51 protein-coding genes, 1 tRNA gene and 1 pseudogene (1 of these 53 cut by a window edge) are annotated in these 57,671 nt (G+C 38.8%); 27 read left to right on the top strand and 26 right to left on the bottom strand.

Going from position 1 to position 57,671, the window contains the following annotated elements; genetic code table 11:
- Positions 1-206: 206 nt before the first annotated feature.
- From ADA56_RS02815 to ADA56_RS02800, 4 genes are all read left to right on the top strand, one after another.
- Complete coding sequence (locus tag ADA56_RS02815; RefSeq protein ID WP_049369083.1) at positions 207-1,388, top strand: efflux RND transporter periplasmic adaptor subunit; 1,182 nt, start codon at positions 207-209, stop codon at positions 1,386-1,388.
- 18 nt (positions 1,389-1,406) lie between these two features.
- A complete protein-coding gene (locus tag ADA56_RS02810) occupies positions 1,407-3,338 on the top strand; it encodes a MacB family efflux pump subunit (protein ID WP_049369081.1) in 1,932 nt (643 codons plus the stop codon).
- 84 nt (positions 3,339-3,422) lie between these two features.
- Complete coding sequence (gene tdeA, locus ADA56_RS02805) at positions 3,423-4,790, top strand: toxin/drug exporter TdeA (RefSeq protein WP_049369079.1); 1,368 nt, start codon at positions 3,423-3,425, stop codon at positions 4,788-4,790.
- A 53-nt stretch (positions 4,791-4,843) separates the two neighbouring features.
- Entirely contained in the window at positions 4,844-5,473 is a 630-nt protein-coding gene (locus tag ADA56_RS02800; RefSeq protein WP_049369076.1) for a histidine phosphatase family protein, read from the top strand.
- A gap of 73 nt (positions 5,474-5,546) precedes the next feature.
- Here the strand turns inward: ADA56_RS02800 and apbC are convergent, their stop codons facing one another.
- Complete coding sequence (apbC, locus tag ADA56_RS02795; protein ID WP_049364122.1) at positions 5,547-6,659, bottom strand: iron-sulfur cluster carrier protein ApbC; 1,113 nt, start codon at positions 6,657-6,659, stop codon at positions 5,547-5,549.
- A 161-nt stretch (positions 6,660-6,820) separates the two neighbouring features.
- On the opposite strand from apbC, the gene metG reads away from it, so the two are divergent.
- Complete coding sequence (gene metG, locus ADA56_RS02790; protein ID WP_049369075.1) at positions 6,821-8,869, top strand: methionine--tRNA ligase; 2,049 nt, start codon at positions 6,821-6,823, stop codon at positions 8,867-8,869.
- A gap of 104 nt (positions 8,870-8,973) precedes the next feature.
- Entirely contained in the window at positions 8,974-9,834 is an 861-nt protein-coding gene (gene tehB, locus ADA56_RS02785) for an SAM-dependent methyltransferase TehB (protein WP_049369073.1), read from the top strand.
- 50 nt (positions 9,835-9,884) lie between these two features.
- Here the strand turns inward: tehB and ADA56_RS02780 are convergent, their stop codons facing one another.
- From ADA56_RS02780 to ADA56_RS02760, 5 genes are all read right to left on the bottom strand, one after another.
- On the bottom strand, positions 9,885-10,247 hold the full coding sequence (locus ADA56_RS02780; RefSeq protein WP_049369069.1) for a hypothetical protein: 363 nt from the start codon (positions 10,245-10,247) through the stop codon (positions 9,885-9,887).
- Positions 10,248-10,316: 69 nt separating this feature from the next.
- Positions 10,317-11,144: a 2,3,4,5-tetrahydropyridine-2,6-dicarboxylate N-succinyltransferase gene (dapD, locus tag ADA56_RS02775; RefSeq protein ID WP_005695977.1), complete on the bottom strand. Its 828-nt coding sequence runs from the start codon at positions 11,142-11,144 to the stop codon at positions 10,317-10,319.
- Positions 11,145-11,294: 150 nt separating this feature from the next.
- Complete coding sequence (locus ADA56_RS02770; RefSeq protein WP_049369068.1) at positions 11,295-11,759, bottom strand: glycine zipper 2TM domain-containing protein; 465 nt, start codon at positions 11,757-11,759, stop codon at positions 11,295-11,297.
- A gap of 23 nt (positions 11,760-11,782) precedes the next feature.
- Positions 11,783-12,082, bottom strand: a complete 300-nt coding sequence (locus ADA56_RS02765; RefSeq protein ID WP_049369067.1) for a hypothetical protein — start codon at positions 12,080-12,082, stop codon at positions 11,783-11,785.
- A gap of 4 nt (positions 12,083-12,086) precedes the next feature.
- The gene (locus ADA56_RS02760; RefSeq protein ID WP_049369065.1) at positions 12,087-12,656 is read right to left on the bottom strand and encodes a VOC family protein; all 570 of its coding nucleotides are present in this window, start codon (positions 12,654-12,656) and stop codon (positions 12,087-12,089) included.
- Between the two features lie 88 nt (positions 12,657-12,744).
- On the opposite strand from ADA56_RS02760, the gene argS reads away from it, so the two are divergent.
- Positions 12,745-14,478, top strand: coding sequence for an arginine--tRNA ligase (gene argS, locus ADA56_RS02755; RefSeq protein WP_049369063.1), 1,734 nt, complete (start codon positions 12,745-12,747; stop codon positions 14,476-14,478).
- A gap of 34 nt (positions 14,479-14,512) precedes the next feature.
- Here argS and smrB read toward each other — a convergent pair whose 3' ends face one another.
- Positions 14,513-15,022 carry an endonuclease SmrB gene (smrB, locus tag ADA56_RS02750; protein ID WP_049369061.1) on the bottom strand — a complete coding sequence of 170 codons (510 nt, stop codon included), beginning with the start codon at positions 15,020-15,022 and terminating at the stop codon, positions 14,513-14,515.
- An 84-nt stretch (positions 15,023-15,106) separates the two neighbouring features.
- Here smrB and prmB point away from each other — a divergent pair, with 84 nt between their 5' ends.
- A complete protein-coding gene (prmB, locus tag ADA56_RS02745; RefSeq protein WP_049369059.1) occupies positions 15,107-16,051 on the top strand; it encodes a 50S ribosomal protein L3 N(5)-glutamine methyltransferase in 945 nt (314 codons plus the stop codon).
- A 97-nt stretch (positions 16,052-16,148) separates the two neighbouring features.
- Positions 16,149-17,213: an MFS transporter gene (locus tag ADA56_RS02740; protein WP_049369057.1), complete on the top strand. Its 1,065-nt coding sequence runs from the start codon at positions 16,149-16,151 to the stop codon at positions 17,211-17,213.
- 57 nt (positions 17,214-17,270) lie between these two features.
- Here the strand turns inward: ADA56_RS02740 and cysB are convergent, their stop codons facing one another.
- The 5 genes from cysB to sucC form a co-directional block, all read right to left on the bottom strand.
- Positions 17,271-18,242 carry an HTH-type transcriptional regulator CysB gene (gene cysB / locus ADA56_RS02735; protein WP_049366941.1) on the bottom strand — a complete coding sequence of 324 codons (972 nt, stop codon included), beginning with the start codon at positions 18,240-18,242 and terminating at the stop codon, positions 17,271-17,273.
- Between the two features lie 12 nt (positions 18,243-18,254).
- The gene (gene rluB, locus ADA56_RS02730) at positions 18,255-19,265 is read right to left on the bottom strand and encodes a 23S rRNA pseudouridine(2605) synthase RluB (protein ID WP_080972323.1); all 1,011 of its coding nucleotides are present in this window, start codon (positions 19,263-19,265) and stop codon (positions 18,255-18,257) included.
- 40 nt (positions 19,266-19,305) lie between these two features.
- Positions 19,306-19,929 (bottom strand): L-threonylcarbamoyladenylate synthase, encoded by a 624-nt coding sequence (locus ADA56_RS02725; RefSeq protein ID WP_005695962.1) that lies wholly within the window; start codon positions 19,927-19,929, stop codon positions 19,306-19,308.
- A 122-nt stretch (positions 19,930-20,051) separates the two neighbouring features.
- Positions 20,052-20,921, bottom strand: a complete 870-nt coding sequence (sucD, locus tag ADA56_RS02720) for a succinate--CoA ligase subunit alpha (RefSeq protein WP_049369056.1) — start codon at positions 20,919-20,921, stop codon at positions 20,052-20,054.
- Between the two features lie 2 nt (positions 20,922-20,923).
- The gene (gene sucC / locus ADA56_RS02715; protein WP_049369055.1) at positions 20,924-22,090 is read right to left on the bottom strand and encodes an ADP-forming succinate--CoA ligase subunit beta; all 1,167 of its coding nucleotides are present in this window, start codon (positions 22,088-22,090) and stop codon (positions 20,924-20,926) included.
- 145 nt (positions 22,091-22,235) lie between these two features.
- On the opposite strand from sucC, the gene cytX reads away from it, so the two are divergent.
- Positions 22,236-23,414, top strand: a complete 1,179-nt coding sequence (gene cytX, locus ADA56_RS02710) for a putative hydroxymethylpyrimidine transporter CytX (RefSeq protein WP_049369054.1) — start codon at positions 22,236-22,238, stop codon at positions 23,412-23,414.
- Between the two features lie 101 nt (positions 23,415-23,515).
- Here cytX and odhB read toward each other — a convergent pair whose 3' ends face one another.
- The 4 genes from odhB to ADA56_RS02690 form a co-directional block, all read right to left on the bottom strand.
- Positions 23,516-24,742 carry a 2-oxoglutarate dehydrogenase complex dihydrolipoyllysine-residue succinyltransferase gene (gene odhB, locus ADA56_RS02705; protein WP_049369053.1) on the bottom strand — a complete coding sequence of 409 codons (1,227 nt, stop codon included), beginning with the start codon at positions 24,740-24,742 and terminating at the stop codon, positions 23,516-23,518.
- A gap of 57 nt (positions 24,743-24,799) precedes the next feature.
- Positions 24,800-27,607: a 2-oxoglutarate dehydrogenase E1 component gene (gene sucA, locus ADA56_RS02700; RefSeq protein WP_049369052.1), complete on the bottom strand. Its 2,808-nt coding sequence runs from the start codon at positions 27,605-27,607 to the stop codon at positions 24,800-24,802.
- A 149-nt stretch (positions 27,608-27,756) separates the two neighbouring features.
- Positions 27,757-28,461, bottom strand: coding sequence for a helix-hairpin-helix domain-containing protein (locus ADA56_RS02695; protein WP_049369051.1), 705 nt, complete (start codon positions 28,459-28,461; stop codon positions 27,757-27,759).
- Positions 28,462-28,586: 125 nt separating this feature from the next.
- Complete coding sequence (locus tag ADA56_RS02690; RefSeq protein ID WP_005699490.1) at positions 28,587-29,249, bottom strand: Bax inhibitor-1/YccA family protein; 663 nt, start codon at positions 29,247-29,249, stop codon at positions 28,587-28,589.
- A gap of 170 nt (positions 29,250-29,419) precedes the next feature.
- Here ADA56_RS02690 and ADA56_RS02685 point away from each other — a divergent pair.
- A pseudogene (locus ADA56_RS02685) lies at positions 29,420-29,674 on the top strand (transposase); the annotation flags it as partial.
- A gap of 26 nt (positions 29,675-29,700) precedes the next feature.
- Here the strand turns inward: ADA56_RS02685 and ADA56_RS02680 are convergent.
- From ADA56_RS02680 to msrAB, 3 genes are read right to left on the bottom strand one after another with little or no spacing between them, the layout of a single operon-like run.
- Positions 29,701-30,171 carry a redoxin family protein gene (locus tag ADA56_RS02680; RefSeq protein WP_049369050.1) on the bottom strand — a complete coding sequence of 157 codons (471 nt, stop codon included), beginning with the start codon at positions 30,169-30,171 and terminating at the stop codon, positions 29,701-29,703.
- Between the two features lie 41 nt (positions 30,172-30,212).
- Positions 30,213-30,854 carry a cytochrome c biogenesis protein CcdA gene (locus ADA56_RS02675; RefSeq protein WP_049369049.1) on the bottom strand — a complete coding sequence of 214 codons (642 nt, stop codon included), beginning with the start codon at positions 30,852-30,854 and terminating at the stop codon, positions 30,213-30,215.
- Between the two features lie 11 nt (positions 30,855-30,865).
- Positions 30,866-31,927 carry a bifunctional peptide-methionine (S)-S-oxide reductase MsrA/peptide-methionine (R)-S-oxide reductase MsrB gene (gene msrAB / locus ADA56_RS02670; RefSeq protein ID WP_049369048.1) on the bottom strand — a complete coding sequence of 354 codons (1,062 nt, stop codon included), beginning with the start codon at positions 31,925-31,927 and terminating at the stop codon, positions 30,866-30,868.
- A 276-nt stretch (positions 31,928-32,203) separates the two neighbouring features.
- On the opposite strand from msrAB, the gene ADA56_RS09680 reads away from it, so the two are divergent.
- The 7 genes from ADA56_RS09680 to ADA56_RS02640 all read left to right on the top strand — a co-directional run bounded on the left by ADA56_RS09680 (position 32,204) and on the right by ADA56_RS02640 (position 38,954).
- The gene (locus ADA56_RS09680) at positions 32,204-32,362 is read left to right on the top strand and encodes an IS3 family transposase (protein ID WP_080972322.1); all 159 of its coding nucleotides are present in this window, start codon (positions 32,204-32,206) and stop codon (positions 32,360-32,362) included.
- A gap of 100 nt (positions 32,363-32,462) precedes the next feature.
- Positions 32,463-33,179: a DNA/RNA nuclease SfsA gene (gene sfsA, locus ADA56_RS02665; RefSeq protein WP_049369047.1), complete on the top strand. Its 717-nt coding sequence runs from the start codon at positions 32,463-32,465 to the stop codon at positions 33,177-33,179.
- A 208-nt stretch (positions 33,180-33,387) separates the two neighbouring features.
- Positions 33,388-34,575, top strand: a complete 1,188-nt coding sequence (gene tyrS, locus ADA56_RS02660) for a tyrosine--tRNA ligase (RefSeq protein ID WP_005695949.1) — start codon at positions 33,388-33,390, stop codon at positions 34,573-34,575.
- A 74-nt stretch (positions 34,576-34,649) separates the two neighbouring features.
- The gene (locus ADA56_RS02655) at positions 34,650-35,576 is read left to right on the top strand and encodes an aminoimidazole riboside kinase (protein ID WP_049369046.1); all 927 of its coding nucleotides are present in this window, start codon (positions 34,650-34,652) and stop codon (positions 35,574-35,576) included.
- A 58-nt stretch (positions 35,577-35,634) separates the two neighbouring features.
- Positions 35,635-36,246, top strand: a complete 612-nt coding sequence (locus tag ADA56_RS02650; protein ID WP_049369045.1) for a glutathione S-transferase N-terminal domain-containing protein — start codon at positions 35,635-35,637, stop codon at positions 36,244-36,246.
- 9 nt (positions 36,247-36,255) lie between these two features.
- Complete coding sequence (locus ADA56_RS02645; RefSeq protein WP_049369044.1) at positions 36,256-37,713, top strand: glycoside hydrolase family 32 protein; 1,458 nt, start codon at positions 36,256-36,258, stop codon at positions 37,711-37,713.
- Positions 37,714-37,781: 68 nt separating this feature from the next.
- Positions 37,782-38,954: an MFS transporter gene (locus tag ADA56_RS02640; RefSeq protein ID WP_049369043.1), complete on the top strand. Its 1,173-nt coding sequence runs from the start codon at positions 37,782-37,784 to the stop codon at positions 38,952-38,954.
- A 52-nt stretch (positions 38,955-39,006) separates the two neighbouring features.
- Here ADA56_RS02640 and pgi read toward each other — a convergent pair whose 3' ends face one another.
- The 4 genes from pgi to pyk form a co-directional block, all read right to left on the bottom strand.
- Positions 39,007-40,656, bottom strand: coding sequence for a glucose-6-phosphate isomerase (gene pgi, locus ADA56_RS02635; protein ID WP_049369042.1), 1,650 nt, complete (start codon positions 40,654-40,656; stop codon positions 39,007-39,009).
- A gap of 56 nt (positions 40,657-40,712) precedes the next feature.
- A complete protein-coding gene (gene alr, locus ADA56_RS02630; RefSeq protein ID WP_049369041.1) occupies positions 40,713-41,795 on the bottom strand; it encodes an alanine racemase in 1,083 nt (360 codons plus the stop codon).
- A gap of 23 nt (positions 41,796-41,818) precedes the next feature.
- Positions 41,819-43,225 (bottom strand): replicative DNA helicase, encoded by a 1,407-nt coding sequence (locus ADA56_RS02625; RefSeq protein WP_049369040.1) that lies wholly within the window; start codon positions 43,223-43,225, stop codon positions 41,819-41,821.
- Positions 43,226-43,374: 149 nt separating this feature from the next.
- The gene (pyk, locus tag ADA56_RS02620) at positions 43,375-44,811 is read right to left on the bottom strand and encodes a pyruvate kinase (RefSeq protein WP_049369039.1); all 1,437 of its coding nucleotides are present in this window, start codon (positions 44,809-44,811) and stop codon (positions 43,375-43,377) included.
- Between the two features lie 226 nt (positions 44,812-45,037).
- Here pyk and ADA56_RS02615 point away from each other — a divergent pair.
- From ADA56_RS02615 to ADA56_RS02585, 7 genes are all read left to right on the top strand, one after another.
- Positions 45,038-45,114: transfer RNA gene (locus tag ADA56_RS02615), tRNA-Val, on the top strand.
- A 182-nt stretch (positions 45,115-45,296) separates the two neighbouring features.
- The gene (locus tag ADA56_RS02610) at positions 45,297-47,480 is read left to right on the top strand and encodes a TonB-dependent siderophore receptor (protein WP_049369038.1); all 2,184 of its coding nucleotides are present in this window, start codon (positions 45,297-45,299) and stop codon (positions 47,478-47,480) included.
- Positions 47,481-47,544: 64 nt separating this feature from the next.
- The gene (locus ADA56_RS02605) at positions 47,545-49,305 is read left to right on the top strand and encodes an ABC transporter ATP-binding protein/permease (protein WP_049369037.1); all 1,761 of its coding nucleotides are present in this window, start codon (positions 47,545-47,547) and stop codon (positions 49,303-49,305) included.
- 138 nt (positions 49,306-49,443) lie between these two features.
- A complete protein-coding gene (locus ADA56_RS02600; RefSeq protein ID WP_049369036.1) occupies positions 49,444-50,967 on the top strand; it encodes a lipopolysaccharide biosynthesis protein in 1,524 nt (507 codons plus the stop codon).
- The gene (locus ADA56_RS02595) at positions 50,964-51,920 is read left to right on the top strand and encodes a polysaccharide pyruvyl transferase family protein (protein ID WP_049369035.1); all 957 of its coding nucleotides are present in this window, start codon (positions 50,964-50,966) and stop codon (positions 51,918-51,920) included. Before ADA56_RS02600 ends, ADA56_RS02595 begins: the two co-directional genes overlap by 4 nt.
- Positions 51,920-52,663, top strand: a complete 744-nt coding sequence (locus ADA56_RS02590; RefSeq protein WP_049369034.1) for a YdcF family protein — start codon at positions 51,920-51,922, stop codon at positions 52,661-52,663. The genes ADA56_RS02595 and ADA56_RS02590 overlap by 1 nt, the downstream gene beginning before the upstream one ends.
- A gap of 48 nt (positions 52,664-52,711) precedes the next feature.
- Positions 52,712-53,374 (top strand): NAD(P)H-dependent oxidoreductase, encoded by a 663-nt coding sequence (locus tag ADA56_RS02585; protein WP_049369033.1) that lies wholly within the window; start codon positions 52,712-52,714, stop codon positions 53,372-53,374.
- Positions 53,375-53,415: 41 nt separating this feature from the next.
- Here ADA56_RS02585 and zevB read toward each other — a convergent pair whose 3' ends face one another.
- Positions 53,416-54,393: a zinc transporter permease subunit ZevB gene (gene zevB, locus ADA56_RS02580; protein WP_049369032.1), complete on the bottom strand. Its 978-nt coding sequence runs from the start codon at positions 54,391-54,393 to the stop codon at positions 53,416-53,418.
- A 3-nt stretch (positions 54,394-54,396) separates the two neighbouring features.
- Positions 54,397-55,029 (bottom strand): zinc transporter binding subunit ZevA, encoded by a 633-nt coding sequence (gene zevA, locus ADA56_RS02575; RefSeq protein ID WP_049369031.1) that lies wholly within the window; start codon positions 55,027-55,029, stop codon positions 54,397-54,399.
- Between the two features lie 347 nt (positions 55,030-55,376).
- Between zevA and ettA the strand changes: the two genes are divergently transcribed.
- Both ettA and ADA56_RS02565 read left to right on the top strand, forming a co-directional pair.
- Positions 55,377-57,047, top strand: coding sequence for an energy-dependent translational throttle protein EttA (ettA, locus tag ADA56_RS02570; protein ID WP_049369030.1), 1,671 nt, complete (start codon positions 55,377-55,379; stop codon positions 57,045-57,047).
- Positions 57,048-57,102: 55 nt separating this feature from the next.
- Complete coding sequence (locus ADA56_RS02565; protein ID WP_049369029.1) at positions 57,103-57,459, top strand: SirB2 family protein; 357 nt, start codon at positions 57,103-57,105, stop codon at positions 57,457-57,459.
- A gap of 47 nt (positions 57,460-57,506) precedes the next feature.
- Here ADA56_RS02565 and yciH read toward each other — a convergent pair whose 3' ends face one another.
- Positions 57,507-57,671: the 3' portion of a stress response translation initiation inhibitor YciH gene (gene yciH, locus ADA56_RS02560; protein ID WP_049369028.1), read on the bottom strand. Its footprint extends 156 nt past the window's final position; only the last 165 of its 321 coding nucleotides appear in the window; its start codon lies off the right edge, out of view; the stop codon is at positions 57,507-57,509.

Here is a 57,671-nt window from a genome sequence, read left to right as displayed (position 1 = left end):
GAAAATAATTTCTCCATTCTATACGAAAAGTCTGGCGTTGTGAATTTGATCCCAAAACTAACCGCACTTTCATTAAATTAATACTGAATTTTTGAGGATTTTTAGGTCTAACTTGAAGATTTTTCGTGCAAACTGAAAAGTTTGCCTTTAGAATACACCTTCACTGAACAAACGTTCATTTTTTTATTTGGGATGACAAAGTCTTTATGAAAAAACGCTTTTTTATTTTACTTGGATTACTCATTGCTGCTGGCGCAGCTTATTATTTTTTCTCAAGCAATAGCAAGCAAGAAACCACCTATCTGACTGAATCGGTTACACGTGGCAATGTGGAAAAAACAGTTGTTGCCTCTGGTTCGGTTGAAAGCGTAAATGAAGTTGATGTTGGTGCCCAAGCTTCGGGTAAAATTACCAAACTCTATGTCAAATTAGGACAAGAAATCAAAAAAGGCGAAATGATCGCAGATATTGATTCTACAACCCAAATTAATACCTTAAATACCAAAAAGGCGGCATTGGTTAGCTATCAAGCGCAATTAAAAGCGAAGCGAACCGCTTATGATGTAGCCCTTTCAAGCTATAACCGCTTATCAAAACTTTATACACAAAAAGCGACATCTTTAGATAGTCTGAATACAGCTAAAAGCACCCTTGATAATGCGAAAGCGGAAATGGAAGCCATTGAAGCCAATATCAAACAAGCTGAAATTGAAGTGAATACCGCAGAAACCAATGTGGGTTATACAAAAATTACCGCACCAATGGATGGTACCGTCATTTCTGTGCCCGTTTCAGAAGGTCAAACCGTTAATGCCAACCAAACGACGCCAACAATTGTAACCATTGCTGATTTAAGCAAAATGAAAATTAAACCTGAGATTTCGGAAGGTGACATTACCAAAGTCAAAGCCGGCCAAGAAGTGAGCTTTACTATTTTATCAGATAGCCAAACCGTGTATCACTCCGTTATTGATTCGGTTGATCCAGCCAATACCACGACAAGTGATAGTTCTTCAACATCATCTTCGACAAGTTCAAGTAGCAGCTCAACGACCAGTGCGATCTACTATTACGCCAATGTTTTGATTGATACCCCTGATCGTACTTTACGCATCGGAATGACGACAGAAAACAACATCAAAATTGCCAACGCGAAAGATGTGTTATTCGTTTCCAATATGGCTATTCAAAAACGTGATGGCAAAAGCTTTGTCAATGTATTGAATGATAAAAATCAACCTGAACCGCGTGAAGTTGAAATCGGTGTTCAAAATGATTTCAAAACTGAAATCAAATCGGGTTTAAACGAAGGTGAAAAAGTCATCGTGTCACAAGTGGCTAATGGTGAAAAAGTTGGCTCTATGCCTCGTGGTCCAAGAATGTTCTAAAAGTGCGGTAGAAAATTAATGAATATTATTGAAATTAAGGATCTCAACCGTTACTTCGGTGAAGGCGAAAATCGTGTTCATATTTTAAAGAATGTCTCTTTAAATATTGAAAAAGGTGATTTCGTCGCGATTATTGGGCAATCCGGTTCGGGTAAATCAACCTTGATGAATATCATCGGATGCTTGGATACGGCAACCAGTGGTTCTTACAAAATCAATGGCAAAGAAACCATTGAATTAAGCAAAGATCAGCTGTCAGATTTACGTAGCCAAAAATTCGGCTTTATTTTCCAACGCTATAACTTATTGTCGAGCTTGACCGCTGCAGAAAACGTCGCCTTGCCTGCAATTTATGCGGGGATGTCGCAAGAAAAACGTCTTTCTCGTGCGAAACAACTTTTAGAAAAATTAGGTTTAGGCAATAAATGGCAAAATAAACCAAGCCAGCTTTCTGGTGGTCAGCAACAGCGTGTGAGTATTGCACGTGCGTTGATGAATGGCGGTGAAATTATTTTAGCCGATGAACCCACTGGCGCATTGGATTCTCAAAGCGGTCAAAATGTGATGGAAATTCTGCGTCAATTACACGCAGAAGGCCACACCATTATTATGGTAACCCACGACCGAGAAATTGCCGCCAGTGCGAATCGCGTAATTGAAATTAAAGATGGAGAAATCATTGGCGATACGCAAAAAGAAGCGGTAAAAAGTGCGGTCGAAAATCCAACCAAATCTAAACCGCACTTTGGGTTCAGCAAAGATCAATTTGTTGAAGCCTTTCGTATGTCTGTGAGTGCTATTATTGCCCACAAAATGCGTTCTCTTTTAACCATGCTCGGGATTATTATCGGGATTACCTCTGTAGTTTCTGTCGTGGCATTGGGAAATGGTTCACAGCAAAAAATCTTAGAGAATATCAAAGGTATTGGTACAAGTACCATGACCATCTTTAATGGTACAGGCTTTGGTGATCGTCGTGCTGAACAAATGCAGAATCTCACCATTAATGATGCCACTGCCTTAAATCAACAAAGCTATGTACAAAGTGTCACGCCAAATAGCTCATCAAGTGGCACATTAATTTATGGTAACCAGACTTTCTCCTCGACCAGTTTAAAAGGTGTAGGCGAACAATATTTTGATGTAGATGGCTTAAAACTAAAATCCGGTAATTTATTTTCTGCTCAAGATGTTGCTGATAACAACCAAGTAGCCTTAATCGATGAAAGTGCAAAAAAGTCGATTTTCCCAGATGAAAATCCCATCGGCAAAATTGTGATGTTTAATAAACGTCCATTACGTATTATTGGCGTGGTATCCGATAAACAAATGGGCGGGGCAAGCAGTTCACTTAATCTCTATGCGCCTTACACCACCGTGATGAATCGTATTTCGGGCAGCAAAAAAATTGGCTCGATTACCGTTAAAGTAGATGATTCCGTGAATACTACTGTCGCTGAAAAAGGAATTACTGAATTGCTTACCATGCGTCATGGTAAAAAAGATTTCTTCATCATGAATAGTGATACCATTAAACAAACTATTGAAAGTACCACTGGCACGATGAAATTACTCATTTCCTCTATCGCCTTTATTTCATTGATTGTAGGCGGTATTGGTGTGATGAATATCATGTTGGTTTCTGTGACAGAGCGAACCAAAGAAATTGGTGTGCGCATGGCTATTGGGGCGAGACAATTTAATATTCTGCAACAATTTTTAATTGAAGCCGTGTTGATTTGTTTAATTGGCGGTGTGACGGGGATTCTGCTTTCGGGTTTAATCGGTCTGCTCTTTAACGTATTTATGACTGACTTTACGATGGCATTCTCAACTGGCTCAATTGTTGCCGCAGTGGTCTTCTCTACCATGATTGGAGTGATCTTCGGTTATATGCCGGCAAAACGTGCAGCACAATTAGATCCAATTACAGCTCTTGCTCGAGAATAAAGAAATTTTGTAAAACACAAAAGAGCGGTTAAAATTCTCACTAATTTTTGACCGCACTTTAATTTAAAAGAAAGGAAAAAATCTATGTTAAAAATGAAAAAATTAACCTTAGCAATCGCGATGGCAACTGCGCTAGCAGGCTGTGCTAACATCGGCGATTCTTATAAAGCGAGCCAGCAGGATTACCAAAATTATGCGGAAATCACCAAACAATTTAATGTAAAAGAAAACTGGTGGGCGCTTTACAATGATGCACAATTAAATCGTATGGTAGAACAAGCATTAGTTAACAACAAAGATTTAGCCAAAGCGTCTGTCGCCGTAAACCGTGCTTTATATAATGCAAACCTTGCTGGCGCGAATTTAATTCCTGCATTTAGCGGTTCAACCCAATCTTCTGCAAGTAAGAACGTGAAAACAGGTGGTAACTCAACGGTAAGTCACCAAGGTGCACTAAATGTGAGTTATACATTAGATTTATGGCAACGTTTAGCGGATACGGCTGATGCGGCAGAATGGTCACACAAAGCTACTGCTGAAGATTTAGAAGCAACCAAACTTTCACTCATCAACTCTGTTGTAACAACCTATTATCAAATTGCTTATTTAAATGATGCTATCAGCACAACCGAAGAAACCATCAAATACTACAACGACATTAGCAGCATCATGCAACGTCGTTTATCGCAAGGTGTCGCTGACAGCGCTAGTGTAGATCAAGCACAACAAGCTGTATTAACCGCACGTAACAACTTGATCAACTATCAAACGCAACGCAAAACAGCAGAACAAACTTTACGTAACTTACTGAACTTAAAACCGGAAGAAGCATTAAATATCAACTTCCCACACATTCTTAATGTGAAAAACGTGGGCGTGAATTTAAATGTACCCGTTTCTGTGATTGCGAATCGTCCTGATGTAAAAGGCTATCAATATCGCTTAAGCAGTGCATTCAAAAATGCCAAAGCAACCGAAAAAGGCTGGTTCCCTGAAGTGACTTTAGGTGGTAGCTTAACATCAAGTGGTACTAAAGTCGGTAATGCATTGCACAATCCAGTTGGTACAGGTTTAATCGGCATTAGCCTACCATTCCTCAACTGGAATACGGTGAAATGGAACGTGAAAATCTCTGAAGCAGATTATGAAACTGCACGTTTAAACTATGAGCAAAGCATCACTAAAGCCTTGAATGATGTAGATACCAACTACTTTGCCTACACACAAGCACAAAGTGCCTTTGCCAACTTGCAAAAAACTCACAGTTATAACCAACGTATCACTAAATACTATCGTGATCGTTACAATGCTGGTGTATCTGAATTACGTGAATGGCTTGCAGCGGCAAACACAGAGAAAAGCTCTCAACTTTCTATCTTGAATGCAAAATACAACATCATTCAAGCAGAAAATGCCGTATATAGTTCAATGGCAGGTTATTACTCCCGTTAAAATCATGATTAAGGAAGTTTCGGCTTCCTTAATCTTTTTTATGGACATGCAAAATGAAAAAACAACTGACTTTTTATTTCATTCGCCACGGTAAAACTGTTTGGAATACGGAAGGTTTAATGCAAGGTCATGGCGATTCCCCATTGACCGAAGAAGGCATTAGTGGTGCGAAAAAAACAGGTATTGCACTTAATAACATTCCCTTTGTTGCGGCCTACTCTAGTGTATTAAAACGTACCATCGCGACAGCCTCTCATATTATTGGTGAACGAGATATTCCCCTTTTCCATCACCAAGGTTTAAACGAACAATATTTTGGTTCTTGGGAAGGTCAACTTGTTGATACCTTAAGAGAACATCCGGAATTCCAGCAACTCATTAAAGATCCTGCCAATTACAAAGCTCAAGTAAATGGCGGAGAAACGTTCGAACAATTGGGCGAGCGAGCCATGAAAGCATTGCACGACATTATTAAGATCCACAATCAAGGCAATATTCTCATTGTGTCGCATGGCCATACTCTACGTTTATTGCTTGCCTTATTAAATGGCGCAACCTGGCAAAATCACCGCGATGAAGATAAATCAGTATCGCTTATTAACACCTCAATTAGTGTTGTGCATTATGACGATGAGAACGGTTTTTGCGTTGAGAAAATAAATGATGCAGATCATTTAAAATAAGCAAATTTCGCTAAAAAAATAACCGCACTTTAGATGACCTAAAGTGCGGTTAATTTTTATGATGTTTTTGTAATTATTTCACTTCGCGGAATAAAATCTCGCTTGGAATCACAGAACCTTGCCAGTAAAGCTCGGTTGATACTTTCTCTGCTAAATCTAAGAAAGATTTCGCAATTTCACTGTCTGGTGCAGCAACTACAGTTGGTTTACCCGCATCCAAATCTTGACGAACTTGGATATTCAACGGTAACTGACCTAATACTTTCACATTGTATTTTTGTGCCATTTTTTCTGCTCCACCAGTACCGAAAATTGCTTCGTGATGACCACAATTGCTACAAATATGCATAGACATATTTTCCACAATACCTAACACTGGCACCGATACACGTTCAAACATCGATACACCTTTCACCGCATCTAATAATGCAATATCTTGTGGGGTTGTGACCACTACCGCACCCGTTACAGGGATTTGTTGTGAAAGCGTTAATTGGATATCACCTGTACCCGGTGGCATATCAATCACTAAGTAATCTAAGCTGTCCCATAAGGTTTCATTTAAAAGTTGGCTTAATGCGCTACTTGCCATTGGACCACGCCAAATGGTTGCATTATCTTCATCCATTAAGAAACCAATCGAGTTAGCAGATAAACCATACGCTTTAATTGGAGTAATATGTTGGTTATCTGGTGAAGTTGGGCGTTGATGCGGCGCACCTAACATATGCGGAATAGATGGGCCGTAAATATCTGCATCTAAGATCCCTACGCGAGCACCTTGAGCTTGTAAAGCAAGCGCAAGATTCACCGAAACGGATGATTTCCCTACCCCACCTTTACCTGAAGTCACTGCAATGATGTTCTTCACACCTTTTACAGCGGGTTGATTATTCGCACGTTTTAAGGTTGCGATTTGATAATTCACTACCCATTTGATTTCTTTGCTATCCGTTGCTTTTAATAACGCATCAGAAAGCTGTTGTTTCACTTGCTCCACGCCAGTGTTCCATGCAAAAGGCAGTTGTAATTCAATACGCAATACATCGCCACCTTTTTCTACTTTCTTCAAAGTATTTAATGCGATTAAATCTTTTTGCAAACTTGGGTGTTGAAATTGTTGGAAAAGTTGCAGAACCTGAGCTTGTTGTTCTGCTGTTAAATTTTCAGAAAAAGCAGTTGCCATAATATTCCTTTAATAGTAGTAGGTAGTAGAGTAAATTTGTCAGGGATATTCTACCCCTTTTCCCCCTCAAATGTTAAGCTAAAAGTATAACTAAACTAGAAAAAATCACACTAATCGGGTAACATACTCGCAATTTTTGCAAAAAGAATAAGAGAAAAATAATGACAACTCAACCTCGTAAAATTTTAGTCACATGTGCATTACCTTATGCAAATGGTGCCATTCATTTAGGCCATATGTTAGAACACATTCAAGCAGATATTTGGGTGCGTTTCCAACGTATGCGTGGTAATAAAATTCATTTTGTCTGTGCAGATGACGCGCACGGCACACCAATCATGCTTAATGCTGATAAATTAGGCATTACACCAGAAGAATTAATCGCAAAAGCAAAAGCCGATCACGTACGTGATTTTGCAGGTTTTAATATCAGTTTTGATAACTATCACTCTACTCACAGTGAAGAAAATAAACAACTCACTGCGGACATTTACAATAAATTAAAAGCAAAAGGCTTCATTAAAACAAAAGTCATTTCTCAGTTATTCGATCCTGAAAAAAACATGTTCTTACCGGATCGTTTCGTCAAAGGGACTTGTCCAAAATGTAAAGCTGAAGATCAATATGGTGATAACTGCGAAGTTTGTGCATCCACTTATAGCCCGATGGATTTAATTAATCCACGTTCTGCTGTATCAGGTGCAACACCAATCATTAAAGAATCTGAACACTTCTTCTTTGACTTACCTGCTTTTGAAGGGATGTTAAAAGAATGGACTCGCTCTGGCTCACTTCAACCGGAAATTGCAAACAAAATGCAAGAATGGTTTGAAAGTGGTTTGCAACAATGGGATATCTCTCGTGATGCCCCTTATTTTGGTTTTGAAATTCCAGGTGCAAAAGATAAATTCTTCTATGTTTGGCTAGATGCCCCAATCGGCTACATGGCTTCTTTCAAAAATCTCTGCGATCGTGAAGGCATTGATTTTAATGAATTCTGGGGAGAAAACAGCGATACAGAACTTTATCACTTTATCGGTAAAGATATCGTATATTTCCACAGTCTATTCTGGCCGGCGATGTTAGAAGGTAGCGAATTCCGCAAACCAACCAATGTGTTTGCTCACGGTTATGTCACCGTAGATGGCGCAAAAATGTCAAAATCACGCGGTACATTTATCCAAGCCAGCACCTATTTAAATCACATTGACCCAGAATGTTTGCGTTACTACTACGCAGCGAAATTAAACGATCGCATCGAAGATCTTGATTTTAACTTGGAAGATTTCGTTCAACGTGTCAATACGGATATCGTGAATAAATTAGTCAATTTAGCGTCTCGTAATGCGGGCTTTATTACAAAACGTTTCGAAGGCAAATTAGCAGATAAATTAGAAGATGAGGCGCTTTTTAATGAATTCACCGCACAAGCTGAACAAATTGCTGCTTACTATGAAAGCCGTGAATACAACAAAGCCATTCGTGAAATTATGGCATTAACCGATAAAGCCAATAAATATATTGATGAAAAAGCGCCTTGGGTGATTGCGAAAGAAGAAGGTAAAGATGCCGAATTACAAGCAGTTTGCTCAATGGGTATCGAACTTTTCCGTGTATTAATGTCTTACTTAAAACCGGTTCTTCCAAAACTGGCTGAACGTGCAGAAGCGTTCTTACAAACAGAACTGACTTGGAATAATATTGCACAGCCTTTATTAGGTCATCAACTTACTCCATTTAAAGCGCTTTTCTCTCGTTTAGAGAAAAAACAAATTGATGCTGTTGTAGAAGAAACTAAAGCACTTTTCGCTGAAGCAAATAAAGCGACAGAAAAAACAGCAGCAAAAGCGACCGCACTTTCAAATGTTGAACCAATTGCTGACACCATTACCATTGATGATTTTGCTAAAATCGATATGCGTGTGGCAAAAGTACTGAAATGCGAAGCTGTACCAGAATCAAACAAACTCTTACGTTTTGAATTAGACTTAGGCGATCATACTCGTCAAGTGTTCTCTGGCATTAAAGCAGCTTACAACAAACCTGAAGAATTAGAAGGTCGTTTTGTTATTGTGGTTGCAAACCTGGCTCCTCGCAAAATGAAATTCGGTGTATCAGAAGGAATGATTCTTTCTGCAGGTACTGGCGGAAGTGATTTATTCTTACTTTCAGCTGATAGCGGTGTCACTGCCGGTATGCAAGTAAAATAATTTAATATTTAGGCGACTTCGGTCGCCTTTTTTATTGCCAAACAGAACCAAATACCCTACCATATCAATCAGCTATTTATCACGCAAATTAAAAGGAATTCATTATGACAAACGAACTTATCTGCTATAAACAAATGCCGGTTTGGACAAAAGATAAATTACCTAAAATGTTTCAAGAAAAACACAATACTAAAGTGGGCACTTGGGGCAAGCTTACGGTATTAAAAGGTAAACTTAAGTTTTATGAGCTAACTGAAAATGGCGATGTCATTGCTGAACATATTTTCACCCCAGAAAGTGATATTCCATTTGTTGAACCACAAGCCTGGCACCGAGTTGAAGCCCTTTCTGATGACTTAGAATGTACGCTTGGCTTCTATTGCACAAAAGAAGATTACTTCAGCAAAAAATATAATATGACGGCAACGCATGGTGATGTGGTTGATGCAGCTAAAATTATTAAGCCTTGCAAAGTGTTAGATTTAGGCTGCGGACAAGGTCGTAACTCCCTTTATTTAAGTTTAAAAGGTTATGATGTGACTTCTTGGGATCACAACGAAAACAGTATTGCCTTCTTAAACGAAACTAAAGATAAAGAAAACTTAAATATTAAAACTGCTATTTATGATATTAACACCGCTAATATTCAAGAAAACTACGACTTTATTTTATCTACCGTGGTATTTATGTTCTTAAATCGTGAGCGAATTCCAGCCATTATTAAGAATATGCAAGAACACACCAACCCAGGTGGTTACAACTTAATTGTAGCAGCGATGTCTACACCTGAGGTACCTTGTCCATTAGCATTCTCATTTACGTTCTCTGAAGGTGAATTAAAAGAATACTATAAAGATTGGGAATTCTTAGAATACAACGAAAATATGGGCGAATTACATAAAACTGATGAAAACGGCAATCGCATTAAATTAAAATTTGCGACAATGTTAGCAAGAAAAAAATAATTCGCTAATTTAGAAAAGAAAATGACCGCACTTTGTTAGATAAAGTACGGTCATTTTTTATAGTTTTCACAATCTCTAGATGGATAACGATAAACGAGGTTTATTTTAGTAGTTATAAAGAGATCTATCTCTTCTGCTCCCTTACAATACCTATCATTTTGAAAAATAAATCCAGCTTTTGCTAAGATATCCTTAATTAGAGATATTTTCATATTTTCTTTAAAATTAATTATGATATAGGAAGAAATTTTAGTGTTATTGTCTATAGAATCTATGGATTGAGCAGCTTCTTTATTGAATACCGATAAAATATGATTTTGGTGCTTAAGAGCATCCCATCTTTTTTCTGATTGGCTTTTTATTCCCCAAATAGAAAAAAATATAAAAACAACAAAAATAAACTTTTTAATCATTATTATCTATGATAAATAAAACCGCACTAAGTTATTTTAAAGTGCGGTTTGTTTTCTATAAGATCTTAATTACTCTTCAATAGAGCGTAATAATTCGTTGATACCTACTTTACCTAAAGTTTTTGCATCAACTTTTTTCACGATCACTGCACAGTATAAGCTGTATTTACCACATTTAGATGGAAGGCTACCTGAAACCACTACAGAACCAGCAGGAACGCGGCCATAGAATACTTCACCTGTTTCACGATCGTAGATCTTCGTTGATTGACCAATGAATACGCCCATAGAGATCACGCAACCATCTTCCACAATCACGCCCTCAACGACTTCAGAACGTGCACCGATAAAACAGTTATCACCGATAATAGTTGGGTTTGCTTGTAATGGCTCTAATACACCACCAATGCCTACACCACCAGATAAGTGTACATTTTTACCAATTTGCGCACATGAACCAACAGTTGCCCATGTATCAACCATGGTACCTTCACCCACGTATGCACCGATATTGACATAAGAAGGCATCAATACACAGTTTTTAGAAATATATGCGCCTTTACGTACTGTTGCAGAAGGTACGACACGGAAACCTTCTTGAGCAAAACGCTCTTCAGTATAGTCAGCAAATTTTAATGCTACTTTGTCGTAGTATTTAGTTTCAGCGCCATCAATGATTTGGTTATCATTGATACGGAAAGATAATAATACCGCTTTTTTCAACCATTGATGAGTAACCCATTCGCCATCAATTTTTTCTGCAACACGGTATTTACCGCTATCTAATCCTTCGATCACTTCTTCGATTGCTGCACGAGTTTGTGCATCAACTGTTTTAGGGGTGATTTCCGCACGTTTTTCAAATGCAGCTTCAATAACTTGTTGTAAATTTGACATTTTGCTTCCTATTGTTGATGTGAAATAACGGTTGATAGTTGTATCATATTTTTGACTTTCAAGCAAAAAACAACCGCACTTTCTTTTGATTTAAAACATAAAAAAAGCGAACCTTATTATGGCTCGCTTTTTTCTATTTTTTCGTTTAAGTTAGTTGATAACAGAAACATTTAATGATGAACCGCCAACGATTCTTACGCGACGACCTGCTTTAAAGCTAGGATCCGCTTTTTGAACCACAACGATCTCTTCTCTATTATCTTTTCTGATAACAAGCTCTGCACCATTAACTTGGCTCATTTTCTCTTCAATTTTGCTACCTGCAATGGCACCGCCAATCGCACCAATAACACTTGCAATGGCTTGACCTGTACCACCACCGATTGTGCTGCCAGCGATACCACCTAAAGCACCACCACCAACTGAACCAATGACACCATTGTTATCAGCTTGGATTTTAACAGGACGAACAGATACGATTGTACCATAACTAATTGAACGAGCTTCTTTTGCTTGATCTGCAGAGTATACATCACCACTAAAAACATCGGTGTTTGCACAACCCGTTAAACCAACAGACATCATAAGTGCTAATGCTACTGTTACTTTTTTCATAAAACTAACCTTCTAAAAATGAATTAGATTGGGTTTCTTGGAGACCAAGTAGAAACGTTTTTCACGCCTTGACCGTTGTCAGATACTTTCACACAAGCACCAGTTACTAAAGTTGAATCGTATTTGTGAACGATAACTTCTGTTTCACCTTCTTGTTTGTATGAGCAGTCGTTTTTACGAACGGTTAATTTTATATCATCACCTTGTAATTCGGTGAAGATAACTTGACCTTTATAAGCGCTTTCATCTTTTTGTGATTGAGATGAACAAGCTGATAAACCTAAACTTAATAAGACAGTTAATGCTAAGGTAATTTTTTTCATTACACTAAACCTCGAGTATTTTCTTTATTGTATAAGGATGAACCTTTATGCAAACGTGATTTTCTGTTTTATCAACAAAACTCACTGCAATGGATGGATTGGGCAATTGCTCCCCTTCCACCTTAGGTTCGCTCACCTTCATGGTTAATTGAGTTAGTTCCTTCCATAAAAATGTATTGCAAATTCGATTACCCCAATCCTCAACAGATTCATGAGATAAAAACGGCATTACAATTTCAATATGTTCCCAAGTTTCTTGGGGATATTGTTTATTTTTAGGAAACGGTAATTCAATAACATCGACAGGCTGACCAATGAAATCAACTGGCTCATCTAATTCAATCAAATAGATAGGACGCCCATTGACGATATTATCGCTTAAAATTCTACCGCACTTTAATAACTCTGTCAGCCAATTTTTTGCTTTTTCTTTAGTATTTGCTCTTAAAGCTAAATGATCAATTTGATAATCCGCTAAATTCACTTTCATGACGGCAGCTAATTGCTGAATTTTTTCCTGAAATAAAGGCAACTCTTGATAAAGTGCGGCCGATTTTTCCATTAAATTTGACATTTTCTCCTGCTCTTACTTTGAGAAATCTATAAACAACGGTATCATAGCCGATTATTTTCATTATTCAATTTCAAGATTAGGAAAAACCGTGAATATTCAATCTATTTTATCCGATAAAATTAAACAAGCGATGATTGCTGCTGGCGCAGATGAACAATGTGATGCGCTTATTCGCCAATCAGGTAAACCACAATTTGGCGACTACCAAGCAAACGGCATCATGGCTGCCGCTAAAAAACTAGGTTTAAATCCACGTGAATTTGCACAAAAAGTATTAGATCATGCTGATCTTTCTGATGTCGCTGAAAAAACTGAAATTGCTGGTCCAGGTTTTATTAATATTTTCTTAAATCCAACTTGGTTAGCGAATAATGTTTCTGCCGCATTAAAAGATCAAAATCTTGGTGTCAGCGCAAATGAAAAACAAACTATCGTGATTGATTATTCTTCACCAAACGTTGCGAAAGAAATGCACGTAGGTCACTTACGTTCTACCATTATCGGTGATGCTGTTGTTCGCACCCTTGAATTTTTAGGTCATAACGTTATTCGTGCGAACCACGTGGGTGACTGGGGTACGCAATTTGGTATGCTTATTGCTTATCTTGAAAAAATGGAAAATGAACATGCGAGTGAAATGGAACTTCAAGATCTTGAAGCATTCTATCGCGAAGCGAAAAAACATTATGATGAAGATGAAGCGTTCGCTGAAAAAGCCCGTAACTATGTAGTGAAATTGCAAGGTGGAGATGAATATTGCCGCACAATGTGGAAAAAATTAGTCGATATCACTATGCAACAAAACCAACGTAACTACGATCGTTTGAATGTTACGTTAACCGAAAAAGATGTGATGGGTGAAAGTCTTTATAACCCGATGTTACCTGCTATCGTTGAAGATCTGAAAAAACAAGGTTTAGCGGTTGAAGATGAAGGGGCGCTAGTGGTTTATCTTGATGAATTCAAGAATAAAGAAGGCGAAGCAATGGGCGTTATCGTTCAGAAGAAAGATGGCGGTTTCCTTTATACCACTACCGATATTGCAGCGGCTAAATATCGTTATGAAACCTTAAAAGCGGATCGTGCATTAGTGTTCTCTGATACACGTCAAAGCCAACACATGCAACAAGCCTGGTTAATTACGCGTAAAGCCGGTTATGTACCAGACAGCTTCTCACTTGAACATAAAAACTTCGGTATGATGTTGGGTAAAGATGGTAAACCATTCAAAACTCGTACTGGCGGCACCGTAAAATTAGCAGATTTATTAGATGAAGCGATTGAGCGTGCCACTGTATTAATCAACGAGAAAAATACCAACTTATCTGATGAAGAAAAAACTGCGGTTATTGAAGCGGTGGGTATTGGCTCGGTGAAATATGCGGATCTTTCTAAAAACCGTACCACTGACTATGTATTCGATTGGGATAATATGCTCAGCTTTGAAGGTAATACCGCGCCTTATATGCAATATGCTTACACACGTATTCGTTCAATCTTCAATAAAGCAGACGTGAATCCAACCGCACTTGCAGAAGCGAAAATTCAGCTTTCTGATGAAAAAGAACGTGCATTAGCCATCAAATTGCTTCAATTTGAAGAAGCGGTTCAAACTGTGGGCAAAGAAGGGACACCGCATGTGCTCTGTGCTTATTTATATGAATTGGCAGGTGTGTTCTCCTCATTCTATGAACACTGTCCAATCTTAAATGCTGAAGACGAAAGCGTAAAATTAAGCCGTTTAAAACTCGCTTCTCTTACAGAGAAAACCTTAAAACAAGGTTTAGAGTTATTAGGCATTAAGACAATCGAAAAAATGTAAAAAAAGTGCGGTCAATTTCGACCGCACTTTTTCTTTATACATCCACTAAAATGAGTATCGCCGCTTCTCCGCCCCATTCTTTGGGTGCTTGGTGTAACGCCCGTACCTTAGGGTGTTGAACTAACCATCGTGGAATTTGTTTTTTCAACGTGAACGTACCATAGCCAGTCATAATGCTCGCGCAATAAACATGCTCATCTTCACAAGCTAACAACAGTGCTGCCAATTCCATTTTGGCTTGTTCACGGGTTAAACCATGTAAATCCAAAAATAATTCGGGTGAAAAATCGCCACGACGAAGTTGTTTCAATAAATGGCTATCTTCCCCTTCGCGTAAATATTTGATGACACCATCATGTTCATTTAGCAATGGTTCATATTCATCGGAAAAATAGAAAAGCGTATCTTCTTTTTCTCGAATATCACGTAAAGGGGATTTTTTTTGACCACTCTTTTGACGTGGCGCCACAAAGGTATCTTGCTTGATGGGTTTGATCCCTTTTGTTTCCGCCCGAAAAAGATCGAAATCATCTGGTTCTGTCATTATTTTTCTCAATTTGTTATTTTGCTTAATGATAGCACATCTATTCTATGGTATAACTAGCCAAATTTTTTATTGAGGCACAAAATGGAAACCTTACACAATCAAGAACTTATTGCGACAATTTTAGAAGATAATGTGGCAAGCGAATTAACGACCATTCAAGATTTTTTACGCTGGACATACAGCACATTTAACCGTTCTGATATTTATTACGGACAAGGCCATGACAATGCTTGGGATGAAAGTCTTCAATTAGTGCTTGCAGGACTTCAATTACCGCTCGATTTACCGCAAGATTTATTTAACAGTAAACTGACTCATTCAGAAAAAGAAACTTTAGTACAATTAGTTTTAAGTCGTATCGAACAACGTGTGCCAGTCGCTTATTTAACGAATAGTGCATGGTTCTGCGGATTAGAATTTTATGTAGATGAGCGCACAATTATTCCTCGCTCGCCAATTAGTGCATTAATCCAAGATAAATTTGCTCCGCTTTTAAAATCTGAGCCAAAACGCATTTTGGATCTTTGTACTGGCAGTGGTTGTATCGCAATCGCGACGGCTGAAGGCTTTCCTGAAGCTGAAGTGGATGCAGTCGATCTTTCTGTAGATGCGTTAAATGTGGCAGAAATCAATATTGCGCGTCATCAATTAGAACATCGTGTTTTCCCGATTCAATCAGATTTATTCCAAAATCTCTTCGGTCAACAATATGATTTAATCGTCACCAATCCGCCTTATGTGGATGAAGAAGATTTGGCAGATATGCCGGAAGAATTCCATTATGAACCTGAATTAGCTTTAGGTTCCGGTGTTGATGGGTTAGAAATTACAAAACAAATTTTAAAACAAGCGCCAGATTATTTAACACCAAATGGCATGCTCGTTTGTGAAGTGGGCAACAGCATGGTGAGCCTTATCGAGCAATACCCAGATGTGCCATTTGAATGGGTTGAACTAAAAAATGGTGGCCTGGGTGTATTTGCTATTAGCCGCGAAGATTTAGTGAAATATCACGATTCTTTTTAATCTCAAGTGCGGTTAGAAATCGTCATAAATTTTAACCGCACTTAACCAATTACTGGCGCGCGTTCTTAACGCGTGCTTTTCCTTTTTAAATAAAACAATGAATTTACAAAAACTTTTACTGACTCGTCGTTTCTTTTCTACCCTTGCATTCTTTTCCATGCAAACGGTATTTTTCATCTATTTACAAGGAAAAGGATTAAGCAACAGCGAAATTGCCTTTTCGCTCTCGTTGCTTTTTTTCTGCAACCAAGCATTGGCTATTTTAGCCGGTATATGGGGCGATCGTTTTGGACTGGCAAAAATGATGTTGCTCGGATGCTTTTTAGATGTCATCGCCTATATTTTCTTTCTCTCTGCCGACAATTACATTCTGCTTTTAATTGCCACCACCTGTTTTGGCTTAGGCAGCTGTTTGTTTGGTACCAATGCGAAAGCCTGCCTATTGGTACTCGCAGGTGAAGAATACAAAGAGAAAACTCGATTACAGGGAAAATATTTAAAAGTCACCTCCATGTCGTCTATGTTTGCGCCTTTGTTGGTGATTCCATTTATCAAATACAATCATATTGAATGGTTGATTTGGGTCTGCTTTGCTATGGAAGCAGTTCTCTTTGCCTTAATGGTAAAACCGTTTTATCAAATCCAAACTTTGCAAACCTTAGTGAAATTTCGCTTTGCCCAAATTAAAGAAATCATCACTAAAGAATTTTTATTAGTGCATTTGATGTTGTTTATTCCCCTTTCCATTGCAACCTCATTCTTTGTGATCTTCCCGTTCCTATTTGATAACAAATTAGGCATGCCGGAACACTCCCCCATTGCACTTTTTGTGAATGGTTTACTGACAGTGTCATTACAAAGTTATTTTTCTCGAAAAATTAATTTAACGATTAAACAAACACTATGGGTGGCGCCAATCTTGGCTGTTGGTATTATCCTGCCTTGGTTTATTACGTTGAAATATATTTCTTTGCTTTCTACTTATATTTACTTAGTCATTTTCACAGTGATTGAAGTCTATGCTTTAACCGCGATGGCAAATCTATTAGTAAAATTTGATAATGGTACCAACCGAGGTTTTATCTTTGGCTCATCAAGATTATTGCTTTCTATTGCAACAGTCATCGTCATGAACTTAGTGCCACATTTATTTTTATTGTAAAAAAAAACGGTCAGAATTCATATTCAATTCTGACCGCACTTTTATATTTTTCTATGCTTATTTCACTTCTAATTCAACATTATCAAACAATTTCTTCACCGCGCTATTATCACGCAATTTCTCTGCTTTTTCAACCATTGGGCGAGTTAAGTGTGGAGAGAAAAATTCAATAAAGTCATACATATAATTGCGTAAGAAAGTACTGTGTTTAAACGCAATTTGCGTCATACTCGCACGGAACAAATGCCCTGCATCAATCGCCACTAAATCCTTATCTGCCGGTGTATGCGCCATAGATGCCATAATGCCCACACCCAATCCTAAACGCACATAAGTTTTAATCACGTCAGCATCCGTTGCGGTAAACACAATATTTGGCAGAATCCCCGCACGGTTAAACGCATAATCCAAATCAGACACACCGGTAAAACCGAAGGTATAAGTGACTAACGGATATTTACCTAACTCCTCAACAGTAAGATTTTTCACTTTTGCCAAAGGATGGTCAGGTTTAACAATCACCGAACGATTCCACAAATAGCAAGGCAGTTGAATTAAATCATCAAAAAGATACGGCGCTTCTGTTGTGATCGCTAAATCCACTTCGCCCGAAATCAATGCATCATGGATTTGCGTCGGTGAACCTTGGTGAATATGCAAACTCACATCCGGATATTGTTTAGAGAAACGTTCCACCACAGCCGGCAACATATAACGCGCTTGCGTATTAGTTGTCGCAATACGTAACACGCCATGATTCGGGCAAGTATATTCATTGGCCACTGATTTAATACTTTGAGCTTTCACTAAAAGCTCACGAGCAATAGCGACGATCTTTTTACCCGCAGGTGTAATGGATTTAATGTGTTTACCATTACGCTCAAAAATCTCTAAACCTAATTCATCTTCTAACAAGCGAACCTGTTTACTGATACCAGGTTGAGAGGTATAAAGCGCATTTGCGGCTTCAGTCACATTTAAATTTTGGTTTACAATCTCAACAATGTAGCGGAGTTGCTGCATTTTCATCGCGAATACCACCTATTTTTTATAGCGTTTACTTAACTCAGTATAACGTTTTACTGCTTTACGAATTTGACCTGATTTTGGTCGACGACGAGGTTTTGTCACATCCAATTTAGTTTCGGTTTCAGGCGGTAAGCCCACTAATTCACGTAAATAGTTGACGTTTTCCAAATCCATTTCTTCCCAGCCACCTCGCGGTAAACCTTTCATCAGCTTAATGTTGCCGTAACGAATACGAATTAAGCGACTTACCTGAATACCTTGTGATTCCCACAGGCGACGCACTTCACGGTTACGCCCCTCCATTAAAGTCACATCGTACCATTGGTTAATCCCAACACCACCGGCAAATTTGATTTCTTTGAAATTGGCTGGGCCATCTTCCAACTGCACGCCTTTACGTAAACGCGCTAACATGGCATCGTCCACTTGACCAAATACACGCACAGAATACTCACGCTCAACTTCACGGCTTGGATGCATTAAACGGTTAGCTAATTCACCATCTGTTGTGAAAAGTAATAAGCCTGAAGTATTAATATCCAAACGTCCTACCGCAATCCATCTTGCGCCATTTAGGCGTGGTAAACGATCGAATACAGTTGGACGACCTTCAGGATCACTACGCGTACAAAGTTCACCTTCAGGTTTGTAATACATTAATACACGGCACACTTCTTTTTGCGCTTGTTGAAGATTGATGATACGACCATCAATACGCACTTTTACACCAGAATGTACATCGATACGATCGCCAAGAGTCGCCATTTTGCCATCAACACTTACACGATTTTCAGCAATCATCGCTTCAATTTCACGACGAGAGCCTTGCCCAGCACGCGCAAGCACTTTCTGTAATTTTTCACCTTCTACAGTAGATTGGCGAGATAGCTTAGCCACCTTAGTTTTAGGGGTTAATTTGATGTCAGAATTGACCACACTTTTACGATCTTTACGCTCAAAGTGCGGTTGTTTTCCCGCTTGTTTTTCACGTTCTTGTCTGACTGGTTTTTGAATAGGTTTCATCTGTTTTTCCTTTGTCGCTTTCCCAAGCGTCTAAAATAAGTTAAATGAAAGGATCGGTACTACCACTTCCTTCACGTAAAATCACTGGTGATTCTTCCGTTAAATCTACCACCGTTGTTGGCTCTTGACCTAAATAGCCACCATGAATAATTAAATCCACTTGACGTTCTAAGCATTCACGAATCTCTTCTGGATCGGAATAAGTCATATGTTCATTATCTGGCAACATCAGTGAGCAAGATAGAATCGGCTCACCTAATGCCTTCAATAAATCTAAGGCGATTTGATTATCCGGTACACGCAAGCCAATCGTTTTACGTTTTGACGTCATTAATCGACGAGGAAGCTCTTTCGTTGCCGTCAAAATAAAGGTATAACGCCCCGGTGTATTGTTTTTAATTAAGCGATAAGCCACATTACTGACCGTTGCATAGGTTGAAAGCTCGGATAAATCGCTACATACCAACGTAAAATTATGCCCTTCTGGTAATTTACGAATCGCCACAATACGATCCATCGCATGTTTATCGCCGATCATACAGCCTAAGGCATAGCCCGAATCTGTCGGATACACAATGACGCCACCTTGACGCAAAATTTCTACCGCTTGATTAATCAAACGCGCTTGCGGATTTTCAGGGTGGATATAGAAAAATTGGCTCATAATTTTGTCCTTAAAAAACTGATGAGATTATACACCGATTTAGAGGCAGGTTATAAGAATTTGTTATAAAAAACGACCGCACTTTGAAAACGAATCCAAAGTGCGGTCAATTTTTTAAGTTTTTATTTCAACAATTCACGGAGGGCTGAACCGATTTCAGCGAGACTTCTCACTGTCTTCACACCCGCCGCTTCAAGTGCAGCAATTTTATCTGCAGCTGTTCCTTTTCCACCGCTGATAATCGCTCCTGCATGTCCCATACGCTTGCCTTTTGGTGCCGTTACACCTGCGATATAAGCCACCACAGGTTTTGTCACATGAGATTTAATGAACGCTGCTGCCTCTTCTTCTGCAGAGCCACCGATTTCACCAATCATCACGATGGCTTCAGTTTCAGCATCTTCTTGGAATCGTTTAAGAATATCAATGAAGTTAGATCCTGGAATAGGATCGCCGCCGATCCCTACGCAAGTGGATTGACCGAAATCTTCATCTGTTGTTTGTTTTACAGCTTCATAAGTCAAAGTGCCTGAACGAGAAACAATGCCTACTCTGCCTTTTTTATGTATATTGCCCGGCATAATACCAATCTTACATTCATCCGGTGTAATCACGCCTGGACAATTTGGGCCGATCATCACGATACCCGTTTCATTTAATTTTTGTTTTACCAACAACATATCCAATGTTGGAATGCCTTCTGTAATACAGACTACCAACTGAATACCTGCATCAATAGCTTCTAAAATGGCATCTTTGCAAAATGGTGCTGGCACATAGATCATCGTTGCCGTAGCCCCTGTAGCTTGCACCGCTTCACGCACTGTATTAAATACCGGCAAACCTAAATGCGTTGTTCCGCCTTTATTCGGTGAAACGCCACCCACTAACTTGGTACCATAAGCCAATGCTTGCTCGCTGTGAAATGTCCCTTGCGCACCGGTGAAACCTTGGCAAATTACTTTTGTCTCTTTATTAATTAAAATCGCCATGATTATTCTCCTTTTGCCGCTTTCACTGCCGCTTGTGCTGCTTCTTGTAAACTATGTGCTGCAATTAAATTCACACCACTTTCGGCTAAAATTGCTCTACCTTGTGGGGCATTGGTTCCTTCTAATCGAACCACAACAGGCACTTTTACACCGACTTCTTGAATCGCCGCCACGACACCTTCAGCAATAAGATCACAGCGTACAATTCCACCAAAAATATTCACTAAGACAGATTTCACATTTTTATCTGTAAGAATAATCTTAAAGGCTTCAGCCACGCGCTCTTTCGTTGCTCCGCCACCAACATCAAGGAAGTTTGCAGGGTTACCACCATATAATTTCACGATATCCATTGTACCCATAGCAAGTCCTGCGCCATTGACCATACAGCCAATATCACCTTCCAAAGCAACATAGTTAAGCTGATATTTTTCTGCTTCTGCTTCACGTGCATCACTTTGACTTAAATCGCGTAAGGCTAATAAATCAGGATGTCGATAAAGTGAGTTATCATCAATGCCTACTTTCGCATCTACGCAAATTAAATTGCCTTCTTTTGTCACCACAAGCGGATTCACTTCAACTAGAGAAAAATCTTTTTCGATAAAAAGTTTAGCGAGTTTTACAAAAATCTCGGCAAATTGTTTATTTTGTTCGCCACTTAAACCGAGCTTAAAGGCTAATTCACGACCTTGATATGGCATTCCACCCACGAGAGGATCTATTGTCACTTTATGAATTAATTCAGGCGTTTCTCTTGCCACATCCTCAATGCTCATCCCCCCTGCTGAAGAAGCCATAAAAACCACTTTCTGCGAAGCACGATCAATCACTGCACCAAGGTAAAGTTCTTTCTCAATCTGGCAGGTTTCTTCAATATAAATGCTATTAACGGGTTGGCCTTTTTTATCAGTTTGGAAGGTGACTAAATGTTGGCCAAGCCATTTATCTGCAAAAGCACGCGCTTCTTCTGCATTATGCACGAGTTTCACACCACCAGCCTTTCCACGTCCACCTGCGTGAACTTGACATTTCGCTATCCAAACATCACCATTCAGCTGAAAGAGTGCCATTTCAGCTTCATCTACCGTTTGGCACACGACACCTTCACTCACAGGCAGAGCATATTGCTTAAAAAGCTGCTTAGCTTGGTACTCATGTAAATTCATATTTCCTTCCTATTTTTGATGTTGTTTAGCGAAACAAACAAAAATTTGACCGCACTTTGTTTTATTTTAAATTCTGGGCTTGCCCTTTCTATATTGAGTTATATACTGGGACAGAATAACCACAACTCATGTTAAGGATAACAACATGCAAACGAAAAAATCAAGCAATCTTGCGATTGCACTCATTTGGTTTACCGCTGCTATTTCAATGGCAGAAATTCTCACGGGTACTTGGTTTGCACCACTAGGATGGAAACAAGGTTTAATCGCCATCGTTGTTGGACACTTTATTGGTGGTTCGATGTTTTTCTGTGCAGGTTACATCGGTGCAAAAACCCAAAAAAGTGCCATGCAAACGGTACAAATATCATTTGGTGAAAAAGGTTCTGCCCTTTTCTCTTTACTCAATGCCATGCAACTGATGGGATGGACTGCTGTCATGATTTATATGGGGGCTGAAGTCATTTCTATCTTAAATCAAACAGCTGATGCTTCCATCTTTCCATTCCTTACACTTGGCTTAGGCATACTCATCATACTTTGGCTACTACTCGGCTTCACTAAATTAGGTATCTTCAAAAGCCTCTCACTTGTCACCATGTTTTTACTGATGCTGTGGCTAAGTATTCAAGTAGCCAATAAGCCATTTATTGCCATGGACGCTGCACAAAATATTAAATTTGGTACAGCAGTTGAAATTGCTGCCGTCATGCCGCTTTCTTGGTTACCAGTAGTATCTGACCACACAAAGAACAGCGAAACACCATTTAAAACGACCGCACTTTCAACGCTGACTTATACTGCCACCAGCTGCTGGATGTATGCGCTCGGCTTGGGTGCAGCATTAGTGACAGGTAAATCTGAAATCTCCCAAATTCTTTCCCTTGCGGGTGTCAGTGTTATCGGCGTATTAATTGTCATCGCCTCTACCATGATTAACACGGCACTTCCTGCTTATTCCACCGGCATGAGTTTAAACAATATCTTCCATCAATTAAAAGTTACGCCAATCTCCGTGCTTACCGTGATTGTGGGCATTATATTAGCCTCAACCTTACCTGTAACAGAATACGAACATTTCTTGTTCTTTATTGGTTCAGTATTTGCGCCAATGATTGCCGTACTTATTGCTGATTTCTTCGTGCTTAAACAACATGATGTGAGAAAATCAGTTGATAGTGTTGGACTCGGCGTTTGGTTTGTCGGCTTCGTTCTCTATCGTTTTCTTATGGCAAAAGGTTGGGAAAGCGATTTAGGTCTGACTTTCCCTGTTATCATCATTACCTTTATCTTAGCAATCTTAGTACGCAAAATAGCTAAATAAAGATTGGATTTTAATGATAGAAAGGCGGGCTTGTTCCCGCCCTTTTATTCACTTCAATATAAAAAAGGCTTTTTCCCTAGAAAGAGAAAAAGCCTATATGCTTAAATTTCTAACAATAAACGTGTTGGATCTTCTAATAAGTCTCTAATCGCCACTAAGAAGCCAACCGATTCGCGACCATCAATTAAACGGTGGTCATAAGATAAAGCTAAATACATCATCGGACGAATCACTACTTGACCATCTACCGCAACCGGGCGTTCTTTGATGGCATGCATGCCTAAAATTGCACTTTGCGGTGGGTTGATAATTGGTGTGGACATTAAAGAACCAAACACGCCACCATTAGTAATGGTGAAGTTACCGCCTGTTAAATCTTCAACCGTTAATTTACCATCACGGCCTTTTTCAGCTAGCGATTTAATTTGTTTCTCAATATCTGCCATGCTGAGTTTATCGCAGTTGCGTAATACTGGTGTGACTAAACCACGTGGGGTTGAAACGGCAATACTAATATCAAAATAGTTGTGATACACAATATCATCACCGTCAATTGAAGCATTCACTTCAGGATAACGTTTTAATGCTTCAACCACAGCTTTAATGTAGAAAGACATAAAGCCTAAACGTACACCATGTTGTTTTTCAAATTTCTCGCCGTATGTTTTACGTAATTTCATAATCGGCTGCATATCCACTTCATTAAATGTGGTGAGCATTGCCGTGGTATTTTTTGCTTCCAATAAACGTTCTGCAATACGTTTACGTAAACGGGTCATTGGTACGCGTTTTTCTGAACGAGAGCTATATGCCACGGTGCTGATTGTATTCTGCTCTGTCGCCACATCTTGTTTTGCTTTTTGAGCATCACGTTTTGCCACTTCACGCGCAATATCTTCACGGGTAATACGACCGCCCACACCAGAACCTTGAATTTTCTCTGCATCTAAATCATGTTCAGCTAATAAACGACGAATAGCAGGACCTTGATCGGCTGAATTATTGTGACTATTTTCAATCGATGCGCTTTGACGATCCGCAGGCGTTGGTTCATTGTCTTTCACTGTTTCAGATGAAATATCGCCAGCCTGTTGGGTAGAAAGTTTACCCAAAAGCTGTTTACTTACTACGGTAGCCCCTTCCTCTTGAAGAATTTCAGTCACTACGCCATCGCTTAAGGCTGGTACTTCAAGTACCACTTTATCTGTTTCGATTTCCACTAAAACTTCGTCACGTTTTACCGTCTCACCGACTTTTTTATGCCATGTTGCAACAGTTGCATCCGCAACGGATTCCGGTAAATCTGGAACAAGAATTTCGATTGTCATTTTATTTTCCTTTAAATTATTCTTTCTTTAAAAATTACTGAAATTTTGACCGCACTTTTACAGTGTCAGTGCTTCTTCTACCAATTGTTTTTGCTGTTTGGTGTGTAAAGACATATAACCTACGGCTGGTGAAGCAGAGGCAGGACGACCTGCATATTTTAACTTCACATGCTCAGGAATTGAGCTGTCAAAGTTATGTTTACTGCAATACCAAGCTCCTTGGTTTAATGGCTCTTCTTGACACCACACAAAATCCGTCACATGAGCATAAGGCGCTAATGCTTTCTTCACATCTTCATGTGGATACGGATAAAGCTGTTCAATACGAATAATCGCCACATCTGTTTGGTTATTCGCACGGCGTTTTTCTAAGAGATCGTAATACACTTTACCAGAGCATAGAACCACGCGTTTAACTTGTTTTGGATCGATATCATCAATTTCACCAATCACGGTTTGGAATGTGCCGTTTACTAATTCATCCATACTTGAGACCGCAAGTGGATGACGTAATAAAGATTTTGGTGAAATACCAATTAATGGGCGACGCATCTTACGGATCGCTTGGCGACGCAACATGTGGTAAACCTGTGCTGGTGTAGATGGAATACACACTTGCATATTCTGTTCAGCACAAAGTTGTAAATAACGTTCTAAACGAGCGGATGAATGCTCTGGACCTTGTCCTTCATAGCCATGTGGCAATAACATCACCAAGCCACACATTCTGCCCCATTTTTGTTCGCCAGAACTGATAAATTGGTCAATCACGATTTGTGCACCGTTTGCGAAATCACCAAATTGCGCTTCCCAAATGGTTAATGTTTTTGGATCTGTTGTGGCATAACCATATTCAAAGGCCAGTACAGCTTCTTCAGATAATACAGAATCCCACACTTCAAAACGACCTTGGTTGGCATGTAAATGTGTTAATGGCACATAACCTGTACCATCATTTTGGTTATGCACAACCGCATGGCGATGGAAGAACGTACCACGTCCCGCATCTTCACCCGATAAACGAACATTAGCACCTTCATCTAATAAGGTTGCGTATGCCATAGTTTCCGCCATACCCCAATCGAACAATTTCTCGCCTTTTGCCATTTCACGGCGATCAGCATAAATTTTTTCTACACGAGGATGAGCACGCAAGGTTTCTGGATATTCACTGACACGCTCCGCTAAAGTTTGGAAACGTTCTTGTGGGAATTTACTTTCGTAAGGAGATGTCCAGTCATAGTTGAGATATTGCAACCAGTCCATTTGAGCAATATCCATTTCTCGCCATTCTTTCACTACGCGATCGCCATTATCTAAGGCATCACGATAGAGATTCATCATTTCAATGGCTTCCTCTTCGGTAATCACCCCTTCAGCAATTAAACGATCAGCATAAACTTTACGTGGCGTTGGATGTTTTTTGATGATGCTATACATCATAGGTTGAGTGGCTAATGGTTCATCAGCCTCATTATGACCATGACGACGATAAGAAATCAGATCAATGAAAATATCGCGTTTGAATAAATTGCGATATTCCACCGCCATTCTCGCGGCAAAAGCGACCGCTTCAGGATCATCACCATTCACATGAATAATCGGTGCCTGAATCATTTTTGCGATATCAGTACAGTATTCTGTTGAACGGGTATCATTTGGGTTAGAGGTGGTAAAACCAATTTGGTTATTGATCACAATACGGATTGTGCCACCAACGGTATAACCACGTGCATTAGACATATTCAAGGTTTCTTGTACAACACCTTGTCCCGCTACCGCTGAATCCCCATGAACAGTAACAGCTAATACTTGATTACGTTCTGTATCATTCTTTTTGGTTTGACGAGAACGTACTGCACCAATCACTACCGGGCTAACAATTTCTAAATGGGATGGGTTGAATGCAAGGGTTAAATGCACGCGACGATCACCGACGGCAAAGTCAGAAGAGAAACCTTGGTGGTATTTCACGTCACCTGTACGCTCGCCTGAATGTTTACCCGCAAACTCATCGAAAAGATCTTCGGGTTTCTTACCGAGCACGTTTACTAACATGTTTAAACGACCACGGTGTGCCATACCAAACATCACATCTTGTACACCTTGTTTGCTCGCATGACGAATAATTTCTTTCATCAATGGAATAAAGGCATCACTTCCTTCTAAAGAGAAACGTTTTGCTCCCGGGAATTTCGCACCAAGATAACGTTCTAAGCCATCTGCAGCGGTCAATTCACTTAATAAATTAATTTTTTCTTCTTTGGTAAAGAGCGGTTTATTTAATTGGCTTTCTAATTTGCTTTGTAGCCAACTTTTTTGCTCCATATCTTGAACATGCATAAACTCAAGACCAATTGAGCCGCAATAGGTCTCTTTCAGCATTTCAGCTAAATCACCTAACTTGATGTTATCGCGATGATAGACGTAGTGATTAATATTGAAGGTTTCATTGAGATCCTGCTCGGTAAAACCGTGATAACAGTAATCCAATTCAGGTGCGGTAGAGACTTTCCAACGATAATAATTGATTGGGTCTAGTTTTGCTTCTAAATGACCGCGGAAGCGATAAGCGTTGATAAATTGGAGGACTTTGACTAATTTTGCACTGGCTTCTGGATCGATAACCGTCACGGCTTCTGTTGTATTTTCTCGCGCTAAACGACGGAAATAATCACGGACTGGTGAATGTGGTTGCTCTACTGCGGTTGTTTTCGGCAATGCATCAAATGTGGCACGCCAGCTTTCATCGACTGAAGATGGGTCTTCTAAATAACGTTCGTATAATTCCTCAATATACGATTGATTAGAACCACCTAAAGCGGTTGAAGCCAACCATTCATCAAAGGCATTGTAATGCTGCATATCTACCCCTTGTATTACATGATGTTGTCCGCCCATTATACATAGGATAAAAAAAGAAATAATCCTCAAATCACACTTTGTTACAATTTTGTGATCTACTTCAATAAAAAAACCGCACATAAAGTGCGGTCAGTTTTATCTATGTTTTCTTAGAAAGTTAAGAATGGGGTGATTTTTTCAATTGTAGCTTCACCGATACCATCAATATTTGAAAGCTCGGCAGCACTTTTGATTTTGCCCACTTTGTTACGGTAATCAATAATCGCTTGTGCTTTTTTCTCACCGATGCCAGAAAGTTTTTGTAATGTTTCTGCATCTGCTTTATTGATATTTACTTTAGCAGAAGAAGCCACTTTCTCTTTAGCTGGCTCTTTTGTTGAAGTCGCTTTTTCTTTCACTTCTTTTACTTTATCTGCCGCTTTTGTTTTTGCGTCAGACGCTTTTTCTTTTGCACTCTCTTTGACTGAATTTAATTTTTCAGTGGCTTTGTCTTTCATGGACGGTTGATTATTCTCTGTCGCTTTTTCTTTTAAAGCAGATGCTTTCTCTTTTACCGCATCTTTTGCAGAAGTTGCTTTATCTTTCACTGCATCTTTCGTGGAAGTCGCTTTTTCTTTAGCGGCATTAACTTTATCTAATGCGCTTGATTTCGTTGAGCTCGCACTATCACTCATTGATTTAAGCTTATCATTTGCCGCATTTTTCACGTCAACTTTTGTACTTTCAACCATTGATTTTGAATTAGTTACGACTGATTCTTTTGTTGGTAATACAGATGTATTCGTTGCCAATGCAGAACCAGATACGGCTAATGCAAGTGATGTTAATGTTAAAAGTGATTTTAAAGATTTCATAAAAACTCCTGTTTTGTTATTAATGGGCTCGACAAGCGAACCTGTATGCTAAGACTTATCTTAAGAAAATTAGTTCAAAACAAAAAAACGCCCCTAATCAGGAGCGTCTTTAAATTTAATGCTGACTAATCATCGCTTGAGAAAATAGAAAGTAATCTTAATAAGCTAATGAATAAGTTGTAAATTGACACATAAATACTCACTGTTGCACGAATGTAGTTTGTTTCGCCACCGTGAATAATATTGCTGGTTTCATAGAGGATTGTCATTGTTGAGAATACCACAAACAATGCACTGATCCCTACCGCTAGTGCTGGAATTTGGAAGAAGAAGCTTGCCACAATCCCTAACAATAACACGATAAATAATGAGAAAATTGCGGTAGAAAGGAAAGACATATCTTTCTTCGTTGTTAGCACGTAAGCTGAACACGCAAAGAAGACGATTGCTGTACCTGCGAATGCAAGCATAATTAAATCTTCCATTCCTCTCGCCACATACATGTTTAAAATTGGCCCGATGGTATAACCCATAAACCCAGTAAACGCGAATGCAGCTAAGATTCCCCATGCACTATTTGCTAAGCGGTTTGTCACGAAAAGTAAACCGTAGAAACCCACAAGTAACACGATAAGGTTAGGATAAGGCAAGTTTAAGCTCATAGAGATATAAGCAACAACTGCCGAAAATGCCATCGTTAATCCCAATAAGAAATAGGTATTACGTAGCACTTTATGTGTGCTCAGTAGTGATTCTTCCTGTGAATTAACAACAATGCGAGATTGCATAAAAGCTCCTTATTTTACAAAGAATAAAGTTGATGAAACATCAATACGTAAAGTAAGGACTATAGGTCAAAAAGTCAATGGTAAATCAAGAATTTGTTTTAATTTTTAAATTTAAGAAGGTAAAAGTGATCTACCCCCAAAACCTGGACATCTAATTTGAGATGCAGATTATGTCCTACTCTTATCAATTTCGTTTGAAAATTATCAAACTCGTCACCGAACAGGATTATGGTATCCGTGAGGTGGCTAAACTTCATCAAATTTCCCATGCGCTCGTCATTTATTGGCTAAAAGCATTTCGGGAAAGAGGGCTTGATGGCGTAAAATCGCCTTATACAAACCTTCAAACACCGAAAGTAGTGAAGCCAAAGATGAAAAAGAAAGGCATTGAAATTCCAGAAACCACAGACTTTTCACCTAAAGCGGCTTAAAAATAAGCCGCTTGTCATCGTTATTTTTCAGCAAACACTCGGATTTGTTCAGCTCCTAAATGCCCTGGCACCGTTTTCTTCACATTTAAATCAGCATCCAAAAATAGATTAAACGGATAACCTCGAACATGAACACGATCAATAATTTCACCATTTTCATCTAGCAAGACTTTAATATTTTTATATTCTAGCCCTTTGTACCACTCAATAAAATCAGCAGTGCCTTTTTCGCCTTTGTGATCCGGCGAAACAATGGTTATTACTTCAAAATTGAGATCTTTTTCCGCACTTAAATCATCAATTTCAGCTAATCCAGCCAAGCAAATCGGACACCAAGATGCCCACATTTTTACATACACAGGTTTGCCTTTATATTGGCTTAAAGTAACTGGCTGATTGTTTAAATCTTTGAGTTGCACATCTGCTAAATTAGTTTGTGCAAAAGTGTTTAGGCTGAATGCCATTAGAAATATTGATAGTAGTTTTTTCATTGTTTTTTCCTTTTATAGATTTCTTTTGTTGAGATTATGCTTTACGAAAAATTATTCGTAATCAATAAAATGCCCATCACGATAATTAAAACACCGCCAGCGATTTTAAATTTGTCTAAGTGTTTATTTAACCCTTTAGCACGTTTAAGCAAGCTATCAGAGAAGAACGAAAACAGTACAAACGGAGTTGCAAGTCCCAAGACATAAATGAACATCATTGATGCACCGTAAAGTGCAGAGCCTTCATCGCCTGATAACGCTAATACGGAAGCCAGAATCGGACCAATACAAGGCGTCCAACCAAGACTAAACGTTAAACCAAGCACAAATGCCTCAAGTGCGGTTGATTTTCCTGATGTTTTTATTTCCACCAATTTCGTGCGTTCCAACAAACCAATTTTGAAAATGCCAAGTTGATGAATGCCCAAAATAATCACGATAACGCCAGCGATAATGCGGGTGGTGTTACTAAATAAAATATTCCCTAAAAAGCCAAAACTAAAGCCTAAACTTACAAATGTAAGGGAAAGCCCTAAAATAAATAAAAAAGTATTTAGGACTTTTTTACCCCCTTTACTCAAAATACCAAAATAAATTGGAATAATCGGGAAAATACAAGGCGACAGAAAAGAAGCAAGCCCCGCTAAAAATACAGTTCCAATAAGGAGTTGTTGATCTAACATCCTGCATCTCCTTATTTTTTAATCGATTGAATCAAATATCCGTAGCCTGCCTTTTCCATTTCAGCTAACGGAATAAATTTAATTGATGCACTGTTAATGCAATAACGCAAACCACCTTTATCTTTCGGACCGTCATCAAAAACGTGACCCAAATGGGCATTGCCCGCACGACTTAACACTTCGGTGCGTTGCATATTAAAACTATTATCCGTTTGATAATGCACCACCTCTTTCGCTATTGGTTTCGTAAAACTCGGCCAGCCACAACCCGATTCAAATTTATCATTAGAAGAAAATACCGGTTCGCCTGTTGTAATATCTACATAAATACCTGGTTGGAAATTATCCCAATATTCATTACTAAAAGAGCGTTCAGTATGTTTATTTTGAGTGACGGAATATTGCAACGGTGTCAATTTCGCTTTGAGTTCTGTATCAGTCGGTTTCGGATAATCTTTCTCGTCAATCACAGGTTCATCTGCTTTGGTAATATCAATATGGCAATAACCATTTGGATTTTTCTTCAAATAATCCTGATGATATTCTTCCGCTACGATGTAATTTTTAAGCGGTTGCACCTCAATTTGCACTGGTTTTTTATATTTGATTTGAAGCTGGGCGAGTGCTTGTTCGATCACCGCTTTATCTGCCTCATCTTGATAATAAATCCCTGTGCGATATTGTCTGCCACGATCATTACCTTGTTTGTTTAAACTCGTTGGATCAATTACTTTAAAATAATATTTAAGCAATTTATCTAACGAAATTTGGTTTGCATCGTAAGTGACTTTTACCGTTTCTGCATGATCGGTTACCCCAATCATCTGATAACTAGTTTTATCCGTATTACCATTGGCATAGCCAGAAATCGCATCTTTCACACCGTGAATGCGCTCCATATATGCTTCCATACCCCAGAAACAGCCACCAGCAAGATAAATTTCACGAATATTTTGCGTATTTTCCATTGCCATTTTTTGTTCTCCAGATGATGATGTTGAATTTTGTATTGCTAAAGTTGGTGTAGCACAACAAAGTGCGGTAATAAATAGAAATGTTTTTGATAGTTTCATTGTTTTTCCTTATGATGTGAAAATTAACGTTACATAAGGTTAGACGGCGGATAATTCGATTTCTTACAGATTTTTGTAAAATTTTTAAAGAAATTGACTGAAATCCATTGTTATAACCAATAATAAAGAGCTAAAACACACTATTTCTCCCTCTTTTCTAAGGTAAAAAATCTATATGCAATCATATTCCACTACTTCGCTTTATCACAAAGCGGTGCAAAGTATGAGCCGCCGAGGAAATTGCTATGATAATGCGGTGATTGAAAGTTTTTTGCGATACTAAAATCAGAGTGTTTTTACTCTCGGACTTATCATTCAATTGCTGGATTACAGGCTGAAATTGAAGAATATTTAGTGTATTACAACCAAAAACGCATTAAACTTGCTTTCAAAGGATTGAGCCCAGTGCAATACCGATCTCGATATTTAAGTTAACTAACCTGTCCAACTTTTGGGGGGCAGATCAAAGAGCGGTTAATTTCATCATTAAATTTGACCTCACTTTTCTTTTAACAAGGACAATCAAGGAACAATCATGCAACTCCCTACCCTACAATCCGCAAAATTAATTCGCCGTTATAAACGCTTTTTGACTGATATTGAATTACCAAATGGCGAAGTCATCACCATTCATTGTGCAAACACTGGTGCAATGACTGGCTGTGGTGAAAAAGGCGATACCGTTTGGTACTCTCATTCTGATAGCCAAACGCGCAAATATCCACACAGTTGGGAATTATCGCAATTAGCAAATGGCCAACTTGTTTGTATTAACACGCACAGATCCAACCAGCTAGTCTTTGAAGCCTTGCAAAACAAACAAATCAAAGAACTCGCTATGTACGATGAAATTTATCCTGAAGTGAAATATGGTGAAGAAAATAGCCGTATCGATTTCTTACTTAAAGGTGAGGGCTTGCCCGATTGTTATGTTGAAGTGAAATCAATCACCTTTGTAAAAGGTACATTAGGAATGTTTCCTGATGCGGTGACAACTCGTGGGCAAAAACATGTTCGTGAGCTTTTAGCCATGAAAAAACAAGGACATCGCGCCGTTGTTCTCTTTGCTGGATTACATGATGGCTTCGATCGTTTTAAAATCGCTGAGTTTGTAGATCCCGAATATAATCGTCTTTTAAAGGACGCCAAATCACAAGGTGTAGAAGCTTATGCTTATGCGGGAAAATTTGACATTTCAGATGACATTCCGAGCGCACTTTCTCTCACAGAAAGTGTACCTTACATCGATTAAAAAAATAATTGAGAATTATTTTCATTTTGTTGTTGACAAGGTATTTGAGAATTGTTATCATCTAACCATTCCAAAAACAAACAGATAATCACTCCAACTTCACGCCTATTTCCCCACAAATAGGCGTTTTTTTTCATCTCAATCTTTTCATTTCAGCCATATTCTCTATAATGTAGCCTTTAATATTAAAATAACATTAGGAAATAGAATGACTGATATTAATACCGTTCTCGCCGAACTAAAACGCGGTACTGATGAGATTCTTTCTGAAGCAGATTTAATCGAAAAACTAAAAGAAAATCGCCCACTTAAAATTAAACTTGGTGCAGACCCTACTGCTCCGGATATTCACTTAGGGCATACCGTGGTATTAAACAAACTTCGTCAATTCCAACAATTAGGCCACGAAGTCTATTTCTTAATCGGTGATTTCACTGGTATGGTCGGTGACCCATCTGGTAAAAACACCACTCGCCCACCGCTTAGCCGTGAAGATGTGCTTCGCAATGCGGAAACCTATAAAGAACAGATTTACAAAATTCTAGACCCACAAAAAACAAAAATCGTATTCAACTCTGAATGGTTGGGTAAATTGGGTACTGAAGGAATGATCCGTTTAGCAAGTAACTACACCGTAGCGCGTATGCTAGAACGTGATGACTTCAAAAAACGTTTTGGTAATAACCAACCTATCGCAATTCACGAATTTATTTATCCTTTACTACAAGGTCATGACTCTGTTGCTTTAGAAGCTGACGTGGAACTTGGTGGTACCGACCAAAAATTCAACTTACTTGTTGGTCGTGAATTACAAAAATCAGCTGGTCAAAAACCACAGGTAGCGATAACACTTCCATTACTTGTTGGTTTAGACGGTGAGAAAAAAATGTCTAAATCATTAGGTAACTACATCGGCGTGACTGATGCACCAAGTGATATGTTCGGTAAAATCATGTCGATCTCGGATGAATTAATGTGGGATTGGTACAACTTACTTTCTTTCCGTCCACTCACTGAAATTGCTGAATTAAAAGCAGAAGTAGCAAATGGCAAAAACCCACGTGATGTAAAGATTTTACTAGCCAAAGAAATCATCGCACGTTTCCATGATGAAGCAGCGGCAGAGGCGGCTGAGCAAGAATTTATTAACCGTTTCCAAAAAGGTGCAATGCCAGATGAAATGCCTGAATTCACCTTTGAAGGCGAAATTGGTTTAGCAACCTTGTTAAAAGAAGCAGGACTGGTTCCTTCTACTTCTGAAGCGATTCGCTCAGCGAAACAAGGTGGTGTCAAAATCAATGGTGAAAAAGTCGAAGACATGAAAGCCAACGCACCGAAAGGCACAAATGTTTACCAAGTCGGTAAACGTAAATTCGCACGCGTAACCATCGCATAAAACACCTATGAAAATGACCGCTCTTTTTAAGTGCGGTTATTTTTTAACTGATATCCACAATAGAAGGAAAATATATGAGCCCCAAAATCTGGGTAACCGGTGATGCGGTTGTCGATCTTATTCCTGACGGTGAAAATCATTATTTACGCTGTGCCGGTGGTGCGCCTGCAAATGTGGCAGTTGGTGTCGCGCGTTTAGGCAGCCCGAGTGCTTTTATTGGTCGTGTAGGTAATGATCCGCTTGGCCAATTTATGCAAGATACCTTAAATGCGGAAAATGTGAATACACAACATATGATTTTAGATCCGCAACATCGCACCTCTACAGTTATCGTCGGCTTAGATAATGGCGAACGTAGCTTTACCTTTATGGTAAACCCAAGTGCGGATCAGTTTTTACAAGCGAGCGATTTACCCCCATTCCAACAAGGTGAATGGCTGCATTGCTGCTCTATTGCGCTGATTAATAATCCATCACGCGAAGCAACTTTCGAAGCCATTCGTCGTATTAAAGCCGCTGGCGGTTTCTTCTCTTTTGATCCAAATCTACGTGAATCGCTTTGGTCAAGCTTAGAAGAAATGAAAACCGTGGTAATGGAAGCGGTTGCATTAGCTGACGTATTGAAATTCTCTGAAGAAGAATTAACGCTTTTGACTAATACTGACAGCCTTGAAAAAGCCTTTGAAAAAGTGACCGCACTTTATCCTGAAAAATTGATTATCGTGACTTTAGGTAAAGATGGTGCACTCTATCACTTAGAAGGTAAGAAAGATGTGATTTCTGGAAAAGCCTTACAACCTGTTGATACAACGGGTGCAGGCGATGCCTTCGTTGGTGGTCTACTTGCTGGACTTTCACAGCATCCAAACTGGAAAGAAAATGATGTGCTTGTGCAAATTGTCCGTCAAGCCAATGCTTGTGGCGCCCTTGCTACGACAGCAAAAGGCGCAATGTCGGCCTTACCAAATCAAACACAATTAGCGGCATTTTTAGCGAATTAGCGTGCAAAGGTGCAAATAACTGCACCTTCTATTTATGAAGATAATTTAGGAGATATTTATGAAACTTTGGTATTCCAACTCTAGCCCTTATGCTAGAAAAGCCCGTGCTGTAGTGCAATATCATCAATTGCAAGATCATGTTGAATTACTCCTCGCAAACAGTGGCTTAGATAAGAACTCACCACATAACTTAGACAATCCTCTTGGTCGTTTACCAGCATTACAACGAGAAAATGGTGAATGGCTTTATAACAGTTCACTCATTGCTGAATATCTCGATCACATTGGTACGCAACCTTCACTTTATGGAAACAGCGAGACACGTTGGGAAATTCTCCGTTTACATTATTTAGCCGATGGTATTTTAGAGAATGAAATATCCGTAGCACCTGAAAAATGCCTTCGTCCACAAGAGCAATGGTGGCTTGAACGTCATCAACAAATTTTTGACCGTACAGAACGAAGCTTAATCGAGCTCAAAAAAGCCATTGATATCTTTGGTGAAGAATTAAATATCGGTACATTGAATGCCGTATGTGCGATTGATTTTCTACTATTCCGCGATGCTTGGACTCATGCTTCACAACATGCAACCATCAAATCATTAAAAACATGGGCTGACGCAATGAATCAACGCTATGATTGCTTAAAAAACACCTTACCCAAATAAGATTAAATTATGATTATTTTCAATAATGGCAAATACAAAAGTATCCTAGCTGCAGAAAAAGACGAGCTCGCAGAAATTGCTGAAACCGTGCAAAAAGACAAATATTTTCGACCGCACTTTCATATTGCCCCACCAACTGGTTTGATGAATGATCCGAATGGTTTGCTCTTCGATGGCGAGAAATATCATCTTTTCTATCAATGGTTTCCATTCGATGCAATTCATGGGATGAAACATTGGAAGCATTTAATCACGAAAGACTTCCAGCATTATCAATCAGCGGATGATCTGATTCCTTGTGAACTTTTTGAGTCTCACGGCTGTTATTCGGGCGGTGCTTTAAAAGTCGGTGATAAATTGGCCATGTTCTACACTGGCAATACTCGTCGTCCAAGTGATAATCAACGCGTGCCTTATCAAAATTTAGCGATTTTCGATCTTAACGGGAAGTTGCTTAGCAAACGTCCGTTAATTGAAAATGCGCCAGAAGGTTATACAGAGCATGTTCGCGATCCTAAACCGTATTTAACTAAAGACGGCAAAATCCGTTTTATCTGCGGCGCACAGCGAGAAAACCTCACGGGAACAGCCATTATTTTTGAAATGGATAATCTTGAAGGTACGCCTCGCTTATTAGGTGAGCTTTCCTTACCTGCTTTTGACAATACAAACGTGTTTATGTGGGAATGCCCTGACCTATTGAAGCTCGGTGATAAAGATGTCTTTATTTGGTCGCCACAAGGTAAAGATCGGGAAGCGCATCAATTCCAAAATAATTATCATGCGACTTATGCAGTGGGCAAATTAACAGATTTAACCTTTGAAGCAGAATATATTAGCGAATTAGATCAGGGCTTTGATTTCTACGCACCACAAACATTTGCTGGCTTAGATAACCAAACTCATGCCGTGCTTTTCGGTTGGATTGGTTTGCCAGATTTAACTTATCCAACAGACAAATTTAAATGGCACTCAGCTTTAACCTTACCAAGAGAATTGCGCTTAGAAGGTTCGAAAATTTATCAACGCCCGATTGATAAAATATACAAAAATCTGACCGCACTTTCTGCGCTTCATCTCAATGAAAAAGCTGATATTGCTAATTTAGATCGTGCGTATATTAAATTTGAGGCAAATAACCAAGCCTTTGACTTAACCTTCTTCCAAAATGAAAAAGGACAATCATTACGACTTTCTTATGAAAATGGCTTGGTTTGCTTAGATCGCAGTCAAAGCGAACAAACCGATTTAATGGAAAAATTCGATACCAAACGCTTCTGCGAAGTTGAAAATCTGCAAACTGTTGAAATTTTCTTTGATCGTTCAATTATTGAAATTTTCTTGAATCACGGTGAAAAAGTCATGACATCAAGATTTTTCATTGAGAACAGAGAGAATACAATAACCAGCAATCGCCCGTTAGATTTAATGATCGGTTATTTACCGGCTATTCAATATGACAAATAATCAACTAAGTGCGGTTAAAATTAACCGCACTTTTATTTCCAACTATGTTCTCTTATTAAGTAATAACTATGTTTGTTCAACAACAAAACGCAACACCATCTAATCTTGTGGCGTTCAATTTTCTATTGATTGCCTTTTTAACGGGGATTGCTTCTGCGTTTCAAACGCCGACTTTAAGTTTGTATCTCTCTCAAGAGATTCAAGTTTCGCCTTTTTTTATTGGCTTGTTCTATTCCGTCAATGCCATTATTGGCATTATCTTGAGCCAAATTCTGGCGAAATATTCTGATAAGCAAGATGATCGTCATAAAGTGATGATTGTTTGCTGTTTGATTGCTGTGCTTGGATGCCTGATTTTTGCTTATAGCCGAAATTATTATGTGTTAATTATTATCGGTACAACATTGTTAGGACTGGGCTCATCCGCTAATCCGCAATCTTTTGCTTTAGCGCGAGAATATGCTGAAAGTAGTCATCGTGAAGCGGTGATGTTCACCACAATTATGCGAACTCAAATCTCATTGGCTTGGATTGTGGGGCCGCCACTTTCCTTTTTCATTGCGCTAAACTGGGGCTTTGATTATATGTATTTGGTGGCAGGTTCTGCCTTTTTACTGTGTGCAGGTGTCAGCAAATTATTGCCGAAAATTCCTCGTCAAAGTGCGGTCAAAAATCAAGAGATTTTAGACAATATGCCACCAAGAAAAAGTGTGATTTACTTATTCATCGCTAACCTATTGCTTTGGACCTGTAACAGCATGTATCTCATCAATATGCCATTATTTGTGATTAATGAATTACATTTAAACAAAGAATTAGCGGGAACATTGATGGGAACGGCTGCGGGATTGGAAATTCCAGTGATGATTTTTGCGGGCTATCTCACCAAATATTTCAGTAAAAAGCGCTTGATGATGATTGCGTTAGTTTCAGGTTTAGCCTTCTACTCAAGCTTATTATTTGCAGATCAAACTTGGCAGCTTATCGGGTTACAAATGCTTAATGCGATTTTTATCGGTATTACCGCTACCATTGGCATGGTGTATTTCCAAGACTTAATGCCGACTAAAATGGGCACTGCCACCACCTTATTTAGTAATGCAGCAAAAAGTAGCTGGATTATTGGTGGACCTATTGCCGGTATTATTGCAGAAATTTGGCATTACAACTCTGTTTTTTATGTCGCTGTGGCATTAATTTTTATCAGCGTAGGCTGTATGTGGAAAGTCAAATCAGTTTGATTAAAATAAAAAAGAGCGGTCAAATTTGACCGCTCTTTTGCTTTCCATTATCTTATCGCCATGCTTTGAATTGGTTAATCAATCCATTTGTTGAGCTATCATGACTTGAAACGTTCTCTTTGTCTGCCAATTCAGGAAGAATTCGGTTCGCTAATTGTTTACCTAATTCCACGCCCCATTGGTCGAAACTGAAGATATTGAAAATCACACCTTGTGTAAAAATTTTGTGTTCATACATGGCAATTAATGCGCCAAGAACAAATGGTGTAATTTTTTGCACTAAAATAGAGTTGGTCGGTTTGTTACCGGTAAAGACTTTAAATGGCACAATGTCTTTTACCTCATCTAAAGATTTACCGGCTTTCACAAACTCTGCTTCAACTTCTTCCTTGGTTTTACCGAAAGCAAGTGCTTCAGTTTGTGCAAAGAAGTTGGATAACAATTTGCTGTGATGGTCACCTAATGGATTATGGCTTTGTGCTGGTGCGATAAAGTCACAAGGAATTAACATCGTACCTTGGTGAATTAATTGGTAGAACGCATGCTGACCGTTTGTACCCGGTTCCCCCCAAATAATTGGGCCGGTTTGATAATCACGGATAACATCGCCATTACGATCAACATATTTACCGTTTGATTCCATATTGCCTTGTTGGAAATAAGCGGCAAAACGGTGTAAATATTGGTCATAAGGTAAAATCGCTTCAGTTTGTGCACCAAGGAAGTTAGTATTCCATAAACCAACCAATGCTAATGTTGCAGGGATATTTTTTTCTAATGGCGCAGTACGGAAATGTTTATCCATTTCATGCGCACCACTTAAGAGTGCTTCAAAATTATCAAAGCCGATTGAAAGTGCAATTGAAAGACCGATTGCAGACCATAAAGAATAACGGCCACCAACCCAATCCCAGAACTCAAACATATTATTGGTATCAATACCAAATTCTGCTACCGCTTTACCATTGGTAGAAAGCGCAGCGAAGTGTTTTGCCACCGCGCTGTTATCTTTCGCTGCCGCTAATAACCAATCGCGTGCAGAATTCGCATTGGTCATGGTTTCTTGTGTAGTAAAGGTTTTAGAAGCCACTAAGAAAAGTGTCGTTTCAGGATTCACTTTTTTCAACGTTTCAGCGATATGTGTTCCATCAACGTTTGAAACGAAGTGCATATTCAAGTGATTTTTATAAGGACGAAGCGCTTCAGTCACCATGTAAGGACCTAAGTCCGAACCACCGATACCAATATTCACCACATCAGTAATCGCTTTTCCCGTATAACCTTTCCATTCACCTGAAATCACACGATCACAGAACGATCTCATTTTCGCTAATACCGCATTCACTTCCGGCATCACATCTTTACCATCTACATATACTGGTGTATTTGAACGGTTACGAAGTGCGGTATGTAATACGGCACGATTTTCTGTACGATTAATCTTTTCTCCCGTAAACATGGCATTAATCGCTTCATCTAATGCCGATTCTTTGGCTAATTGATGAAGTAATTTGAGGGTTTCTTGATTAATTTTATTTTTTGAAAAATCCACTAAGATTTGATTTTCAAAAGTTAAAGAATAATCGTTAAAACGATTTTGTTCTTGTTTGAACAAATCAGCAATCGTGGTATGAGCCAGTTGAGATTGGTGAGCTTCAAGTGCTTTCCAAGCTTGTGTATTGGTTGGGTTAATGTTTTTCATGAATTTTTCCTTTTAAAAATTGAATTCTTTACATTTTTGCTTTCTTGCAAAAACAATTAATCGACATATTCTGTTATAACACGAGGGGTTAATTTTGTAATCAATTCATAGCTTAAAATACCACTGTATTTAGCTACCGTTTCAATTGGCAATTCTTTGCCCCATAAAATTACTTCATCGCCCACTTTATCTTGGCTATCTGGACCTAAATCCACCGTCAGCATATCCATTGAGACACGACCAACAATAGGAACAATACGACCATTTAGATAAACTGGCGTACCTTCCGGCACATCACGTGGATATCCATCACCATAACCAATAGCAACCACGCCAATTTTAGTATCTTTTGGACTCGTCCAAATACCGCCATAGCCGACAGGCTCCCCTTTTTTATGTTCACGTACAGCAAGCAAAGATGACGTTAAATTCATCACGGGAGTTAAACCAAATTCAGCACCTACAGTATCTGTTGGTGAAATGCCGTACATAATAATCCCTGGGCGAATACAATCTAAATGGGCTTCAGGCCAAAATAGAATCCCGCCTGATGCGGCAATGGTTCGTTCTCCTGCTTTATCTTTTGTCGCTTGAAGAAAACGATCGAGCTGAACTTGAGTGTAATCTGAATCTAGTTCATCAGCACGGCTAAAATGACTCACAAAACCTAAGTGAGGTTGAATTTGAGGGAGTTTTTTCAGCTCTTGATAAAAATAATCCACTTCATCAAGTGATACACCTAAACGATGCATACCCGTATCAATTTTTAACCAAACTTTAATTGGACTTGGTACTACGGCTCGTTTTAATGCTTCAAGCTGTTCTCGGTTATGTACCACCGTCTCAATGTTATTTACTGCAATAATAGGCAGATCTTTTTCATCAAAAAAGCCTTCTAGCAATAAGATCGGTTTAATAATACCGTTGGAGCGTAAAGATAGTGCTTCTTCTAAACGTGCCACGGCAAAGCAGTCCACCATGCTTTCTAAAGCTGATGAGACAAATACCACGCCGTGACCATATGCGTTTGCTTTCACCACAGCAATAATTTTACTGTGGGGCGCTTTTTCTTTAATAACTTGTAAATTATGTTTTAAGGCAAGCGAACTGATTTTCGCTGTTGCCGGTTTTACGTTCATCTTTCTAATCCGTTATCTCTTGCCTAATAATCATCTCTGTATTCACGCTGTTCGGCAAGGTTATCAAAGCGTGAGAATTGACCGTTAAATGCTAAACGTACACGACCAATCGGACCGTTACGTTGTTTACCAATAATGATTTCAGCAACCCCTTTATCTTCAGAATTATCGTTATACACTTCGTCACGATAAATGAACATAATCAAGTCAGCATCCTGCTCAATAGAGCCTGATTCACGTAAGTCTGAGTTTACCGGACGTTTATCTGCACGTTGTTCTAGCGTACGGTTAAGCTGAGACAGTGCAATAACTGGGACTTCTAATTCTTTCGCTAATGCTTTTAACGAACGGGAAATCTCCGCAATTTCTAAGGTACGGTTATCTGAAAATGCAGGTGCGCGCATTAATTGAAGGTAGTCCACCATAATCATGCTCAAGCCCCCATTTTCGCGATACACACGACGCGCGCGCGCGCGCAATTCTGTTGGGGTTAAGCCAGATGAATCATCAATATAAAGATTGTTTTTTTGCTTAAACATTCCAAACACGCTGGCAATTTTACTCCATTCCGTTTCATCCAAGTTTTGGCCAGTACGAATTTTGGTTTGGTCCACGCGAGCTAGAGAGGCAATCATACGCATCATGATTTGTTCCGCAGGCATCTCTAAACTGAATACCAACACAGGCTTATCACTTGCCATGGCGGCATTTTCACAAAGGTTCATTGCAAACGTGGTTTTACCCATAGAAGGACGTGCAGCGACAATGATGAGGTCAGAAGGTTGTAACCCTGCTGTTTTCTTATCTAAGTCAACAAAGCCCGTTGTGACCCCTGTCACACCGCTATGATTTTCAAGCTTACTTAAGGTATCAATTCGAGCAATGGTACTTTCCAACACGCTGATCACATTTTGTGGTCCTTCAGTTGAAGAACTGCGTTTTTCAGCAATAGCAAACACTTCTCTCTCGGCTTCATCCAACACCATTTTGATGTCTTTGCCTTTCGGAGAATAGCTGTTTTCTGCAATACGATTTCCCACAGCAATAAGCTCACGCAAAATCGCTTTTTCACGTACGATTTCAGCATAAGCCAAAATATTAATGGCATTTGGCGTGTTATTAGAAAGATCCGCTAAATAAGCAAAACCGCCTACGGAATCGCTAATACCTTTTGCTTTAAGGGCTTGATCAAGGGTGATTAAATCAATCGGTGTTTGATTACGCATTAATTCTTCCATGGTTTGGAAGATTGCTTTATGCGCAAAAGTATAAAAATCCTCAGCGATCACTCTTTCTGCAATACCATCCCAATGTTGATTACTCAACATGATGCCGCCAAGTACGGCTTGTTCAGCTTCTGTGGAATGAGGAGGGATGCTAACTTGTTCAGTTTTCTGATCAGGTGATTGGATTTGTCTTTGTGATGCCATAAGGATTTCAATTTAAACTAAAAAACTGTGCTTATGATACCGCAAATACGAGGTGGTTTTAAGAAAAAAGTGCGGTCAATATTTTCAATATTTTAGATATAAAAAAACGGTGGAAAAATCCACCGCTCTTTTTTATTCATGAATGTTGATTATTCAACTGTTAAAGTACGACAAACGTTAGTTGTACCTTCTGATTCATCACCTTGTGTTAATAAAACAAGATCACCTGAAACTAAATAACCTTTTTCTTTTAATAGGTTAATCGCTGCTTTTGCACCTGCAGAGCTACGAGATTCACCATCAAAATGAACTGGAGTGACACCGCGGTATAATGCGCAACGGTTTAATGTTTCTTGAACACGAGAAAGTGCAAAGATTGGTAAACCGGAGCTGATACGTGACATTAATAATGGTGTACGACCAGAGTGGCTTAAGGTAATAATTGCTGCAATACCGCTTAAGTGGTTTGCGGCGTACATCGCAGACATTGCTACAGATTCTTCAATATCTCTGAACTCACGATCTAAACGGTGATGAGAAATATTGATGCTAGGCATTTTTTCTGCACCTAAACATACGCGTGCCATTGTCGCTACAGTTTCAGCTGGATATTGACCTGCTGCAGTTTCCGCTGAAAGCATTACCGCATCAGTACCATCTAATACCGCATTTGCTACGTCCATTACTTCTGCACGAGTTGGCATTGGGTTGCTGATCATTGACTCCATCATTTGAGTTGCAGTAATAACCGCTCGGTTTAATTGACGTGAACGACGAATTAATTTTTTCTGTACGCCAACTAATTCAGGGTCACCGATTTCAACACCTAAGTCACCACGTGCAACCATGATCACATCAGAAGCTAGGATGATATCATCCATTGATGCCTCATCAACTACGGTTTCAGCACGTTCAACTTTAGCAACGATTTTCGCTTCTAAACCAGCTTGTTTTGCTAACTCACGTGCATAGTTTAAGTCTGCACTTGAACGTGGGAAAGATACCGCTAAGAAATCCACACCGATACGTGCCGCAGTGATAATATCTGCTTTATCTTTTTCAGTTAATGCGTCTGCAGATAAGCCACCACCTAATTTGTTGATCCCTTTATTGTTTGATAATGGACCACCAACAGTCACTTCAGTAAATACTTTTGCACCTTCTGTAGAAAGTACTTTTAATTGAACACGGCCGTCATCCAATAAAAGAATATCGCCAGGAACAACGTCTTGTGGAAGAGTTTTATAGTCTAAACCAACAGCTTCTTGATTACCCTCACCTTTTGGTAATTCCGCATCAAGAATAAATTTATCACCAACATTTAAGAAAATTTTGCCATCTTTAAAAGTAGAAACACGAATTTTAGGGCCTTGTAAGTCACCTAAAATTGCCACGGTTTTACCTAATTTTTTCGCGATTGAACGAACACGCTCAGCACGGCCGATATGATCGTCTGGTGTACCGTGAGAAAAGTTCATACGCACAACATTAGCGCCTGCTGTGATAATTTTTTCAAGATTGTTATCGCGGTCTGTTGCAGGACCCATTGTACATACAATCTTCGTTCTTCTTAATTTTTTAGACATTATCTAAACTCCACAAATAGTTACAATTTAAAAAAGCTTTTTTAATTTCGGCTCATCCGAGATAAAAACCGTCGCGCATTATACGCTTAAACTACCGCAAAATCAAAACAAGCACTGAGAGTTTTTGCAACAAATTTTGGTTATTTTTTTAGCAGCTAAATTTAACTTAAAACAAATCCCCTTGTTTTCATCATTAAAACTGTTTATCATCTGCCACATCTTTTACGCGACTATAGCTCAGTTGGTTAGAGCACCACCTTGACATGGTGGGGGTCACTGGTTCGAGTCCAGCTAGTCGCACCATATTACAATCCCAAGTTTTTTAGCTTGGGATTTTTCTTTTTATCCCCCCGCTTAATTTGAATGAATATTTTCTGAATAAACCACATAAGCAAATGAAAATAATTTGCATTGATCAACATAAACGTTTTCGCTATACTTGCGACTCTTTTATTATCTATCGGGTTATATATCGGAAAACAATTATGAAATTTAAATTAAGTCTTATTTCAACCGCACTTTTGGCAAGTTTCTCCGCTTCTACTTTTGCGGAAACTGAACAAGCCGCAAATACAAACACCGAAGTACTTGAGCAAATCAATGTTCAAGATACAGGTATCAAACAAAATGGCTATCAAACAACCGGGACATCCGTTGTATCAAAAGCTGAAGTGCCTGTATTCGATACGCCAAATACTGTCAATATCCTTTCGACTAAATTATTAGAAGATCGTAAACCTGAGTCACTCATTGATGCGCTTTATAACGTCAGTGGTGTGAGCCAAGCCAACACCTTAGGTGGTATGTTTGACTCTATTCAGAAACGTGGTTTTGGTGGAAACCGTGACAACTCGATTATGCGTAACGGTTTACAAGCTGGCCCAGCTAAAAACTTTAGCGCGACAACTGAAACCGTTGAAGTTTTAAAAGGGCCTGCATCTGTGCTTTATGGTATTCAAGATCCAGGTGGCGTGGTCAATATCATTACTAAAAAACCACAACAAACACCTCGCTATGTCATTGGTGGAACTTTAGGTAATCATAGCCTATGGGGAACACAATTAGATTTCACTGGTGGCTTAGGAAATGGTTTTGCTTACCGCTTTATCTATGACAAACAAGAAAAAGACTACTGGCGTAATTTTGGCAAAGTGAAAAATACGACTTACGCGCCATCACTTTCTTGGGAAAATGATAAAACTAAAGTACTTCTTTCTTATGAACACAAAGATATTCTTGAGCCATTTGATCGTGGTACAAATCTTTTAACGGCAACTAATGCATTACCGGATATCCCTGTATCACGTCGTTTAGATGAACCAAATAATGAAACTACAGCAAAAACCGATAATATCGATTTTAAAATTGAACACAAATTAAGTGATGGTTGGAAATTAAATGCGGGTTATAGCTATGCTCGTTACAAATACTTCTACGATCAAGCTCGTATTACAAATATTAACGTTAAGACACGCACAGCCCGCCGTGCGATTGAACAGCAACAAGGCGATCAACGTGTTCATAGCGGTACATTAAACATCGTTGGTGAATTTGGTATTGGTGATATTGCTAACCGTTTTGTAGCTGGTGTAGATGTCATGCGTAATATCCGCGATATTGGACCTATTTATAACCAAGGCATTACAAAATCAGATATCAATATTGATAATCCAGTCTATACTAATCCTGTTGCAGAACATAAAAACGGTAACGGCAATGCTTACCAATATAACCATCTCAAAACCGTTGGTGTTTATATCCAAGATACCGCTTACTTTACAGATAACTTTATCATGACAGGTGGTTTACGTTATGAGTACTTTGATCAATTTGCAGGACGTCATTGCTTAAATGCTGCAAACTGTAAAAAAGGCCAAAATCTAACAAGAACAGGAAATACTGATCAGCACGATGGTAAATTATTGTATCAATTAGGTGCTGTATATAAATTTACGCCACATATTGCGACCTTTGCAAACTATTCAGAGTCTTTCCGTCCACAAATGAGTGTTGCAACACCTGTTAGCGGAGATTTAAAACCAGAACAAGGTAAATCTTTTGAAATTGGTGCAAAATACGAAAACTCTGGCTTCAACGCGACACTTGCATTATTCAATATCACCAAACGTAATGTGGCAGAAGCAGTTGGTTCGGGTTCAAGTGCACAATTAAATATCGTCGGCAAACAACGTTCTCGCGGTGTGGAATTCGATCTTAATGGTCAAATTACTGATAACCTAAGCGTAGCGGCTAACTATACCTACACCAAGGTAAAATCACTTGAAAATGAGCTTTATCCTGATGCGGTAAATCAACAACTTTCAGGTGTACCAAAACATCAAGCTTCTCTATTCTTAGCTTATAACGTTGGTGAATTTGATTTTGGTAACATCCGTGTTGGTGGTGGTGCTCGTTATTTAGGTTCTTGGCATGCTTATAACAGTGATTACACAAAAGCATACAAATTACCTCATGCCGTGGTATATGATGCCTTTATTGCTTACGATACCAAAATCTCTGGCAAAAAAGTGTCTTTCCAACTTAACGGTAAAAACTTAACAGATAAAACTTACTATCCATCTACCTCTGGTAACGCAACAAACACGTTAATCCCTGTTGCATTAGGTTATGGACGTGAATTTATCTTCAACACGAAAGTTGAGTTTTAATTGAGCGCACAATATTAGGGCGAATATTTCGCCCTTTTTTCGTTTTTTACTTTATGGATAATCAATGAATTGGCAAACTGAACTTAACTCAAGTTTAAGCTGGATTTTGACCGCACTTTTCTGGGTAGTTTTATGCTTTAGCGTGGTAATGATAGTGCTAAAGCAAACCTCATTTGGTCAAAAGTTTTGGCATATTGCATCCCCGTCGATTAATCGCCGTAACAGCATCCAAATCATCGTTATGCTACTGGTGTTGTTTACCATGATTTTATTAGAAGTGCGCTTCAGCGTACTCAACTCTTTTTTCTATAATGGGCTTTATAGCTCAATGCAGGAATTAGATGCGGATAAGTTTTGGTTCTTTGCAAAACTGAATGCCCTCTTAGTATTGGTACAAGTTATCCACTCCATCGCCGATTATTTCTTGCAACAAGTATTTGAAATCCGTTGGTTGGAAAGCTTAAATAAAGTCCTTGTTAAACGATGGTTAGAAAATAAAAAATACTATCGTCTTAAATACGAAAAAGAGCTACCCGATAATATTGACCAACGTATTGAACAAGATGCTCGTGAATTCATCAGTAGCACTGTCACTATTGTACGTGGCATGATTAATTCTGTTCTGACCACCATTGAATTTACTATCATCCTTTGGTCTCTCTCAGGCATATTAAGTCTTTTTGGATTAAATATCGAAAAAGGCGTTGTCTTCTTTATTTACGCCTTTATTATCCTCGCAACGTTAATGTCTGTTTGGATTGGTCATCCTTTAATAAAGTTAAATTTCAATAAAGAAAAACTCAATGGTGACTACCGTTATTCTTTGATTCGAGTGCGAGATAATGCGGAAAGTATCGCTTTCTATCAAGGTGAACTGCAAGAACAACATTTATTGAAAAACAAATTTGCTCAAATCATTCATAACCGTTGGGCAATTGTATTAAGAATGTTAGGATTAGACGGCTTTAATGGAAGTGTCACACGCGTTGCAAAACTCTTACCGTTAATGCTACAAGCACCTCGTTTTTTCACTGGACAAATCAAACTGGGCGATATGCACCAAACTGTGCAAGCATTTAACCGATTAATGACCGCACTTTCTTTCTTCCGTTTGTTCTATGAAGAATTTACGCTCTACCAAGCGCGCTTAAATCGTCTTTATGGTTTTATGACTAAATTGGATGAATTAGATCATTTAGAGGTTCATCAACCCATGAAATGCTCAAACCGTGTTGCGTTATCAAATTTTGGTATTAAAGATGACCAAGGCAGATTGTTGCTTAATAACTTGAATATTGAATTAAAAAATGGTGATGCTTTATTAATTCAAGGGCCTTCTGGTACGGGAAAAACATCGCTATTAAAAGCGATGGCAGGAATTTATCCTTTTGAGACAGTGGGTCTGGTGGAACATCCTTGTGTGACCAGTTTATTCTTACCGCAGCGGCCTTATATGCCACAAGGCACGTTACGTGAAGCAATTTGCTATCCGGATATTGATCCTTATCATCCTGAATTGGAAAAAACACTGACTGATTGCTGTTTAGATAAATATCTTCATAGCCTTGATGTAGAGAACGATTGGCAAGCAATTTTGTCGCCAGGTGAATTACAGCGCGTGGCATTTATTCGGATTTTACTGACGAAACCTGAAGTAGTCTTTTTAGATGAAACCACATCAGCACTTGATGAGCCAACCGAGTACCTCCTTTATAAAACAATTAAAGAGCGGTTACCCAATATGATCATTCTGAGCGTTGGTCATCGTGGCACATTGCATCAGTTCCATAATAAGCAACTAGATTTGGCAGTCTGCATCGTCTAAATAATAAAAGGCTAAATTTATATTTAGCCTTTTCTTTTTTTACTAAATACGATTGAACTTATAAGAAGTCTCTCAAGGCTTGCTACACACCCCAATCCCCCCTATAATTCCCCCAATTTTTCTAATTTCATTCTCACAATGTCAAATAAAACCATTGCCAAAAATACGCTATTTCTTTATATCCGAATGCTCTTCAACATGGGGGCCATGCTGTATATCTCTCGTGTGGTATTGCAGGTATTGGGTGTGGAAGATTTTGGTATCTACAACATTGTGATGGGTGTGGTGGTCTTATTTTCCTTTTTTAATGGCACAATGACCGCCACCACACAGCGTTTTATTAACGTAGAAAAAGCCTCAAATGATATTCAACGCGTCAATAAAGTCTTTAATATTAGCATCTTAAATCACCTACTTATTATTTTTATCGTATTCGTGTTAGCCGAAACCGTAGGTTTATGGTTTTTAAATCACAAATTGTTGATCCCCGCTGAACGCTTGCAAGCGGCGAATATCGTTTACCAATTAGCGTTAATTATTGCTCTGGTTGAAATCATCAAGGTGCCATTCAATGCCATGATTGTTGCACACGAAAAAATGGGATTCTATGCGTGGTTGGGATTAGGTGAAACCATTTTAAAACTGACTTCTGTCTTTATCTTAAGTCATATCACGCATTACGATAAGTTGATTACTTATGGCTGCTTATTGCTTTCAGTCAGTTTAATCGTGCTCTCCCTTTATGTGTTATTCACTAAATATTACTTCAAAGAAGCCGCACGTTTCCGCTTATATAAAGATTTAAGTAAAACCAAAGAAATGGTGAGTTTTTCCGGTTGGATGCTTATGGGGCAGGTTGCCTATGTAGGTTCGACCCAAGGCTTGAATATGGTATCTAACTTATTCTTTGGCGTGGCAGTCAATGCAGCTGTCGCCATTGCGACCCAGGTAGAAGGTGCTGTTTATAGCTTTGTGAATAATTTCCAAATGGCGGCTAATCCGCAGTTGGTTCAGTCTTATGCGGCAAAAGATTACGATCGCAATCGACAATTAATCCTTGGTATTTCAAAATATTCACTTTATTTAATGGCGATTCTCTCTGCACCGGTATTGTATTTCACCCATACCTTACTGACATTTTGGTTAGGTAATCATCTTCCACAATATACTGAACAACTTGTACAAGCTATTATTGCTTGCTTATTAATCAGTGCGATGGCAGGGGCATTTTGGATGAGTGCATTAGCCATTGGCACATCCACCGTAAAACAATACAATATCATCGTAGCATTAATCGATCTTTGTACGGTGCCTTTGGCTTATTATTTGTTCACACTAGGTTATAATCCAGTATTTGCCTTTGTGGGTAAATTTAGTACGATGGTCATCTCACAACTCTATCGATTATATTTTATTAATAAAAAAATTAAATTTAACCACAAAGAATTTGTCTCATATTTAATGAATGTTGGCGTGGTGTTTGGCCTGCTATTAGGTATCATCTATATATCAGATACCACCCGCAGTTATTCTTTATTGGAATTTATTGGACAATCCATCATCTTAGAAATGGTATTAATCTGTGTCATTTTAATCTTCGGATTAAACACAGCAGAAAAAAATTTCTTATTTAGCTATTTAAAGAAAAGGGTAAAAAAATGAATCAACTCCTTATTGACTTAAAAAACAAACTGAATCCTATTGTCGAACTGATCAAAGATAAAAACGACGTATTTTATTTTGACTACCCACTTCATTTGAATGTGGGCGATTTACTGATTTATCACGGGGACGAGCAATTTTTTAAAGATCACCACATTAATGTGACCTTAAAACGCAGTGAATACGATTTAGATCTTGCAGAAGTCAAAGCAAAAATTACACCGAACACCACCATCCTTTTACATGGTGGCGGCAACTTTGGTGATCTTTATCCGCAGCATCACAAAATCCGTGAAGAAATGGTGACTCATTTCCCGAATAATCGCATTATTGTGCTACCACAAACTGCTTATTTTAAGCACGAAGAAAATCTACAAAAATCAGCCGCACTTTTCCGTAGCCACAGTGATTGCCATTTATTGGCGCGTGACGAAAGAACGGCGAATCTATTTGCACAATTTTCTAATCATGTTTATTTATCACCCGATATGGCGCATCAGCTTTATGGCACCATGGAAACGAAGCAAGGTACAACTGGCGAACAACTTTACTTCTTACGTAAAGATATTGAAGCGAGTGATATCGAGAAAAATATCCTCGCGAAACTGCCTGCCAACAGTAATGTAAAAGACTGGGAAGACCTCCTCTCAAAAGAAGATGATGTGGTTTTAGCATTAAGCTGGCGCATCAGTAAAATGGCAAACAAATTTGGCTTAGGTTGGCTGAAAGATCTTTGCCATCAATTCTGGTATGCCTATACTCAACGCATTGTAAAACGTGTTGCACAAGTATTCTTAGCGAACGACAAAGTGACCACAACTCGCTTACATGGTCATATTTTCTCTTGCTTGTTAGAAATTCCAAATCGTGTTTGCGATAACTCTTATGGCAAAAATAGTAGCTATGCGAAATTATGGACAAAAGAGCTAGATTTCGTTGAATTGGATAAATAATGTTTGAATTGAAAAAACTCATTACCGCTATGATTCTCCCCCCATTTAATATTTTAATTTTATGGGGACTTTCAATTATTCTAGCTAAATTCAATTTTAAAAAATTAAGCCGAATTTCGACCGCACTTGGTTTCTCTCTACTCTATCTTTTAAGCATTCCTTACACTGCACAAGTACTTAAAGACAGTCTCATTACTGAAGATCATTTAACACTGCAAGATTATCAACAAGCTCAAGCGATCGTTTTACTTGGCGGTGGTTTACGTGATAGCAAAGAGCTTTATGCACCATTAGCTTCAACAGGTATTCAACTTGAACGCTTACGCTATGCCGCATTCTTGCAAAAAGAAACGCACTTGCCATTATTAATTACAGGGGCGAGTCCAACTGGCGCCATTGAAGCAAAAATCGCCTCGGAAGAGCTCCAAAACTTCTTTAATGTGCCCACTAAATGGATTGAACCTAAAGCACTTACTACCAAAGAAAATGCACTTTTCACCAAACAAATGTTGGAAAAAGAAGGTATTCACAAAATTATTTTAGTCACCAATGAATGGCATATGCAACGTGCAAAATTATTATTCCAACAACAAGGTTTTGATGTGTTACCTGCAAGTGTAGGTGAAGGCATTACGCCTGACAGTTATGGACTCAATATGATGCATTTTATTCCACAAGGTGGTGCAATTACGAAAAATATGCAATTACTCAAAGAATGGATTGGATATTGGAAAGAGCGCTAAAGTGCGGTCAAAAGATCACAAATTAGATAATGTTAAGAGGAAGAAAACATGAGTCAAATTACACGCGAACAAATGCTTCAAGTATTCGAAAATCGCTGTTCCACACGTTATTACGATCCGAATAAAAAAATTAGCCAAGAAGATTTCGCGGCAATTTTAGAATTTGTTCGTTTATCACCAAGCTCTGTCGGTTCCGAGCCATGGAAGTTCTTAGTTATTCAAAATAAAGCATTACGCGATAAGCTCAAACCTTTTAGCTGGGGCATGCAATATCAATTAGATGATTGTAGTCATTTAGTGATCATTCTTGCGAAGAAAAATGCTCGATATGACACACCTTTCTTCCGTGATGTTGCGGAGCGTAGAGGTTTACAAGGCGAGCAATTAGAAAAAGCCTTGGCAAAATATAAAGGCTTACAAGAAGTTGAAATGAAAACCGCAGAAAGCGAGCGTGCATTATTTGACTGGACAAGCAAACAAACCTACATTGCATTAGCCAATATGCTAACTGGTGCCGCCGCTATCGGTGTAGATTCTTGCCCGATTGAAGGCTTTAACTACGATAAAATGAATGAGGTTTTAGCTGCTGAAGGTCTCTTTGATCCAAATGAATGGGGCGTATCCGTGGCTGCAACATTTGGTTATCGCGCGAGAGACATTACCAAAAAATCTCGTAGACCAATTGAAGAAATCGTCACTTGGGTTGAATAATCTATTTTCAAATAAATGGGCAGCAAACGCTGCCCTTTTCTTTATCCACCAAACAAGGCTGCGCCACCTGTTACAGCCCCCATCGTGCCATATAACAAGCTTAGTGCAAAAAAGATCATAATTGCGCCCGCAATACATTTGATCATGGCTTCGCCTTTTTGATTAGAAGCCGCTAAACCATACCAATGGCCTAAGCGAGTCGCCACATTTCGAGCATAGCGTACTAACGCCGCAAAAAGCGAAAGCATTAACCCTGTACCGAGAGACATGGCAAACGTAGCTACAATTCCCCACCAATAAAGATCCAGCATATAAGCGAGAAATAGCACAAAAATAGCGCCACTACATGGTCGCATACCAATGGTTAAAATCACTAAGAGCTGAGATTTTAAATCACCTGATTGCTTAAGCTGTTGATTATTAGGTAGATGTTGATGCCCACAACTACATTGCGTTTGGCTTACTTTTCCTTGTTCATATCGAAATGGAGAAGCTGTTCCAATCTGTTTTGGTAATGATTGGATCGATGTAATACGAAAAGATTGTTTTTTCTTTAAGCCTTTCAAACCTTGAGCAATCCAATAAAGTCCTAATAGCAATAATAAAATGAGTGCGCTACGTTCCAGCCATAACTGACTAAGTTTAAAATATTTAGAGGAAAGATTAAGTATCACCACCACAATGGAGGTTGCTGCGACTGCGACAAAACCTTGCATGAGAGAGGAAAGCAAACTTAAGCGTACGCTGGTTTTAAGTTGGCTTTCGTGAGTAGAAAGATAACCAGCAATAATAAATTTTCCATGCCCAGGCCCTAATGCATGTAATACACCATAAGAAAAAGCGGCGAAAATCAACCACAATCCTGCAGTTGATGAATGTGCTTGAATCTGGTGTAGATTTTCAGAAATCAGCTGATTAAAGGCTTTTTGCCAATCGGCTACTTGTACAAAAAGCCAAGGTAGCAAGGCGAAAATAATCACCAATAAGCCGATAAAAAGTGCGGTCAATTTTAACTTCATTTTTTATTCACATTTAATTTTTACTTTCTGCGCAAACAATACACCAAGAGAGTCATCTTCATTTTTTTGAGATTTATCCAATGATGAAGCGTAGGATTTAATTTTTTCATCCACATTTGGTTCGAGCACTTCCCCTTTGCAATTTCCAGGAAGATATGAAAAATCAACCGCTCTTTTACCTATTTCAGCATAACGCATTGCCACATAATAGGTGCTGTCATAAGTCATTAGCGTAAATTCATTATTTTGCAAAGTCTGTGGCTGAGCTAAAAGAAAATCAAAATAATACTCCACCTCATTTCCTTTAACACGCATGCCATAATTTTCAGGCTGTTTTTTATATTTAATTTTGTGATTTTCTTTATCAAAGACATAACTAAAGTAATGTTCATTCACAACGTTTGCCATTACCTCATCAACTAATTTCTGTTGAGCAGCTTTATCCCCTTTCGTCTGCATCATGTCATACAATACGGCTGAAGAGCTGGCTTCATCCAGTAACCATTGAGTCGAAAAACCAATTAATTGATTATCTTTCACTAACGGTTTGGTTTGCATATCAATAAAGGCGTGAGGATGAGCAAGAACCGAAAAAGGAGAAATTAGCGATAATCCTAGGAGTAATTTTTTAAACATAAATAAAAATAAAGTGGGCTAAATAATTGAATAGACAGATTTTATCACAAGCAGTTCCTAATCAAAATCGAATAAAAATCGGTCGAAACATAAAAAATCCTGTGATTTTCTTGATTTGTATCAACAAATTATTCATTCGCATTTCCATTACAACTGAAATTTATGTACTATTTGCCTCGTCAAGTGATTGCTTGATATTCATAAAGTTCCTAAATAAAATAATCATAAATATAGCTAAACTACTTTCCTACCACCCTATACGGGTGGTTTTTTTTGCCTTTCAAATAGCTTATTCCCTAAACATCAAGTAAAATAACCGCACTTTTATTCATAACATCGAGAAAATTATGTCAACGCAATTTGTATATACGATGCACCGTGTCGGCAAAGTGGTGCCGCCGAAGCGTCATATTTTGAAAGATATTTCTTTAAGCTTTTTCCCTGGTGCAAAAATCGGGGTTCTGGGCTTAAATGGTGCGGGTAAATCAACCCTTTTACGCATTATGGCGGGCGTGGATAAAGAGTTCGAAGGTGAAGCTCGTCCACAACCAGGTATTAAGATTGGTTATCTTCCACAAGAACCAAAACTTGATCCGCAACAAACTGTACGTGAAGCGGTAGAAGAAGCGGTTTCTGAAGTAAAAAATGCACTGACTCGTTTAGATGAAGTTTATGCGCTTTATGCTGATCCTGATGCGGATTTCGATAAATTAGCGGCTGAACAAGCGAACCTTGAAGCCATTATTCAAGCGCATGATGGACATAATTTAGATAACCAGTTAGAACGTGCCGCAGATGCATTACGTTTACCGGATTGGGATGCCAAAATTGAGCATTTATCAGGTGGCGAACGTCGTCGTGTCGCACTTTGTCGCTTATTACTCGAAAAACCAGACATGCTCTTATTAGACGAGCCAACCAACCACTTAGATGCAGAATCTGTAGCATGGTTAGAGCGTTTCTTACATGACTACGAAGGTACTGTTGTGGCGATTACCCACGACCGTTACTTCTTAGATAACGTTGCGGGTTGGATCTTAGAGCTTGACCGTGGTGAAGGTATTCCTTGGGAAGGTAACTACTCTTCTTGGTTAGAGCAAAAAGAGAAACGTTTAGAACAAGAACAAGCCACTGAAAATGCGCGTCAAAAATCGATTGCGAAAGAGTTAGAATGGGTTCGTCAAAATCCTAAAGGTCGCCAAGCGAAAAGCAAAGCACGTATGGCGCGCTTTGATGAATTAAACTCTGGCGAATATCAAAAACGTAACGAGACAAACGAACTCTTTATTCCACCTGGTCCACGTTTAGGTGATAAAGTGATTGAGGTAGAACATCTCACTAAATCTTACGGTGATCGCACTTTAATTGATGATTTATCATTCAGCATTCCAAAAGGTGCTATCGTTGGTATTATCGGAGCGAATGGTGCGGGTAAATCTACCCTATTCCGTATGCTTTCAGGTCAAGAACAACCCGATAGCGGCTCAATTACGATGGGTGAAACTGTGGTACTTGCCTCTGTCGATCAGTTCCGTGACTCAATGGATGATAAGAAAACCGTATGGGAAGAAGTGTCTAACGGACAAGATATTCTCACTATTGGTAACTTTGAAATTCCAAGCCGTGCGTATGTTGGACGCTTCAACTTCAAAGGCGTAGATCAACAAAAACGTGTGGGCGAATTATCGGGTGGTGAACGTGGTCGTTTACACTTAGCTAAACTTCTACAACGTGGTGGTAACGTACTGTTATTGGACGAACCAACCAATGACTTAGACGTTGAAACTTTACGTGCGTTAGAAAATGCGATCTTAGAATTCCCAGGTTGTGCAATGGTGATTTCCCATGACCGTTGGTTCTTAGACCGTATTGCAACTCATATTTTAGATTACGGTGATGAAGGTAAAGTGACGTTCTACGAAGGTAACTTCTCAGACTACGAAGAGTGGAAAAAGAAAACCTTAGGTGAAGCCGCAACACAACCACATCGTATTAAATATAAGCGTATTGCAAAATAAGAAATTAAAGTGCGGTCACTTTTGACCGCACTTTCCTTTTACATCTGGAGTGACTATGTTAGTTTATTTGCACATTGTTTGTGCATTTTTAAGTTTAGGATTATTAATTATCCGTGGGGGAATGCAATTAAGTGGGAAAGATTGGCGAGCGATTAAGCTGCTAAAAATTTTACCGCACTTAGTTGACACACTTTTAATCGCGAGTGGCTTAACGATTTTTTTCTTGGTCGGTTATCAGTTACAAAGCTGGCTCATCATGAAAATTATCATGCTTGTGCTTTATATTTTCTTCTCAGCTAAATATTTTAGTCGCAAAGCTACAAATCCAAATAATGTATTTCTGGCATTTGCTGTATTAAGTTTCTTGGGCGCAATTTTCTTTGCTTACCAACCAGACTTCATGGAAAGTTAATCATAAAAAAATCCATCTTCAATTGAAGATGGATTTTTTATTTTATCTTAGCCACCCGCTAATTTTACTTTAAACCCTTTTTGTTCTAAAAGTTGTTTTAGTAAATCACGTTTTTCGCCTTGAATCTCAATATTGTCGTCTTTAACTGAACCACCACAACCACACCGCTTTTTAAGTTCAGCCGCTAACTTTTTCAATTCATCATCTGATAA

The sequence above is a fragment of the Parahaemophilus parainfluenzae genome (assembly GCF_001055095.1).
Classification (GTDB): domain Bacteria; phylum Pseudomonadota; class Gammaproteobacteria; order Enterobacterales; family Pasteurellaceae; genus Haemophilus_D; species Haemophilus_D parainfluenzae_Z.
This window is presented reverse-complemented; position numbering and strand designations above follow the sequence as displayed.

Coding starts and splice junctions, on each gene's coding strand:
- metG (WP_049369075.1), top strand. CDS start 6,821: ATGACAACTCAACCTCGTAAAATTTTAGTCACATGTGCATTACCTTAT.
- ADA56_RS02815 (WP_049369083.1), top strand. CDS start 207: ATGAAAAAACGCTTTTTTATTTTACTTGGATTACTCATTGCTGCTGGC.
- alr (WP_049369041.1), bottom strand. CDS start 41,795: ATGAACGTAAAACCGGCAACAGCGAAAATCAGTTCGCTTGCCTTAAAA.
- ADA56_RS02650 (WP_049369045.1), top strand. CDS start 35,635: ATGAAACTTTGGTATTCCAACTCTAGCCCTTATGCTAGAAAAGCCCGT.
- zevA (WP_049369031.1), bottom strand. CDS start 55,029: ATGTTTAAAAAATTACTCCTAGGATTATCGCTAATTTCTCCTTTTTCG.
- ADA56_RS02695 (WP_049369051.1), bottom strand. CDS start 28,461: ATGAAATCTTTAAAATCACTTTTAACATTAACATCACTTGCATTAGCC.
- cytX (WP_049369054.1), top strand. CDS start 22,236: ATGCAAACGAAAAAATCAAGCAATCTTGCGATTGCACTCATTTGGTTT.
- ADA56_RS02645 (WP_049369044.1), top strand. CDS start 36,256: ATGATTATTTTCAATAATGGCAAATACAAAAGTATCCTAGCTGCAGAA.
- ADA56_RS02640 (WP_049369043.1), top strand. CDS start 37,782: ATGTTTGTTCAACAACAAAACGCAACACCATCTAATCTTGTGGCGTTC.
- prmB (WP_049369059.1), top strand. CDS start 15,107: ATGGAAACCTTACACAATCAAGAACTTATTGCGACAATTTTAGAAGAT.
- tdeA (WP_049369079.1), top strand. CDS start 3,423: ATGTTAAAAATGAAAAAATTAACCTTAGCAATCGCGATGGCAACTGCG.
- ADA56_RS02605 (WP_049369037.1), top strand. CDS start 47,545: ATGAATTGGCAAACTGAACTTAACTCAAGTTTAAGCTGGATTTTGACC.
- sucD (WP_049369056.1), bottom strand. CDS start 20,921: ATGGCGATTTTAATTAATAAAGAGACAAAAGTAATTTGCCAAGGTTTC.
- smrB (WP_049369061.1), bottom strand. CDS start 15,022: ATGACAGAACCAGATGATTTCGATCTTTTTCGGGCGGAAACAAAAGGG.
- ADA56_RS02675 (WP_049369049.1), bottom strand. CDS start 30,854: ATGTTAGATCAACAACTCCTTATTGGAACTGTATTTTTAGCGGGGCTT.
- sucA (WP_049369052.1), bottom strand. CDS start 27,607: ATGCAGCATTACAATGCCTTTGATGAATGGTTGGCTTCAACCGCTTTA.
- ADA56_RS02600 (WP_049369036.1), top strand. CDS start 49,444: ATGTCAAATAAAACCATTGCCAAAAATACGCTATTTCTTTATATCCGA.
- pyk (WP_049369039.1), bottom strand. CDS start 44,811: ATGTCTAAAAAATTAAGAAGAACGAAGATTGTATGTACAATGGGTCCT.
- ADA56_RS02655 (WP_049369046.1), top strand. CDS start 34,650: ATGAGCCCCAAAATCTGGGTAACCGGTGATGCGGTTGTCGATCTTATT.
- ADA56_RS02595 (WP_049369035.1), top strand. CDS start 50,964: ATGAATCAACTCCTTATTGACTTAAAAAACAAACTGAATCCTATTGTC.
- rluB (WP_080972323.1), bottom strand. CDS start 19,265: ATGAAACCTATTCAAAAACCAGTCAGACAAGAACGTGAAAAACAAGCG.
- ADA56_RS02765 (WP_049369067.1), bottom strand. CDS start 12,082: ATGAAAAAAATTACCTTAGCATTAACTGTCTTATTAAGTTTAGGTTTA.
- ADA56_RS02565 (WP_049369029.1), top strand. CDS start 57,103: ATGTTAGTTTATTTGCACATTGTTTGTGCATTTTTAAGTTTAGGATTA.
- ADA56_RS02585 (WP_049369033.1), top strand. CDS start 52,712: ATGAGTCAAATTACACGCGAACAAATGCTTCAAGTATTCGAAAATCGC.
- tehB (WP_049369073.1), top strand. CDS start 8,974: ATGACAAACGAACTTATCTGCTATAAACAAATGCCGGTTTGGACAAAA.
- ADA56_RS02610 (WP_049369038.1), top strand. CDS start 45,297: ATGAAATTTAAATTAAGTCTTATTTCAACCGCACTTTTGGCAAGTTTC.
- apbC (WP_049364122.1), bottom strand. CDS start 6,659: ATGGCAACTGCTTTTTCTGAAAATTTAACAGCAGAACAACAAGCTCAG.
- ADA56_RS02625 (WP_049369040.1), bottom strand. CDS start 43,225: ATGGCATCACAAAGACAAATCCAATCACCTGATCAGAAAACTGAACAA.
- pgi (WP_049369042.1), bottom strand. CDS start 40,656: ATGAAAAACATTAACCCAACCAATACACAAGCTTGGAAAGCACTTGAA.
- odhB (WP_049369053.1), bottom strand. CDS start 24,742: ATGACAATCGAAATTCTTGTTCCAGATTTACCGGAATCCGTTGCGGAT.
- sucC (WP_049369055.1), bottom strand. CDS start 22,090: ATGAATTTACATGAGTACCAAGCTAAGCAGCTTTTTAAGCAATATGCT.
- msrAB (WP_049369048.1), bottom strand. CDS start 31,927: ATGAAACTATCAAAAACATTTCTATTTATTACCGCACTTTGTTGTGCT.
- ADA56_RS02800 (WP_049369076.1), top strand. CDS start 4,844: ATGAAAAAACAACTGACTTTTTATTTCATTCGCCACGGTAAAACTGTT.
- tyrS (WP_005695949.1), top strand. CDS start 33,388: ATGACTGATATTAATACCGTTCTCGCCGAACTAAAACGCGGTACTGAT.
- cysB (WP_049366941.1), bottom strand. CDS start 18,242: ATGAAAATGCAGCAACTCCGCTACATTGTTGAGATTGTAAACCAAAAT.
- ADA56_RS02590 (WP_049369034.1), top strand. CDS start 51,920: ATGTTTGAATTGAAAAAACTCATTACCGCTATGATTCTCCCCCCATTT.
- ADA56_RS02690 (WP_005699490.1), bottom strand. CDS start 29,249: ATGCAATCTCGCATTGTTGTTAATTCACAGGAAGAATCACTACTGAGC.
- ADA56_RS02780 (WP_049369069.1), bottom strand. CDS start 10,247: ATGATTAAAAAGTTTATTTTTGTTGTTTTTATATTTTTTTCTATTTGG.
- dapD (WP_005695977.1), bottom strand. CDS start 11,144: ATGTCAAATTTACAACAAGTTATTGAAGCTGCATTTGAAAAACGTGCG.
- ADA56_RS02725 (WP_005695962.1), bottom strand. CDS start 19,929: ATGAGCCAATTTTTCTATATCCACCCTGAAAATCCGCAAGCGCGTTTG.
- zevB (WP_049369032.1), bottom strand. CDS start 54,393: ATGAAGTTAAAATTGACCGCACTTTTTATCGGCTTATTGGTGATTATT.
- ettA (WP_049369030.1), top strand. CDS start 55,377: ATGTCAACGCAATTTGTATATACGATGCACCGTGTCGGCAAAGTGGTG.
- sfsA (WP_049369047.1), top strand. CDS start 32,463: ATGCAACTCCCTACCCTACAATCCGCAAAATTAATTCGCCGTTATAAA.
- ADA56_RS02760 (WP_049369065.1), bottom strand. CDS start 12,656: ATGTCAAATTTAATGGAAAAATCGGCCGCACTTTATCAAGAGTTGCCT.
- ADA56_RS02740 (WP_049369057.1), top strand. CDS start 16,149: ATGAATTTACAAAAACTTTTACTGACTCGTCGTTTCTTTTCTACCCTT.
- ADA56_RS02680 (WP_049369050.1), bottom strand. CDS start 30,171: ATGAAAAAACTACTATCAATATTTCTAATGGCATTCAGCCTAAACACT.
- ADA56_RS02810 (WP_049369081.1), top strand. CDS start 1,407: ATGAATATTATTGAAATTAAGGATCTCAACCGTTACTTCGGTGAAGGC.
- ADA56_RS02770 (WP_049369068.1), bottom strand. CDS start 11,759: ATGAAAAAAGTAACAGTAGCATTAGCACTTATGATGTCTGTTGGTTTA.